At 70.0% G+C, this 48,772-nt stretch carries 53 protein-coding genes (1 of these 53 cut by a window edge); 17 read left to right on the top strand and 36 right to left on the bottom strand.

Annotated features, from left to right (window positions below):
• Window positions 1–89 precede the first annotated feature (89 nt).
• A protein-coding gene (locus LGR69_RS25870) for an IS630 family transposase (RefSeq protein ID WP_230367804.1) occupies window positions 90–1,051 on the bottom strand; the annotation gives its coding sequence in 2 pieces (ribosomal slippage) (window positions 90–703 and window positions 703–1,051; 963 coding nt in all).
• 344 nt (window positions 1,052–1,395) lie between these two features.
• Window positions 1,396–2,346: an ATP-binding protein gene (locus LGR69_RS25865; protein ID WP_230367803.1), complete on the bottom strand. Its 951-nt coding sequence runs from the start codon at window positions 2,344–2,346 to the stop codon at window positions 1,396–1,398.
• Window positions 2,347–2,408: 62 nt separating this feature from the next.
• On the opposite strand from LGR69_RS25865, the gene LGR69_RS25860 reads away from it, so the two are divergent.
• The 4 genes from LGR69_RS25860 (at window position 2,409) to LGR69_RS25845 (ending at window position 7,080) form a co-directional block, all read left to right on the top strand.
• Window positions 2,409–3,251 (top strand): type 1 glutamine amidotransferase, encoded by an 843-nt coding sequence (locus LGR69_RS25860; protein WP_230367802.1) that lies wholly within the window; start codon window positions 2,409–2,411, stop codon window positions 3,249–3,251.
• Between the two features lie 103 nt (window positions 3,252–3,354).
• Window positions 3,355–4,884: a phytoene desaturase family protein gene (locus LGR69_RS25855; RefSeq protein WP_007569016.1), complete on the top strand. Its 1,530-nt coding sequence runs from the start codon at window positions 3,355–3,357 to the stop codon at window positions 4,882–4,884.
• 307 nt (window positions 4,885–5,191) lie between these two features.
• The gene (locus LGR69_RS25850; RefSeq protein ID WP_230367809.1) at window positions 5,192–5,947 is read left to right on the top strand and encodes a lysophospholipid acyltransferase family protein; all 756 of its coding nucleotides are present in this window, start codon (window positions 5,192–5,194) and stop codon (window positions 5,945–5,947) included.
• Window positions 5,944–7,080, top strand: coding sequence for a glycosyltransferase family 2 protein (locus tag LGR69_RS25845; RefSeq protein ID WP_230367801.1), 1,137 nt, complete (start codon window positions 5,944–5,946; stop codon window positions 7,078–7,080). The genes LGR69_RS25850 and LGR69_RS25845 overlap by 4 nt, the downstream gene beginning before the upstream one ends.
• 69 nt (window positions 7,081–7,149) lie before the next feature.
• Here LGR69_RS25845 and LGR69_RS25840 read toward each other — a convergent pair whose 3' ends face one another.
• The 4 genes from LGR69_RS25840 to cutA all read right to left on the bottom strand — a co-directional run bounded on the left by LGR69_RS25840 (window position 7,150) and on the right by cutA (window position 9,566).
• Window positions 7,150–7,758, bottom strand: a complete 609-nt coding sequence (locus LGR69_RS25840) for a cupin domain-containing protein (protein WP_230367800.1) — start codon at window positions 7,756–7,758, stop codon at window positions 7,150–7,152.
• A gap of 316 nt (window positions 7,759–8,074) precedes the next feature.
• A complete protein-coding gene (locus LGR69_RS25835) occupies window positions 8,075–8,506 on the bottom strand; it encodes a YybH family protein (RefSeq protein ID WP_230367799.1) in 432 nt (143 codons plus the stop codon).
• Window positions 8,507–8,531: 25 nt separating this feature from the next.
• Window positions 8,532–9,023 carry a lipocalin-like domain-containing protein gene (locus LGR69_RS25830; protein WP_230367798.1) on the bottom strand — a complete coding sequence of 164 codons (492 nt, stop codon included), beginning with the start codon at window positions 9,021–9,023 and terminating at the stop codon, window positions 8,532–8,534.
• A gap of 189 nt (window positions 9,024–9,212) precedes the next feature.
• Window positions 9,213–9,566, bottom strand: coding sequence for a divalent-cation tolerance protein CutA (gene cutA, locus LGR69_RS25825; protein ID WP_230367797.1), 354 nt, complete (start codon window positions 9,564–9,566; stop codon window positions 9,213–9,215).
• Between the two features lie 146 nt (window positions 9,567–9,712).
• Between cutA and LGR69_RS25820 the strand changes: the two genes are divergently transcribed.
• Together LGR69_RS25820 and LGR69_RS25815 are read left to right on the top strand one after the other, a co-directional pair.
• Complete coding sequence (locus LGR69_RS25820; RefSeq protein ID WP_007568887.1) at window positions 9,713–10,480, top strand: NAD kinase; 768 nt, start codon at window positions 9,713–9,715, stop codon at window positions 10,478–10,480.
• Between the two features lie 2 nt (window positions 10,481–10,482).
• Window positions 10,483–10,965 carry a GNAT family N-acetyltransferase gene (locus tag LGR69_RS25815; protein WP_230367808.1) on the top strand — a complete coding sequence of 161 codons (483 nt, stop codon included), beginning with the start codon at window positions 10,483–10,485 and terminating at the stop codon, window positions 10,963–10,965.
• 12 nt (window positions 10,966–10,977) lie between these two features.
• Here the strand turns inward: LGR69_RS25815 and LGR69_RS25810 are convergent, their stop codons facing one another.
• The 6 genes from LGR69_RS25810 to LGR69_RS25785 all read right to left on the bottom strand — a co-directional run bounded on the left by LGR69_RS25810 (window position 10,978) and on the right by LGR69_RS25785 (window position 14,372).
• Window positions 10,978–11,178: a hypothetical protein gene (locus LGR69_RS25810; protein WP_007568882.1), complete on the bottom strand. Its 201-nt coding sequence runs from the start codon at window positions 11,176–11,178 to the stop codon at window positions 10,978–10,980.
• Between the two features lie 224 nt (window positions 11,179–11,402).
• The gene (locus tag LGR69_RS25805; protein WP_007568880.1) at window positions 11,403–11,771 is read right to left on the bottom strand and encodes a DUF6481 family protein; all 369 of its coding nucleotides are present in this window, start codon (window positions 11,769–11,771) and stop codon (window positions 11,403–11,405) included.
• A gap of 110 nt (window positions 11,772–11,881) precedes the next feature.
• Window positions 11,882–12,091, bottom strand: coding sequence for a cold-shock protein (locus tag LGR69_RS25800; RefSeq protein ID WP_007568877.1), 210 nt, complete (start codon window positions 12,089–12,091; stop codon window positions 11,882–11,884).
• Window positions 12,092–12,436: 345 nt separating this feature from the next.
• A complete protein-coding gene (locus tag LGR69_RS25795) occupies window positions 12,437–13,576 on the bottom strand; it encodes a beta-ketoacyl-ACP synthase (protein WP_230367796.1) in 1,140 nt (379 codons plus the stop codon).
• Window positions 13,573–14,040: a 3-hydroxyacyl-ACP dehydratase FabZ family protein gene (locus LGR69_RS25790; RefSeq protein ID WP_007568873.1), complete on the bottom strand. Its 468-nt coding sequence runs from the start codon at window positions 14,038–14,040 to the stop codon at window positions 13,573–13,575. Before LGR69_RS25790 ends, LGR69_RS25795 begins: the two co-directional genes overlap by 4 nt.
• Before the next feature lie 23 nt (window positions 14,041–14,063).
• Window positions 14,064–14,372 (bottom strand): acyl carrier protein, encoded by a 309-nt coding sequence (locus tag LGR69_RS25785; protein WP_007568871.1) that lies wholly within the window; start codon window positions 14,370–14,372, stop codon window positions 14,064–14,066.
• 292 nt (window positions 14,373–14,664) lie between these two features.
• Here LGR69_RS25785 and LGR69_RS25780 point away from each other — a divergent pair, with 292 nt between their 5' ends.
• Window positions 14,665–15,777: an AI-2E family transporter gene (locus LGR69_RS25780; RefSeq protein ID WP_230367795.1), complete on the top strand. Its 1,113-nt coding sequence runs from the start codon at window positions 14,665–14,667 to the stop codon at window positions 15,775–15,777.
• A 6-nt stretch (window positions 15,778–15,783) separates the two neighbouring features.
• Here LGR69_RS25780 and LGR69_RS25775 read toward each other — a convergent pair whose 3' ends face one another.
• Complete coding sequence (locus tag LGR69_RS25775; protein ID WP_122162196.1) at window positions 15,784–16,287, bottom strand: thermonuclease family protein; 504 nt, start codon at window positions 16,285–16,287, stop codon at window positions 15,784–15,786.
• A gap of 388 nt (window positions 16,288–16,675) precedes the next feature.
• The gene (locus tag LGR69_RS25770; RefSeq protein ID WP_007568865.1) at window positions 16,676–17,368 is read right to left on the bottom strand and encodes a L,D-transpeptidase; all 693 of its coding nucleotides are present in this window, start codon (window positions 17,366–17,368) and stop codon (window positions 16,676–16,678) included.
• 160 nt (window positions 17,369–17,528) lie between these two features.
• On the opposite strand from LGR69_RS25770, the gene LGR69_RS25765 reads away from it, so the two are divergent.
• Window positions 17,529–17,972 (top strand): VOC family protein, encoded by a 444-nt coding sequence (locus LGR69_RS25765; RefSeq protein ID WP_230367794.1) that lies wholly within the window; start codon window positions 17,529–17,531, stop codon window positions 17,970–17,972.
• Window positions 17,973–17,974: 2 nt separating this feature from the next.
• Here the strand turns inward: LGR69_RS25765 and LGR69_RS25760 are convergent, their stop codons facing one another.
• Entirely contained in the window at window positions 17,975–18,418 is a 444-nt protein-coding gene (locus tag LGR69_RS25760; protein ID WP_007568861.1) for a cyclic nucleotide-binding domain-containing protein, read from the bottom strand.
• A gap of 52 nt (window positions 18,419–18,470) precedes the next feature.
• Between LGR69_RS25760 and LGR69_RS25755 the strand changes: the two genes are divergently transcribed.
• Window positions 18,471–19,334 carry a thioredoxin domain-containing protein gene (locus tag LGR69_RS25755; protein WP_230367793.1) on the top strand — a complete coding sequence of 288 codons (864 nt, stop codon included), beginning with the start codon at window positions 18,471–18,473 and terminating at the stop codon, window positions 19,332–19,334.
• Window positions 19,335–19,346: 12 nt separating this feature from the next.
• Here LGR69_RS25755 and LGR69_RS25750 read toward each other — a convergent pair whose 3' ends face one another.
• On the bottom strand, window positions 19,347–19,553 hold the full coding sequence (locus LGR69_RS25750) for a hypothetical protein (protein WP_091858641.1): 207 nt from the start codon (window positions 19,551–19,553) through the stop codon (window positions 19,347–19,349).
• 248 nt (window positions 19,554–19,801) lie between these two features.
• On the opposite strand from LGR69_RS25750, the gene LGR69_RS25745 reads away from it, so the two are divergent.
• Window positions 19,802–19,990 carry a con-10 family general stress protein gene (locus LGR69_RS25745; protein WP_007568857.1) on the top strand — a complete coding sequence of 63 codons (189 nt, stop codon included), beginning with the start codon at window positions 19,802–19,804 and terminating at the stop codon, window positions 19,988–19,990.
• A gap of 150 nt (window positions 19,991–20,140) precedes the next feature.
• On the opposite strand, the gene LGR69_RS25740 is transcribed toward LGR69_RS25745, so the two are convergent.
• The 3 genes from LGR69_RS25740 to LGR69_RS25735 all read right to left on the bottom strand — a co-directional run bounded on the left by LGR69_RS25740 (window position 20,141) and on the right by LGR69_RS25735 (window position 21,747).
• Window positions 20,141–20,515 (bottom strand): hypothetical protein, encoded by a 375-nt coding sequence (locus tag LGR69_RS25740; RefSeq protein WP_122162193.1) that lies wholly within the window; start codon window positions 20,513–20,515, stop codon window positions 20,141–20,143.
• A 13-nt stretch (window positions 20,516–20,528) separates the two neighbouring features.
• Window positions 20,529–20,657, bottom strand: coding sequence for a hypothetical protein (locus LGR69_RS31905; protein WP_268868790.1), 129 nt, complete (start codon window positions 20,655–20,657; stop codon window positions 20,529–20,531).
• A 286-nt stretch (window positions 20,658–20,943) separates the two neighbouring features.
• Complete coding sequence (locus LGR69_RS25735; protein WP_007568855.1) at window positions 20,944–21,747, bottom strand: response regulator; 804 nt, start codon at window positions 21,745–21,747, stop codon at window positions 20,944–20,946.
• Between the two features lie 317 nt (window positions 21,748–22,064).
• Here LGR69_RS25735 and LGR69_RS25730 point away from each other — a divergent pair, with 317 nt between their 5' ends.
• Complete coding sequence (locus LGR69_RS25730) at window positions 22,065–22,268, top strand: NepR family anti-sigma factor (RefSeq protein WP_230367792.1); 204 nt, start codon at window positions 22,065–22,067, stop codon at window positions 22,266–22,268.
• Between the two features lie 122 nt (window positions 22,269–22,390).
• On the opposite strand, the gene LGR69_RS25725 is transcribed toward LGR69_RS25730, so the two are convergent.
• Window positions 22,391–22,567 carry a DUF1328 domain-containing protein gene (locus LGR69_RS25725; protein ID WP_007568853.1) on the bottom strand — a complete coding sequence of 59 codons (177 nt, stop codon included), beginning with the start codon at window positions 22,565–22,567 and terminating at the stop codon, window positions 22,391–22,393.
• Window positions 22,568–22,771: 204 nt separating this feature from the next.
• Between LGR69_RS25725 and LGR69_RS25720 the strand changes: the two genes are divergently transcribed.
• Both LGR69_RS25720 and LGR69_RS25715 read left to right on the top strand, forming a co-directional pair.
• Window positions 22,772–22,954 carry a hypothetical protein gene (locus LGR69_RS25720; RefSeq protein WP_091858635.1) on the top strand — a complete coding sequence of 61 codons (183 nt, stop codon included), beginning with the start codon at window positions 22,772–22,774 and terminating at the stop codon, window positions 22,952–22,954.
• Between the two features lie 185 nt (window positions 22,955–23,139).
• Window positions 23,140–24,060, top strand: a complete 921-nt coding sequence (locus tag LGR69_RS25715; protein WP_230367791.1) for an MBL fold metallo-hydrolase — start codon at window positions 23,140–23,142, stop codon at window positions 24,058–24,060.
• 10 nt (window positions 24,061–24,070) lie between these two features.
• On the opposite strand, the gene LGR69_RS25710 is transcribed toward LGR69_RS25715, so the two are convergent.
• Together LGR69_RS25710 and LGR69_RS25705 are read right to left on the bottom strand one after the other, a co-directional pair.
• Window positions 24,071–24,850, bottom strand: a complete 780-nt coding sequence (locus tag LGR69_RS25710; RefSeq protein WP_230367790.1) for a DUF1499 domain-containing protein — start codon at window positions 24,848–24,850, stop codon at window positions 24,071–24,073.
• Window positions 24,851–24,915: 65 nt separating this feature from the next.
• The gene (locus tag LGR69_RS25705) at window positions 24,916–26,718 is read right to left on the bottom strand and encodes an AsmA family protein (protein ID WP_230367789.1); all 1,803 of its coding nucleotides are present in this window, start codon (window positions 26,716–26,718) and stop codon (window positions 24,916–24,918) included.
• Window positions 26,719–27,032: 314 nt separating this feature from the next.
• Between LGR69_RS25705 and LGR69_RS25700 the strand changes: the two genes are divergently transcribed.
• A complete protein-coding gene (locus LGR69_RS25700; RefSeq protein WP_007568844.1) occupies window positions 27,033–27,773 on the top strand; it encodes a CoA transferase subunit A in 741 nt (246 codons plus the stop codon).
• A 21-nt stretch (window positions 27,774–27,794) separates the two neighbouring features.
• Entirely contained in the window at window positions 27,795–28,457 is a 663-nt protein-coding gene (locus LGR69_RS25695) for a CoA transferase subunit B (protein WP_007568842.1), read from the top strand.
• 66 nt (window positions 28,458–28,523) lie between these two features.
• On the opposite strand, the gene LGR69_RS25690 is transcribed toward LGR69_RS25695, so the two are convergent.
• The 4 genes from LGR69_RS25690 to LGR69_RS25675 form a co-directional block, all read right to left on the bottom strand.
• Entirely contained in the window at window positions 28,524–30,221 is a 1,698-nt protein-coding gene (locus LGR69_RS25690; RefSeq protein ID WP_230367788.1) for a methyl-accepting chemotaxis protein, read from the bottom strand.
• 437 nt (window positions 30,222–30,658) lie between these two features.
• Window positions 30,659–31,345, bottom strand: a complete 687-nt coding sequence (locus LGR69_RS25685) for a metal ABC transporter permease (RefSeq protein WP_230367787.1) — start codon at window positions 31,343–31,345, stop codon at window positions 30,659–30,661.
• Window positions 31,346–31,525: 180 nt separating this feature from the next.
• A complete protein-coding gene (gene acnA, locus LGR69_RS25680; RefSeq protein WP_007568836.1) occupies window positions 31,526–34,225 on the bottom strand; it encodes an aconitate hydratase AcnA in 2,700 nt (899 codons plus the stop codon).
• Window positions 34,226–34,563: 338 nt separating this feature from the next.
• Entirely contained in the window at window positions 34,564–35,388 is an 825-nt protein-coding gene (locus LGR69_RS25675) for a CDC27 family protein (RefSeq protein WP_091858971.1), read from the bottom strand.
• 129 nt (window positions 35,389–35,517) lie between these two features.
• On the opposite strand from LGR69_RS25675, the gene LGR69_RS25670 reads away from it, so the two are divergent.
• Window positions 35,518–36,918 carry a leucyl aminopeptidase family protein gene (locus LGR69_RS25670; RefSeq protein ID WP_230367786.1) on the top strand — a complete coding sequence of 467 codons (1,401 nt, stop codon included), beginning with the start codon at window positions 35,518–35,520 and terminating at the stop codon, window positions 36,916–36,918.
• Window positions 36,919–36,928: 10 nt separating this feature from the next.
• Here the strand turns inward: LGR69_RS25670 and chrA are convergent, their stop codons facing one another.
• From chrA to LGR69_RS25650, 4 genes are all read right to left on the bottom strand, one after another.
• Window positions 36,929–38,293 (bottom strand): chromate efflux transporter, encoded by a 1,365-nt coding sequence (gene chrA, locus LGR69_RS25665; RefSeq protein ID WP_230367785.1) that lies wholly within the window; start codon window positions 38,291–38,293, stop codon window positions 36,929–36,931.
• Window positions 38,290–39,462: a M20 aminoacylase family protein gene (locus LGR69_RS25660; protein WP_230367784.1), complete on the bottom strand. Its 1,173-nt coding sequence runs from the start codon at window positions 39,460–39,462 to the stop codon at window positions 38,290–38,292. Before LGR69_RS25660 ends, chrA begins: the two co-directional genes overlap by 4 nt.
• A gap of 64 nt (window positions 39,463–39,526) precedes the next feature.
• Window positions 39,527–40,018 carry a Cu(I)-responsive transcriptional regulator gene (cueR, locus tag LGR69_RS25655; RefSeq protein ID WP_230367783.1) on the bottom strand — a complete coding sequence of 164 codons (492 nt, stop codon included), beginning with the start codon at window positions 40,016–40,018 and terminating at the stop codon, window positions 39,527–39,529.
• Window positions 40,015–42,516 carry a heavy metal translocating P-type ATPase gene (locus LGR69_RS25650; protein ID WP_230367782.1) on the bottom strand — a complete coding sequence of 834 codons (2,502 nt, stop codon included), beginning with the start codon at window positions 42,514–42,516 and terminating at the stop codon, window positions 40,015–40,017. The genes cueR and LGR69_RS25650 overlap by 4 nt, the downstream gene beginning before the upstream one ends.
• Window positions 42,517–42,627: 111 nt before the next feature.
• Between LGR69_RS25650 and LGR69_RS25645 the strand changes: the two genes are divergently transcribed.
• Window positions 42,628–43,230, top strand: a complete 603-nt coding sequence (locus LGR69_RS25645; RefSeq protein ID WP_230367781.1) for a glutathione S-transferase family protein — start codon at window positions 42,628–42,630, stop codon at window positions 43,228–43,230.
• Here the strand turns inward: LGR69_RS25645 and LGR69_RS25640 are convergent.
• From LGR69_RS25640 to LGR69_RS25615, 6 genes are all read right to left on the bottom strand, one after another.
• The gene (locus LGR69_RS25640; RefSeq protein ID WP_230367780.1) at window positions 43,221–44,486 is read right to left on the bottom strand and encodes an ATP-binding protein; all 1,266 of its coding nucleotides are present in this window, start codon (window positions 44,484–44,486) and stop codon (window positions 43,221–43,223) included. The genes LGR69_RS25645 and LGR69_RS25640 overlap by 10 nt on opposite strands.
• 22 nt (window positions 44,487–44,508) lie before the next feature.
• A complete protein-coding gene (locus LGR69_RS25635; protein ID WP_230367779.1) occupies window positions 44,509–45,597 on the bottom strand; it encodes a lysylphosphatidylglycerol synthase domain-containing protein in 1,089 nt (362 codons plus the stop codon).
• Between the two features lie 150 nt (window positions 45,598–45,747).
• Complete coding sequence (locus tag LGR69_RS25630; RefSeq protein ID WP_230367778.1) at window positions 45,748–46,377, bottom strand: uracil-DNA glycosylase; 630 nt, start codon at window positions 46,375–46,377, stop codon at window positions 45,748–45,750.
• Window positions 46,367–47,125 carry a PIG-L deacetylase family protein gene (locus tag LGR69_RS25625; protein ID WP_230367777.1) on the bottom strand — a complete coding sequence of 253 codons (759 nt, stop codon included), beginning with the start codon at window positions 47,123–47,125 and terminating at the stop codon, window positions 46,367–46,369. The genes LGR69_RS25630 and LGR69_RS25625 overlap by 11 nt, the downstream gene beginning before the upstream one ends.
• A gap of 17 nt (window positions 47,126–47,142) precedes the next feature.
• Complete coding sequence (locus LGR69_RS25620) at window positions 47,143–48,381, bottom strand: glycosyltransferase family 4 protein (RefSeq protein WP_230367776.1); 1,239 nt, start codon at window positions 48,379–48,381, stop codon at window positions 47,143–47,145.
• A 148-nt stretch (window positions 48,382–48,529) separates the two neighbouring features.
• Window positions 48,530–48,772 carry the 3' end of a sugar phosphate isomerase/epimerase family protein gene (locus LGR69_RS25615; RefSeq protein ID WP_007568809.1) on the bottom strand. Its footprint extends 630 nt past the window's final position, so only the last 243 of its 873 coding nucleotides appear in the window; its start codon lies beyond the right edge, outside the window — the gene reads right to left on this strand; its stop codon occupies window positions 48,530–48,532.

Here is a 48,772-nt window from a genome sequence, read left to right as displayed (position 1 = left end):
CACTGTCACCCCAGACGAGTGCGCCAACTTCTTCGCTGCCGCAGGATACGACCCAGATTAAACCGAAAACGCTCTAGAGCTGTTCCCGATCAGGTAGCGACGGCCAAGTCGTTCTCGTAGCCGGCTGCGGCGATGTAGTTGCGGCACTCCTGCGGAGTGAAGCGCGTGAAGGCCTGACGGATCGCCGCCCAGAGATCCGGGATCGTGCGGGCTGCCGCGCTGCGTAGCAGCGCCTTCAGCTTTGCGAAGGCCTGTTCAATCGGGTTGAAATCAGGGCTGTAGGACGGAAGGTAGAGCAGCCGCGCTCCTACGGCCTCGATCGCATCCTGCACACCCGCGACCTTGTGGGCTGGCAGGTTGTCCATGACGACGATATCGCCAGGGTGCAGCACCGGGACCAAGGTCTCGGTGACATAGCTGCAAAAGCGCGTGCCGTTCGTGGGGCCGTCCAACAGCGCGGTCGCGCACAGCCCGCTCGTGCGCAAGGCGGCCGTGATGGTCGTGGTCTTGTAGTGGCCAAACGGAGCCGCAAGCCGGCAGCGCTCGCCGCGTGGGGCCCAACCGGAGCGCCGCACCATGTTGGTGGCGGCCGCCGTCTCATCCAGGAACACCAAGCGGTCCGGGTCGAGCTCGGGCTGGGCCTCGAACCACGCCTCGCGGGCCGCTCTTACGTCTTCACGCTCCTGCTCAGCTGCGTACGTCGCCCCTTTTTCCAGCTGATCCCGTGCCGCTGGAAGAAGCGCGATAGACCGCTCGTGCTGGTCTGGACGCCTTGCTCAGCCAGTCGGTCGCGCAACTCGCGCAGGAAGAGGCGCGGCTCCTGCTTGGAAGTCGCCAGGATCAGTGCGGCATGCGCCTCAATACGCTTCGAGGTGTGATCGCCGCCCATAGGTTTGGGCGCGACATGGCCCTCTTGGTGCGAGCGCTGCGACCAGCGGCTGGCGCTCGACACGCTGACCCCGAAGCGCCTCGCGGCGCGATGGCAGGAGGCACCGGCCGCCACGGCCGCCACGACACGCTCGCGCAGATCCACAGACAGAGGTGAAGGCATCGGAATGCTCCTTCACCCGTCAACGCGCCACCTGCTAACCTGTCTCAAGCGGCGCGGGACCGGCTCTAGCGTCGAATTAAGCGACGCAGCGGGCGGAAACTCCTCTTCTTTCAGCCCAAGCTGGGTCAACCTATAATCAATTTCTCTTCGCAAAAGTGAGAATTTGATGGGATCGAGTGTAAAGCATGCAAGGACCAACTCATATGTCTTATATTTTCTTGAGGCTTCACGAGGACCCCTGATTAAAACACTATAGTATGATTCAAATTGAGTGTATCTCGTCATAGCCACCTGATGTAAACTTTTTTGAACTTGATCCTTATTGATTGTCAGCTTAATTTTTCTTATTTTTCAGAATGTTCAACCCCTTCAGCAGTCAATAGCGCCAGACATGTCTGCTGAACGATAATTGGGAGCCCAGCTGCCTCAACAGCAATCAATGACCTAACTGATTTGGCAGCTTTTACCTCTAAATGGTCGAACCCCAATTCCGATATTCTCTCTAAATCTTTATGCTCCCAATGACCCACGTCGACTTGAACAATCCTGCCAAGCAAATCTTTATTACTGTTCGCAATGTCGACAGCGCGATGCGTCGTGCCTAATAAAATAACCGAAACTTCATTATCGATAAATTGTTTCCACTGTTGAAATATGAGAATTTTCTGCAATTCATCTAAATAGTGGAAATCTTCGATCACGAGCGTACAATTCGTTTCCTTCAAAAGAGGGATGAGTAGTTCAGGCCCGGGCTCGGCGAGCACTCTCCTTCGAGCCTCGTTTTCACTGCGCTCGTATCCGACCGAGCCTTTGATCTTGGCGCTTATTTCTGCAAGCCAAGCCCAACCTAACTTGGGGGTCAGCTCAAGCTCCCCTGAAGTCTTCTTTGCTGTATTGATTGTTTTTAGCTCAAGGCGGTCAAACTCAACAGACTTTAGTGCCTGCTTCCAAATACCATCACAGGTCTTACTTTTATCACACCTTACAATTAAAGGAATCTCATTCCTATGCTGCAACACCTCTCGGTACAGCGTCGTCTTACCTGTCTTAGAAGGCCCAGTGATCAAACAAAGCACGCCCCTTTCGTTCAGGGCATTATTTAGTTGAGTCTCAAGCCTCCCGTTTGCCCGCTTAACATATGTGATCGTGGGCTGTCCGACAGTCTTGAAAACGTCAGATAATTTTTCCTTCGCCATAAATTTATGATCCAAGTAGGCTATTGTCGGAAAGGATTTTTGCTTGTCAAAAATGTTTGCGGCTTCCAGATGAGTAGCATGTGGGCGTGTTCGTCGCATACCAATTTTCAAAAAGATGCCCAGATGCTCCGGTGAATAATCTCACTGGTAAAGCTAAAAAGATGCTCCGCCTGCTCATCGCCGACGGCAACGATCGGGCGGCCCGCGACCGGCATGTCGCGGCGACGGGCCGGACCTCGGCCGAATCCTACGCCGTCGTGGTCCACGACCTCGCCCCCGAGACCGCCTGCCGCTTCCTCAACCCGGCCGATGCCGACGCGGACCTGCCGCAGGACCTGTCGGATTTCGACGGGCTGATCTTCACCGGATCGACCCTGAAGGTCTCCGAGGCGACGCCGGCGGTGACCCGCCAGCTCGACCTGATGCGGAGTGCCCTGAAGGCGGGGCTCGCGGTGTTCGGGTCCTGCTGGGGCGTTCAGGTCGCCGCCACCGTGGCCGGCGGGCACGCGGCCGAGAACCCGCGGGGCCCGGAATACGGCTTCGCCCGGGCGATCACTCCGACCCAGGAAGGCCGGAGCCATCCGCTGCTGGCCGGCCGCCCGGCGGTCTGGGACGCGCCGGCGATCCATTCGGACGCGGTGCTGGAGCCGCCGCCGGGGGCGCGGGTGCTTGCGGGCAACCGGGTGCTGGGCGTCCAGGCCATCGAGATCCGGCACGGGGCCGGCTGGTTCTGGGGCACGCAGTACCACCCGGAACTCGACCTCGAAGAGGTCGGCGCGATGCTGCGCCTCTGCGATACGGCGATCGTCGAGGCCGGCCTCGCCACGGATCCGGACGCGGTGGCGGCCTATGCCGACGAGATCGCAAGCCTCCAGGGCGACGATCCCGAGGCGGCGCGCCGCCTCGCCTGGCGCCACGGCCTCGGCCCGGAAGTGCTCGAGGCGCCCCTGCGCCGCCGGGAGATCGGTAACTTCCTGGCGCAACTGTCCACAGACAGGGCCTGAACGGCCGGTGCCGCGACCGGGTGGCGCGTTGACCCGCCGGGTCTCGCGTCTAGCTTCGAGATGCGGGCAACGCTGTGACGGGCCCGGGGAGCGACCTATCAGGATGAGCCAGGATTCGACGGTCGCCGTGATCGGCAGCGGGCTCGGCGGACTCGCGGCCGCGTGCGTGGCCGCGGCGCGCGGTCACCGCGTCACGGTCTACGACAAGAACGGCTGGCTCGGCGGCAAGGCGGCGGTCCTGCACGAGGGCGGCTTCCGCTTCGACATGGGCCCGACCATCCTGACGGTGCCGCGGGTGCTGGAGCGGATCTTCTCCGAGGCCGGCCGCTCGGTCCACGACTACATGGACCTGCGCCGTCTCGACCCGCAATGGCGCTGCTTCTTCGACGACGGCTCCCACATCGACCTGATGCAGGACATCGAGCGGATGGCCGGCGACATGGATCGCTTCGCCCCCGGCAGCGGCGACGGCTACAAGAAATTCCTTTCGATCTCCGAGCACCTGCACGGCGTCTCGGAAAAGTTCTTCTTCTGGAAGCCGGTCGAGGACCTGTTCGACACGATCAACATTCGGGCGAACATGAACCCGGGCACCCTGCGCGACGTGCTGTCCCTGCGCATGCACGCCTCGGTGGCCTCGACCATCCGGGGCAAGGTCAAGGATGCGCGCCTCGCGCAGATGCTCGACCACTTCGTGCAATATGTCGGCTCCTCGCCCTACGGCGCGCCGGCCGTGCTCTGCGCCATCGCGCACATGCAGACGGCCGACGGCGTCTGGTACCCGATGGGCGGCACCCGCGCGGTGGCCGAGGGGCTGGCGAAGCTCGCCCAGGAACTCGGCGCCACCTGTAAGACCGACACCGAGGTGACCGGGATCGAGACCGCCAACGGCGCGGTCCGGGGCGTGCGCACCGCCGAGGGCGTGACGCCCTTCGACGCCGTGATCTCCAACATGGATTCGGTCCGCACCTATCGCGAGCTCGTCGGCGGCGCCGCCGGCAAAGCCTACGAGAAGAAGAACCCCGAGCCGGCCTGCTCCGGCGTGGTGCTCTATCTCGGCCTGAACAAGCGCTACGAGCACCTGAACCACCACGACTTCGTCTTCTCCCGGGATCCCGAGGAGGAGTTCGACTACATCTACAACAAGGGCGAGCCGGCCCCGGACCCGACCGCCTATCTGGCGGCCCCTTCCTCCACCGACCCGAGCGTGGCCCCCGAGGGCGGCGAGGCGCTCTACGTCCTGGTGCACACGCCCTACCTGCGCCCGCACCACGACTGGCGCCCGGACGGCCCCCTGTTCCAGAACTACCGCCGGACCATCCTGGACAAGCTCAAGCGCACCGCCGGCATGCCCGACCTGGAGGAGCGCATCGTCGTCGAGCGCCACCTGACCCCGCAGGACATCCACGAGCGCTATCGGGTGCTCAACGGCGCGATCTACGGCCTGGCCTCGCACGGCCGGGTGATGGGCGCGTTCAAGCCCGGCAACCGCTCGCGTCAGGTGCGCGGCCTCTACCTCGCCGGCGGCGCCGCCCATCCCGGCCCCGGCATGCCGATGGTCATGATGTCCGGCTGGATCGCCGCCGACGCGCACGATCAGGACGCGCGCGGAACGCTGCGCGCCTCGGCGTGACACCTGCACCGCCATCCCCTCCCCCCTCTGCGGGGGAGGCGACGGGGTTCACCTATCGCTGCCGGATCAGGGCAAGGGCCGTGCTCAGGCGCGTCTCCCTCCCCCGCAGAGGGGGGAGGGAGCGCGCGCGTCCACGGCGTGAAGAATTCTCATCCAGCCCGGGAAGATCCAGACGTCCTTCCGAGACCTCGCTCACCCGCACGGGCGGGCAGACCCGCGGCGCATCCGGCCATCCGCGGAGGCTCGGCTAGTGACCTCCTCGCCCCCCGATCCCCTGCACCCGGTCTCGCCCCTGATCCGCCGCTTCATGGAGGCGTGGTTCGAGCGCTACCTGCACCGGCACTTCGACGCTTTGCGTCTGCCGAATTGGTGCGCGCCGCCGTCCCAGGATCATGCCGGCCCGCTGGTGATCTACTGCAACCACCCCGCCTGGTGGGACGCCGCGGTGATCATCGTGCTGTCCGGCCGGCTCTATCCGAACCGCGAGAACCGGGCGCCGTTCGACGCCGCCATGCTGGCGCGCTACCGGGTGTTCGAGCGGATCGGCGCCTTCGGGGTCGATCTCGACAGCCCGAGAGGCGCCGCCCAGTTCCTGGCCGCCGCCCGGGCGATCCTGACGCGCTCCGGGACGGCCCTCTGGATCACCGCGCAGGGCCGCTTCGTGGATGTCCGGGTCCGCCCTCTCGGCCTGCGCCCGGGTGTGGCCCGGCTCGCCGAGATCGCCCCCGACGCGCTGTTCGTGCCGCTCGCCCTCGAATACGCGTTCTGGGACGAGCGCGGGGCCGAGGCCTTCGCGGCCTTCGGGCCAGGGATTCCGGGCGCCGAACTGGCCGCCCTGCCGCGGGCGGACCGGCTCGCCCGCCTGGAGGGCGACCTGACCGCGACCCTCGACCGCTTGAGCGCCGACGTGGTCAGCCGCGAGCCGGAGCGCTTCCGGGCCCTGATCGCGGGCCGCAAGGGCGTCGGCGGCGTCTACGATCTCTGGCGGCGCCTGTCCGCGCGGCTGGCCGGGCGGCGCTTCGATCCGGCCCACCGGGCCGGCGACGGGCAGCCCGAGCGATGAGCGACCCGATCCTCACGGCGCTGGCCCTCCTCTGCCTTCTCGCCGCCGCCCTGCCGGCAATCCTGACGGCGGTGAACCTGTTCGCCCTGCGCCGGCCCGCTCCGGAGGCCGATCCCGGCCTGGTCTCGATCCTGATCCCGGCACGCAACGAGGCGGGCAACATCGCCGGAACCGTGCGGGCCGCCCTCGCCAGCACCGCCGTGCCAGTGGAGGTGATCGTCGGCGACGACCATTCCACGGACGGCACCGCCGAGATCGTGCGCGGCCTCGGCGACCCGCGCCTGCGCGTCGTCCCGGTGCCGCCGCTGCCCGAGGGCTGGACCGGCAAGAACCACGCCTGCGCCCACATCGCCGGGCTCGCCGAGGGCCGCTACCTGCTGTTCATCGACGCCGATGTCCGCCTCGAGCCCGAGGCCGCGGCGGCGCTCGTGGCGCGGGCCCGGCGCGCGGATGCGGCGCTGGTCAGCGGCGTGCCCCGGCAGTGCACCGGGACGCTCGGCGAGATGCTCACCGTGCCGATGATCAACTTCCTGCTCATCGGCTTCCTGCCCGTGCCGCTGATGCGCCGCCGCCCCGACCCGGCTTTGGGCGCGGCCTGCGGGCAGCTCATCCTGTTCGAGCGCGCGGCCTACGCGGCGATCGGCGGCCACGGCGCGATCCGCGGCTTCCTGCACGACGGCGTGCGCCTGCCCCGGCTCCTGCGCGCCGCCGGCTACCGCACCGACCTCGTGGCCGGGGCGGGGCTCGCGACCTGCCGGATGTATCGGGGTTTTTCGGAGGCCTGGGCGGGGTTTTCCAAGAACGCGCACGAGGGCATGGCGACGCCCCGCGCCCTGCCGGTCTGGACAATGCTCCTCGGCTGCGGCCAGGTCCTGCCGCCGCTCCTGGTGGTGGCTGGCCTGTTCGGCCTGATCCCGCCCCTAGCCCTGGCGGTCTCCGCCGCGGCCTGCGCGCTGTCGCTGGCGAGCCGGGCGGCGATCACCCTGGCGGTGCGGGCGCCGCTGGCGACGATCCCGCTCCACCCGGCGGCCGTGCTGGTGGCTTTGGCGATCCAGTGGAACGTGCTGCTGCGGGGCGGCCGTGCCGGTGCGGCCACCTGGAAGGGCCGCACCTACCCGGTCAGCGGCGCCTGACTTTTTTTCGAAGGTCCGGCGGAGCCTGTCCGCCGGATGGCTCGCGCAAGCGTCAGGCGGGCCCGGCCCTCACCGCGCGGTCGGCTGGCACGGATCGGTCGAGCGCTTGCCCGTGCGGGGCTTCAGCGACACGATCAGCTGGACGTTCGGCACGTCGCCGACCTGGCGGGTGAGGTGCCCGACATGGCCCTCCGGCCCCTGCGGGGTTGCTCCGGTATCGGCGTTGAACTCGACCTCGCCCGGCCCCTGCTCGAGCACGGAGCCGTCCGTGGCCTCCACCGACCAGCGCCCCGACAGGGTGATCACCCATTGCGGGCCGGGGGCGGTGTGCCAGGTGCCGACATAGCCGACCGGCAGGATCGCGTACTTGATCGAGGCCACATCCCCCGGCGGAAAGCCGACATACTGGGGCGCAGCCGGCGGCGCGTAGCTCTTGAAGAGGAAGTTCTTCAGGTCGCAATACTGGACGTGGCTCTGGCCCTTGGCGTCGGCGTAGAGGACGCCGTAGCGCAGCGCCGGCGGGTTGGCCGCCGTTAGGCCAGCCGGGCCCGACGGGGCCGGCTCGATGGTCATCAACGGCTCGCTCGCCTTGCCGCCGGCCGCGAAGGCGCACGTCACGCCCGCGCCGGACGCCAGCAGCACCATCGCGATGCGGCTGGCGATCTTGAATGCCTTCATGGTCTCGACGTCCCCGAACCGATGGCGCCGAAACAGCGCCAGCGCGCTCATAGTCGTTCGGAGACGTGCCCACAACGCATTGAACTATAAATCTGGATGCTGTGCTTTTAAATACAGCCGAAAACAGCCATTTATCATCAAGTCGGCTTTATGAAACAGGATGTGTTTTCGAACACATCGGAACGACAACAGGATTTTCTTCCAGTCGATCGGTTGCTCGACACCGCGCGGATCTATCCACATCTCGTTGGCCCGCGTCGCACCCCGCCGCGGGGGGACCGTCAGGGCGCGTCCGTCGCCCGGGCTCCGAACGATCTCAATTCCACGTGTGCAGCACCGTCCGCCAGCCGTCCGGCTGGCGTTCGAGCACGTTCACCCAATTGCCCTCGAAGGTCTTCTTGGCGCCCCCGTCCCCAGGGCCGGTCATCTGCCAGCGTCCCGAGACGATGAGCAGCTTGTCCTTGGCCACGGCGGTCTTCACCGTCGTCTTGTGATCGTCCCAGCCCTTGGCCTTCAGGCCTGAGAAGAACTTCGGGATGCCGTCGCGGGTCTGCGTCCCGCCCTTGGTGACCACGAGGGCGTCGGGCGTGTAGAGCTTGCCCAGCGCATCCATGTCGTTGCGGTTGTACGCCTCGTCCCACTTGGTCGCCGCGCTCTGGGCGTCCGCCTCCAGGGCGTCCGCACGGCACAGGCCGGGCATCAGGGCGGCGGCGAAAACCAGCGCCGACAGACCATACATTCGGGGCATGTCGTCCTCCCTATTGAGCCAAAGATCAGGGGTATTTTTCCCAGACCAGCGTGATGACGCTCAGCTTTCCGTCGACGTTGAACTTGAACGGCGTGGTCGTATAGATCAGTTGCCGTCCCGTCTGCTCGACCTGCCGGACCTGAGACGTCCCCGTCCAGGCCTCGTTCCAGGACGTGTCGATGGTGTGGGTGACGTGGTCGGCGTCGACCTTGTACGTCCCCGCATAGGCGAAGAAGGTCTTGTGCAGGTGGATCCTGTCCGCGTCGGACATCGCGTCGTTGGCGGCGGGACGCGTGCGTCCTTCGAAGGCGCAGACGACCATCATCCGCCCGTCGCGCCCGTAGCTGATCCAGCCATTGGGCCTGGGCCCGCCATAGGCGTCGATGACCTCGCCGGTCTCGACGATCGTCCGCGTGGCGGTGACGAGGCGCCAGGTTCCGACCACCGCGTCGGCTTCCAGGGCTTGCGCAGCCGGGAGGCCGAACCCGATCGCAAGGATTGCAATCAATCCTCTCATCGCGCGCACCGCACGTCACGGCGCCGTATTCGATTCACGGCACCGCGGTAATGCAGCATCGAATTTTTATGAAGTCAATTGTTATCGGCGCAGATTGGCGGACATACGGTGGCGCGCCGCAATGAATGCCTTGAAGGGCTGTATTCGCACCCGCACAGGCTTCGCCGCAGGGCAGTATCGCGGCGGCGATCAGGCTGACGGCGGCGCCGCGAGGGTCGCGTCGGCTGGCTGCGTCTCGGCCAGGATCCAGGCCGCCGTGTCGGCATCGGCTCCGGCGACCGGGAGGTGCAGGATGATCGGCGTCTCGTAGGGGTGGCGGGCCTTCAGAGCGGCCGAGAGGATGTCCGCCAGGCCCTCGCGGCTCTTGAGGATCGCGGCGACCTCCTCCCCGCGCTCCACGGCTCCCTTCCAGCTGTAGACCGACTGCATCCCGGGCAGGACGTTGATGCAGGCGATCAGGCGCTCGCGCACCAGGGCCTCGCCGATATTCAGCGCGGAGGCGGCATCGGGAAAGGTGGTGTAGACGAGGAGCGGACGCTCCATGCTATGCCTCCGGGATCGCGCATGTGCCCGGCGAGTCAGACGCATGCGGGGCACCGACGTCAACCGGGCGGTTCGCTCATCAGATTGGAGCCGTGACGTGACCCCCGACGCGACCTCGACGCGCCTGCCAGGCACCGCCTGACGCCATGCCGACATTCAAGAAGATCGCATTCGTGGCGAGTCCGACCGGCTACGCCCGGGAAGCCGCCGCCGCCCTGATGCGGCGCTACGATCACGTCCCGCCGGAAGAGGCGGATGTCGTCGTCGCGCTGGGCGGCGACGGGCTGATGCTGCAGGTGCTGCACCGGTTCATGGATCACCCGAAGCCGATCTACGGGATGAACCGCGGCACGGTCGGCTTCCTGATGAACGAGTTCCGGGACGACGACCTGCTGGAGCATCTGGAGGCGGCCCAGCGCAGCGTCATCCACCCGCTGGTGATGGATGTGGTCGATACCGAGGGCCGCAGCCACCGGGCTCGGGCGATCAACGAGGTCTACCTGCTGCGCCAGACGCATCAGACCGCCAAGCTCAAGATCGCCGTGGACGGGCATGTCCGGCTGGACCTGCTGATCGCCGACGGGGTGCTGGTCGCCACGGCGGCCGGCTCCACCGCCTACAACCTCTCGGTGGGTGGACCGATCCTGCCGCTCGACGCGAAGCTGCTGGCGCTCACCCCAATCTCGGCCTTCCGCCCCCGGCGCTGGCGCGGCGCGCTGCTGCCGGATTACGCCAAGATCCGGATCGACGTGCTCGACGCCCCGCACCGTCCCGTGGCGGCGGTGGCCGACCACACCGAGTTCCGCCGGGTCTGCACGGTCGAGACCTCGCTCGACCGCGCCACCGAGCTCGTGCTGCTGCACGATCCCGGGCACAGCCTCGACGAGCGCATCCTGCGGGAGCAGTTCGGGTGAGCCTGGAGATCCGGCCGGCAAGGGCGTCCGACCACCCGGCGATCGCCCGGATCATCCTGCCGACCATCCGGGCCGGCGAGACCTACGCGCTCGATCCGGGGCTCAGCGAGGCCGAGGCCGTCGCCTACTGGACGGGCGCGGACCGCGAGACCTTCGTGGCGGAACAGGATGGGGTGGTGCTCGGCACCTACTATCTGCGCGCCAATCAGGCGGGCGGCGGAGCCCATGTCGCCAATTGCGGCTTCATGACCGGCGCGGCCGCAGCCGGGCGCGGCATCGGCCGGGCCATGGGCGAGCATGCCCTCAATCGGGCGCGTGAGCGCGGCTTCTCGGCGATGCAGTTCAATTTCGTGGTTTCGACCAACCAGCACGCCGTGAAGCTCTGGCGGAGCCTCGGCTTCGCGGAGGTCGGCCGGCTCCCGGGGGCCTTCCGGCATCCGGGTCTCGGCGTCGTCGACGCCCTGGTGATGTTCAGGACGCTCTGAGACGCGGCTCGTTCAGAGGGAGCTGACCGCGACCAGCTCGCTCTCGCGGATCGCGCGCTCGCCGGCTTCCGTCCGGATCCGGTAGGAGCGCTCGCCGGTCTGATCCTCCGGCATGAGGCGCAGGATCTCGAACACCTCGCCGCCACCCTTGTCGCCGGGAAGTCCGAGCTGCACCCGGCAGACGCGCTGGCCGATCTTGAATTTGTGGGTCATGCCAGGGCTCCTGGGGCGTGGTTTCGAAGGGGCGGCGCCTCCGGGGCAGCGTCCGACCGCGAGGCGGCCGGAGACGGCTCCGAATCGATGTTCTGGGGCGCCCGCTCGCGCCGAACCGGGCTTCGGTTCGGCCGCAAACGTCCGAGAGCACCTCACAAAACTCCCGGTTCCCGGGAGCCCTCCCTTCGCACGCGACGGTGCGGCGGGAGTTTTGTGAGAGGCCCTTAGCGCCGCTTCTGCGCCTTGGCCTTGCGAGCGAGGTAGCGCGCATCGCGCTGGAGCTTCTGCTCGGCCTGCAGGGCCTTGGCACGCTCCTGGGCGGCGAGCTGCTCGGCGAGCTTGCGCTCGGCCTCGGCCTGACGCTCGGCCTCGGCCTGGGCGGCGGCACGGGCGAGTTCCGCCTCGCGCTGGGCGGCACGCTCGGCCGCGCGGGCCTCGCGGGCATCGACCACGGCGCGGCGCGCGGATTGACGGGCGAGGACGGCCGGATCATCGGCAGTCGGGCGAGCCCGGAAGCGGGCCAGCATCTCGGACCGCGCCTTAGCAGCGGCCTCCAGTCGATCGACGACACCTTGCTTATTCGGAAAGCTCACAGACACTCCTGTGTTGGGCGCGGCGGGCCGCCGTCGTCCCGAAATCGAATGTAGATACGAAGAAGCCGCTCCCTCGAGAGCGGCTTCGACAATGGCCGTCGGAGCGGCGATCAGACCGTCTGGAGCTGGCCAGCGGATTCCTTGCCGCTGCGGCGGTCGGTTTCCAGCTCGTAGGAGACCTTCTGGCCCTCGTTCAGGCCACGCAGGCCGGCGCGCTCGACAGCCGAGACGTGAACGAACACGTCCTTGCCGCCGTCATCCGGCTGGATGAAGCCGTAGCCCTTGGTCTCGTTGAACCACTTGACGGTTCCGGTGCTCATGGAATTCCTCGATCTTCGCAGGCGTAGTGAGAGATGGCAGCCGCTCGGAAAGCGGATACCGGTATCGACCGATAGCGATAGGAAAGTCAGAACCGCCCTGCGAAGGCGTAACGGTCCAAGATATCCGGACACGTGCCGATAAAACTGGGATAGACCTTCATCGACGCATTGGCAAGTCCGAAGAAATATTTCGACGGATTCCAAGATCGACGCGGCGCCGGCTTTATCCCGGACAGTAGAAGCGCGACGGGCTGGGAAGTTGCGCGTCGTCAGACAGATAGCCGGGGCCGCGCAAACCCGGATGACCTGGCGGCGTCCTGCCGCCAGCCCGGCCCCGGGTGCCGGTCAGGCCTGAACCAGACGCAGCACCCCTTCGCCGCGGCGATGGCCGATCGTCGTCACCGCCACCTCGCGGGCCGATCCGGCGGCGACGAGGCCGGCCGCGAGTGCGGCTCCGAACGGGGCGACGACCTCGAGCCCGTGCCCGATCACGTCGCCGAGCGCCCGGATCCGCGCCGCCGGCGCGAGCCGCCTCAGCGTCGCGTGCTCCTCCGCGGTGATCGGCGCGACCCCGGTGGCCCCGGACAGGACGCGATCCGGTGCCGACAGGCCGGCCTGCGGCCAGAGGGTTTCGAGGCTGCCGGCGACGCTCCCGGGGGTGCGCCGCGTGCGATCGCTCGCCACCCGGTCCAGCCGGGCGAGCGCCCGGGCCCCGCGGGCGGCCGCGTGGTCCTCGGATTCTAGCATCAGGAAGGCCGCGCAGCTGCCGAGGATGAAGCCGGTATCCCCATCGCCCGCTCCGCCGCGCTCGAATACGGGGCGATAGGGCGATCGGGCGAGGTAGCCGCCCATCTCGTGGATCACGAGCACGTCCGGCCGCTCGGCGCTGTAGGAGCCGCCGACCAGGATCGCGTCGATCTGGCCCGACGCGACGCGCGCCTGCGCGATCCGCAGCGCATCCACCCCGCACGATTCCTCGCCCATGAAGGTGCGCGAGGCGCCCGTGACCCCGTGCACGATGGCGATGTTGCCGGCGAGCAGGTTCGAGAGCTGGGCCAGGAACAGCGTCGGCCGCAGGTCGTTCTGCAGCCGCTCGTTCAGGTAGGCGCCCGGATCGGCCGCATCGCGCAGGCCGGTCAGGATCGCGCCGTCCACCGCGTAGTCGCGCTCGCCGCCCCCCGCCGCGACCACGAGGTGGAGCGCCTGCTTGAGGGCGGCGTCGTCCTTCACGCCGGCGGAGTCGAGGGCGAGGCCCGCGGCGTAGACGCCGAGCCGCTGCCACGCCTCCATCTGGCGCTGATCGCTGCGCTTCGGGATCTGCCCGTCCCAGGCGATCGGCGGCGCGGGATGCACACAATAGGGCGCGAAGGTCTCGGTGTTGGTTTGGGGCGCCGCGTCACTGTCGAGGGCCGCGAGATGGGACGCGATCCCCTCCCCCGCGCAGGAGACCAGGCCGAGGCCGGTGACGAGGACCGGGCGGGTCATGGCTGCACCGGATCCGGGAACAGGCCGATGGTCCGGGCGCGCTCACGCATCGGCGCGTCGAGCCCGTCCGGGAACGGCATGGTGCGGAAGCGCAGCTCGGCGTCGCAGAGCGGCTTGCCGGCATGGCTGATCGCGGCCTTGGTCACCGCGTAGCCCGAGCCGTCATGCTCCAGCGTGGCGGTGACGACCAGCTCCGCGCCGGGCCCGACGAAGGACCGGAACCGGGCCTTGTCGACCCCGGTGAGGAACGGCATCCGGGTGAAGTCGAGATGGGCGAGCACGAGGTAGCCGGAGGCCTGCGCCATGGTCTCGGTCAGGAGCACGCCCGGCACCAGCGGATGGCCGGGAAAGTGCCCCTCGAAGACGGGGCTCTCCAGCGGCACCCGGGCGAGCGCCTCGATCCGGCCGGCGGCCCGGTCGAGGTGCCGCACGGCATCGATCATCTCGAAATATTCGAGGCGCATGGGGGGCGTCGGGCTCTAGCGCGTCAGACCTTTGCGGCCTTCTCGGCCACCAGGGCGTCGATGCGCGCGCACAGGTTCTTGAGGACGAAATACTGCTCGGCCGGGACCTTGCCCTCGTTGACCTCCTGGGTCCAGCGCTCGAGCGGCAGCTTGATCCCGAAGGCCTTGTCGACCGCGAAGGCGATGTCGAGGAAGGCCAGGCTGTCGATGCCGAGGTCGTCGATGGCGTGGCTCTCCGGGGTGATCTTGTCCCGCGGGATGTCGGCGGTCTCGGCAATGATGTCGGCCACGCGCTGGAAGGTGGCGCTGCCGTGGGCGGGCTCGTCGGACATGTCTTCTCGCGGGCTGTTCGGTTTCCGGATCGGTCGGGCGGGGAGCCCCCTCGATGCCGGGCGACCCGGCGCTCACGCCCCGCGCGGCCACCAATACGCGTACGGGGCTCGCGCTGCGGGCCCGTCGGACGGCCGCGACCTCTACACGAGGGGGTCGGAAGCGGCAACCGCGGCGGTTCCCGGCGCGTTGCAGCGCTGGTTCGCGGTCCTGAACGGACTTCTTCGCAGCGACGCGATCTCTTGCGCCCTTCCGCGGACGCTCCCTGCGCGCGGCCTTCAGGAGACGAAACGGATGTTACCCACGGCCCATCCCGTCCCGCCTCCGGCTCATATCGGTCCTCCGCCCCCGCCGGAGCAGGCGCGCTCGCAGGGCGCGGCCCGGGTCGTGCTCGTCCTGGCGCTCTCCGCGCTCGGCCTGTGGATCCTGCACGGCTTCCTGCCGGCCCTGGCCTGGGCGGTGGTGCTGGCGATCGCCCTGTGGCCGCTCTACGCCCGGCTGGAACGGCGCTTCCCGCCGGGCCGGCACAACCTGTTGCTGCCGACGCTGATGACCGCCGCGGTGGCCCTGGTCTTCCTCGCCCCCCTGGCGATCCTCGGCGTGCAGGCGGCCCGCGAAGCCCATGACGTCGCCGAGTTCGTGCGCAACGCCGAGGCGAACGGCGTCCCGGCCCCCGAATTCCTCCAGCACCTGCCCTACGGCGCCGCCCAGGCCACCGCCTGGTGGAACGACAATCTCGGGCACGCCCAGGCCGGCTCCGAGCTGCTGCACCGGTTCGAGAACCACTCGGTGGTCGGCGCCTCGCGTAATTTCGGCCGCGAGGTGTTGCACCGGATCGTGCTGTTCGGCTTCAGCCTCGTGGCCCTGTTCTTCCTGTTCCGCGATTGGCGGACGGTGACGGAGCAGGCCCGGGTCGCCTGCGACCGCCTGTTCGGCCCCCGGGGCGAGCGCGTGGCGCGGCAGATGGTGGCCTCGGTGCACGGCACCGTCGACGGGCTCGTCCTGGTCGGCCTCGGCGAGGGCTTCATCCTCGGGGTGATCTATTATTTCGCCGGCGTGCCGCACCCGGTGCTGCTCGGGGCCTTCACGGCGGTCGCCGCCATGATCCCGTTCGGCGCGGCGCTCGCCATCGCGATCGCGGCCCTGCTCCTGGTCGCGGCGGGGTCGGTGAAGGCGGCGATCGTCGTGGCGGTGGCCGGCTTCGTCGTCACCTTCGTGGCCGACCATTTCGTCCGGCCGGCCTTGATCGGCGGCACCACGAAGCTGCCGTTCCTGTGGGTGCTGCTCGGCATCCTCGGGGGCGTCGAGACCTTCGGCCTGCTGGGCCTGTTCGTCGGCCCGGCCGTCATGGCAGCCCTGGTCCTGCTCTGGCGGGAATTCACCGAGGGTCGCGACAAGACGGCGTGAGCGGGCCTAGTCGGCCGCGCTCGCCCCGGCCGAGGCCTCCATGCGGCGGCGGTCCTGGCGCCAATCGGCCGGCTTCTCGAAGGTCCCGGCCCAGAGGCCGCGACGCGTCGCCCAGGCCTGGCCCTCCTGGCGGGTATAGGCGGGCGTCACCTGGCGGCTCGCGAGCGCGTAGCCCTTCGCCACCATCCAGGCGGACAGATCCTCGCCATGCGCGAGGCAGAGCCCGGCCAGGCCGCCCGCGGCCGTGCTCTCACGACGCTCGCAGGTGACGACGCCGCTGCCGATATGGGCGCTCAGCGCCTGCGCGGCCTCACGGCCGCAGCGGTAATCCTGCCCGGTCACGGTCTGGCAGCTCTGCGCCGTCTCTGGCGCGTCGATACCGTAGAGGTTGATGCGGGTGCCGTGCACCTCGATCGTGTCGCCGTCGATCACCGTCGCCGGCCCGCTGATCGTCCCGGCCGCAGCGGCGGGGCTACAGAGGAGAAGCAGGGCGAGCATCGATCTTGTCATCAGAAAGCTGTCCACGAAGGGGCGGCAAAACTTGTCAGGAGCGCGCAGGATCGGCGGCCATTGTGGCGTTTTTGCCAGCTAAGCTATGCGCCTGAGGCCGCCCGGGGCGTCCCGTCGGACCCGATGCGCCCGCGATACCGGCGCGTGCAGGCTCACCCGAGGGTGGCGCCGATAGGTTGCGAAAGGGTTCCCGGCCGATACGCCGCAAATGGCGCTTGGCAGAAGCGTTCAGCGCGGCCCGGATCGCCGCAGCGTCGGGCTTTCGGCAGCGGACGCTTCGCATCGTCGCCTGCCCGATAGCTGCGATTTTCCGCCGGGATCGCGCGCGTTCGGGAAATGACGGCGGGGCCTGCGCTGTCCGAAGCGCAGGCCCCGCGATGATCGGGCGTCAGACCCGGTACTTGCCGTTGCGCTTGACCAGCACCCGGGCGCCCACCGGCACGCGCTCGTACAGGTCGGCGATGTCCTCGTTGAGCATCCGGACGCAGCCGGACGACATCTGCTCGCCGATGCTCCACGGCTCGTTGGTGCCGTGGATGCGGAACAGGATGTCGCGGTTGCCCTGGTACAGGTAGAGGGCGCGGGCGCCGAGCGGATTGTCGACCCCGCCCTTGCGGGTCCGCGGCAGGTCGGGGTTGAGCGAGACCATCGTCACAGTCGGGCTCCAATCCGGCCAGACACCCTTGCGGCCGACCCGCGCCTCGCCCTTCCAGGAGAAGCCGGCCTTGCCGACGCCGACGCCGTACTGCATCGCGGTGCCGTCCGCCTGGACCAGGAGGAGCTGGCGCTGGTCGATATCGACCAGGATCGTCCCGGGCTTCTCCGGGCCGTTGTAGCTGACCTGCTGGCGGCGGTACTTCGGGTCGAGCTTGGACGTGTCGACCAGGGGAATGTCGTAGGGCTTGTCGGGCTTCGTCCCGATGTACCAGGCCGCTTCATCGTCCTGCGCGAGCTGGGCCTGGCGCGTCTGGCAGGCCGCCAGCGGCGCGATCGCCACCACGGCGAGCAGAATTCGCGAGAGCAGGAGCCGGCGAATTCGGCTCCAGGCCGATGGGCGTGTTGCGATCATGGGTCCTGACATGCGGGATACGGTCCTGGACCCTATGCCTACCGTCTCCCCGTCGGCGGCGATGTAGCTTTTGCGCCGCAGCGGCGCGCGAGCGCCCGCTGCCGCGGCCACGGTTGCGCCCTAATTGAGAATGCGGGACCGGGGGCCATCCCGGCCTGCGCGGAGGTGAGTCATGGCCGAGACCGAGACGCTTGCGACCGACGCGGCGGTCGCGCCCGAGGTGCCGCTGCGCCCGGCGATCCACCTCGATCATTGCGTGATCCACGTCACCGATTGGGCGCAGTCCAACGCCTTCTACCGTGATGTGGTCGGGGCCGAGGTGATCGCGCGCGGGAACGGCTTCGCCTACCGGTTCGGCGGCGTTCAGCTCAATTGCCACGGCCCCGGCGTGAAGGCGGAGCCGGTGGCAGCCAAGCCGGTGCTGCCGGGAAACAGCGACCTGTGCTTTCGCTGGTCCGGCCCGATCGAGGACGCGATGGCGCATCTCGAGGCCGCCGGGGTGGCCGTCGAACTTGGCCCGGTCGAGCGGCACGGCGCCGCGGGAGCCGGCCTCAGCATCTATTTCCGCGATCCGGACGGCTCGCTTCTCGAATTCATCACCTACCCGACTGCGTGAGGTCAGCCCCGGCTCTCGGCCAGCGCCTGGTTGGTCTGCTCGAGCCGCAGCGCGAGCACCCGCATCAGCGCGATGCTGATCTGCGGGAACTGCGCCAGCAGCTCCAGGAAGACGCCGCGATCGATGCGCAGCGCCGTCACGGCCGATTCCGCCGTCACGGTGGCGGAGCGGGGCTGGTCGGCCAGGATGCCCATCTCGCCGACCAGGGCATCCTGTCCGAGCAAGGCGAGCCTGACCGGGCCGGCCGGGCCGTCGATGCTCACCTCGGCACTGCCCTTGAGGATCACGTAGGCCGCATCCGCCACGTCGCCCCGGGCGAAGAAGCGTTGCCCCGGCTCGAAATGCACGCGCTCGCTCGTGAAGGCCAGAAGCTTCAGGCGCGCCGGCTCCACCTCGCGGAACAGCGGAACCTGCCTTAAAGAGGAAACCTCGGTATCGAGGGTCATTCGCGGGCTCCGCGAGGGGTTTCACGCCCTCGCGGGCATGGATGGTCTTCAGATGGCCGCACCGGCCCACACATCCATGCGGTTCGTCAAGCGCTTGTCCAGTCCCAGCCCCGGCGCAGACCGGGCCATCCGCAGCCTGATCGCCGCCCTGCTCACGATCCTGGGCGGGCTTCTGGTCGGTCCGGTGCCGGCCCGCGCTCGGCTGGTCCAGGCCGATCTGGCCCGCGTCGCGGTCGCTCCCCCGCCGAGTGCCAGGGTCCCCTTGGAGCTCGCCGTCACGGATGCCCGGACCGGGCGGGCGACGACGCTGGGGCAGGCCCTCGGCGGGCGCGCCGCCCTGTTGCTGCCGGTGGATTATACCTGCGGCAATGTCTGCGACCCGATGGCGTCGATGGCGGCCGACGCCTTGGCGGCCACCGGCCTCGCCGCGGAGGACTACGCATTCGTGCTGGTCGGCATCGATCCGCGGGACGATGCCGCGGCGGCGCGTCGCATGCTCGCGGAGACGTTGGGCGACCGCGCGGCCGGCATCCGCCCCCTGCTCGTCTCCGATGCCGCCCTCGCGGCCTTGACCGGCGCCCTGGGCTACAAAGCGGTCTACGATGCCGGGACGGACAGCTTCGCCCATCCCGCCGCCGCGATGCTAATTGCCGGCGACGGCCGGGTCGCCCGCGTGCTGTCGCCGCTGGCGCTGACCGGGCGGGATCTTCGCCTTGCCCTGACGGAGGCCGGCGAGGGCCGGGTCGGAAGCCTGGCCGATCGCCTCACGCTGCTCTGCTACGGCTACGATGCCGCACGCGGCCTCTACACCCCCCTCGTGCAGCGGATCCTGACGGTAGCCGGGATCGCGACGATCCTGGGGATCGGTCTGCTGATCGTCGGCCTGACCCGCCGGACGCGCCTGCGCGCCGGCTGAGGCCGAGCCGGCTCAGCGCTTCGTCGACAGGCCCTGCTCCCCGGGACCGGGGGCCGGACGCTTCAGGCTGGCATTCAGGTGCGGCGAGTCGACCGGCTCCTCGCGCGTCGTCGGCGTCGGGGAATCCTCGGGGGCGGGCATCGGCGGCAGCGGAGGCGTGTTCGGCTCGACGCTCGGCGCCGCCCCGGGCCTGATCTTCACCATGTCGCGGTTCGTCATCACCCAAAACCCTTTTTCCCGACCTGCATCGCAGATCCCCGCGGGCGCCCTTCGAGAGAAGGCCGGCCCGTGGCGGCGCGCCTGAGGCGCCCGTGGCGGTGCGCGCAGATCAATCCCGGATCAACGCCGCACACAGACGGCGGTTGCTGCCAAGCTTAGCTTTGCCAAACTTGGCCAGGTCTCGTCACAGGAACCTTGGTTATTGCTGAAGGTTGTTGCGGGGTGAAGCGAAGCCTGAGGAGGAACTGATGGCATCCGGGAATTCAACCTCGAAGCGGGGCTTTGCCTCGATGGACCTGTCGCGGCAGCGCGAGATCGCCAGCAAGGGCGGACGCAGCGTGCCGGCCGAGAAGCGCTCCTTCTCCCAGGACCGTGAGCTGGCCTCTTCGGCGGGCCGCAAGGGTGGACAATCGACCGGGACTGGCCGCGCCGAGTGACGCACCAGAACCATCGTGTTGCGTAACGGCGCCGTGTCCTCAGACCGGCGCCGTCCTTGTTTTCAGAGCCGTTTCAGACAACCGCCCCAAAGCAAAAGGCCCCGCCGGAGAGACGGGGCCTTTTGCTTTGGGGCGAATAGGCTTTCGGGATCAGGAGATGCAGCGGCCCGGGGTCATGCGGCGCGCCTCGGGACCGACCAGGGAGCTGAGTGCGGTCTCGCAGCCCTCACGGACCAGACGGCGCGGCTGCACCGGCGGCTTGAGGATCGGCCGGATACCGATCTCCTGGCCCTCTTCCGCGACCGGGACCGGGCGGCTCTCGGTGCGCTGGACGCCGGCGACGCGGGTCGGGCTTAGCGCCAGGGAGGCCGGACGCATCCCCGGCAGCGATGCGGGCGCGGACGCCGTGGCGGCGATGACGGGCGGCGACCAATTGTCGGCCGTCTCGCGAACCACCGGCTGCAGGAGCACGGTGAGAAGAGCCGCGGGAGCACTCACGCCCAGAATGAAACCAGACCGCAGCATTGCCCCGACCTCATCACGAGAGCTTGACAGGATGTTCGAACAACGCGGCCTGCAATCGCAGGTTCCACAACAGTCCCGTTCCTTTGATCACTGAGTATTCGTCAACGAGCTGGCTGTTGGTGCGGCGGCGCACCCCGGCCATCCACAACCATCCCCTGTGCTGAAAATGGCACGCTCGCGCAAAAAGCGCATTTTCCGGAACATCCCGAGGCCGCGCTCGTTACATCGAGACCCGGCCACCTGGTCCTCCCCGCATTCCCCTTGTGCATCGGCCGGAACCTCTTCGACGGGCTGGAGCCATCTCCGGCCCGTTTTTTTGTGCGCGTTCGCGCCGTAGGTGGCGCAACAAAAAACCCCGGCTCGCGCCGGGGTTTTTTGAGTTCGATCAGTCGGTCCGGAGCGGCCAGCCGCTCCGGTACCCTCAGGAATCAGGCGGTCTTGGCTTCCCGGCGACGCGCGGTCTGCTGGAAGAACAAGGCCTGGCTGATCACCGCCGACACATTCGCCGGCTGGAACGGCTTGGCGATGAGGAAGGCCGGCTCGGGGCGCTCGCCCGTGAGGAACCGCTCCGGATAGGCGGTGATGAAGATCACCGGCACCTCGAAGGTCTTCAGCAGGTCGTTCACCGCGTCGAGGCCCGAGGAGCCGTCGGCCAGCTGGATGTCGGCCAGGATCAGACCCGGGCGCTTGCCCTCGCTGGCGATCTTGATCGCCTCGGTCCGGGTGCGGGCGACGCCGATGACGTTGTGGCCGAGGCCCTCGACCAGCGCCTCGAGATCCATGGCGATCAGCGGCTCGTCCTCGATGATGAGGATTTCGGTGGCCATGTCGGCGGCGAGCTCGCGGCCGGCCTCGTCAACCAGGTCACGGACCTCGGAGACATCGACGGCCAGGATGATGGCCGCGTCTTCCTCCGAGAAGCCCTCGAGGCAGGACAGCAGGAAGGCCTGCCGCGGCAGCGGGGTGATCTGGCCGAGGCGGACTTCAGCCGGCAAATCGTGCTGGACCTGCTCGCTGCGCCCGTTCACCGACAGGGAGTTCCAGATCCGGGTGAAGACCCGGAACAGATCCGCCTTGATATTGGTGCTGCGGCCGAGCGTATCCGGCTCGTTGACGAGGGTTTCCAGGGTGGCGGCGACATAGGCGTCGCCCGCCACTTGGCTCCCCGTGAGCGCCCGCGCATAGCGGCGCAGGTACGGCAGGTGCTGTACCACGAGTTGCGATGTCGACATTCGATCCCCTGTGCCTCGCCGTGTTGCCCGGCCGCGATGCCTCGGTCCTCGACCGAGGTCGTGCCGGGGCCGGCTTGTATCCTGCGCAGCCTACCGCCCAACGCGGAGGCCCGCACTCCGTTCCGCCCCCAGCGGAACCGATCCGGCGGGCGGGCGTTGCAGCCGCAGCCATGGCGTATGTCGAGCCGCAGTACAATGCGGCCCAGCGGACTTCGGCAATAAGGGGCGTGTGAATGGCGGACCAGGGCAAGGATGCGGACCTCCGCGCCGGAGATCCGTGTGCCGGAACCGCTTCAGCCCCTTCGGCCCAAGCCCCGATGACTGCATCGGGCGATCCCGCGGATGCCGCCCCCGCGTCGGGAGACCGGCCCGGCGGTCGCGGCGCCCTGAGCGATCACACCCGCAACCGCCTCGCCGCGCAGCTGCGCGCGATGTACGACACCGTGGCGCTTCAACCGGTGCCCGATCGCTTTGCCGAACTCATCGCCAAACTCGATGGCGGGGATCGCGAGAAGGCGTGAGCGGCGGCCGACGGTCTTTAGGCCTTCGAGAGGCCTCGAAGATGGAAAAGCCGCCGTGGATGACGGCGGCTCTCCCCAATTCGGTCCACAGCCTGGCGCCAGCGCCAGTGGTTACGACCGCTTTACAGAGTTGGCGAGCGGCCGCGCATCAGGCCGACGACGGCCGAGATCGCGAACAGGACGATCGCAACGAAGAAGACCAGCTTGGCTGCTTCCATGGCGGTCCCGGCAATACCACCGAAACCGAGCAGAGCGGCGACCAGAGCGACGACGAGGAAGGTTACGGCCCAACCGAGCATTGTGCGGATCCTTTAAAAGTACCGGCGCGGGTGGCCGCGTCGTTCTGGACTCGAAAACGCCAAGGTTTCGCTCTGGTTCCGCGCACTTGACAATGGAGGCGCGATTCGTCTCGCTCGCGGATCTGCCCGCGACGTTGCGTGACGGAACGGGAGCCTGACGGTAGCGTTCGATGATAGGTTATTAGGTCCGAACCGGGATCCGCGATGCTGCAAGCTGCAAAGAGAGCCGTTCGATCCAAGGTCGCCGCGCTGGCGACGCGCGTGACGGAGATCGTCGATGGGGCTGCCGATGCGGCGCGGGCGGCGGCCCTCGGCCTCGGCGTCATGCCGGCCCCCGTGCCGGTGCCTGTCCGCGTCCGCGCCGGCCGGTCCCACCGGGCTGGTTGATTCGCGGCGCGACGAGGGACGCGGGGGCTGACCGCCCACCGGCTGGGACTCAGCCCACACCCGTGGGACGATGGGCTGAGCCCCGAGACCGCGGCGCGTTCAACGGAGCCGTCTAAGGTTCGGCCCCGTTTGCACCGCGGTCGGACGCGGCTTTAGAACCACCCCCGGACAGGGACGGGGTGGTGATGGCGGGTGAGGACGAGAGCAAGCCGACCTTCGATCGGTCGCTGCCCGAGAGCGGGCGAATGGAGCAGGTCGCACCGCTGATCCGGCGGCGAATCGCTCCGAATGGCGGACCGTTCACGGCGACCGGCACCTGCACCTATGTGATCGGCCACGGGCGCGTCGCCATCATCGATCCCGGCCCGGCCGAATCCACCCATATCGACGCTTTGCTCGCAGACCTCGGCGACGAACAGGTCGAGGTCATCGTGGTGACCCACACGCATCGGGACCATTCGCCCGGGGCGCGGCTCCTGGCGGCCCGGACCGGCGCGTCGATCGTCGGTTGCGGCCCCCATCGGGCGGCCCGGGCCCTCGCGGAGGGCGAGGCCCCGATGTTGGATGCCAGTTCCGACCAGGCCCACGCCCCGGCGCGCGTGATGGCGGAGGGCGAGACCGTCTCGGGTCCGGGATGGACGCTCGTGGCGGTCGAGACCCCCGGCCATACGATGAACCACCTCGCCTTCGCGTTGCCGGAGGGCGAGGCGCTGTTCTCGGGCGACCACGTGATGGCCTGGAACACGACGATCGTCGCCCCCCCGGACGGTGAGATGCGGGCCTACATGGCCTCGCTCGAGAAGCTGCGCGGGCGCAGCGAGACGATCTACTGGCCGGGACATGGCGGCCCGGTCCGCGAGCCCGCGCGCCTCGTCCGCTGCCTCCTCGGCCATCGCCGTCAGCGGGAGGCGGCGATCCGCGCCCGGCTGGCCGCCGGGGATTCACGCATTCCGGAGGTCGTCGCGGCGATCTACCAGGGGCTCGACCCGCGGCTGCGGGGCGCCGCCGCTCTGTCGGTGTTCGCCCATCTGGAAGATCTCGTCGGGCGCGGGCTCGTGGCCTGCGATGGGCCGCCGCGCCTCGACAGCGCCTACGCCCCGGCCTGACCGCGCTCGCCTACTTCACCGCCAGCGCGAGGTTGGCGACGTCGTCGAGATAGGCGCGGATGCGGTCGGCATTGCTGCCGAAATCCCGGCCCCCGATCCGCGAGGCCGAGCGCACATCGATCCGGGCGCCGTCGGCCCGGGGACGGATCCGCACGGTCACGTCGTCGGGCAGATTGAGGATGAGGCCGCGGGCCGCGGCTTCGATCCGGCCATTGCCGGTGCGTCCCCCCGGGCGGATCGCCTCGACGATCTGCCAATGCCGGTTAAGCGCCGCCTTGCGCGCAAGCTCGAACGCCTCATCGGCGCCGATATCGAGGGTCAGGGGCGCGATCTGCGGATAGGCGCCGCGCTGGCGCTCGCGGATCGCGGGGCCCGGATCCGGCGGGTAGCGCCCGCCCCGCGCCGCGAAGGCGGCCCGCGAGCGCGAGAAGGCCGGCGGGTTGTCGATATCGGTGGTGATGTCCGACAGGGCCGGCAGGCGTAGGCCGCGCAGGCCGAGATAGGCCGGGTAGCCCAGCAGGAGGAGCGCCAGAAGCAATCCGGCTAGCGCCGCCCCCAGTCCCCGCGCGCCCTCGCGCCAGACATGCACGAAGGCGAAAACCGCCGCGACCGCGGCGGCCAGGGCGACGCAGAGCCCGGCCGCGAGCGCGACCAGCGCCGCGTCGGTATCCGCGCGCGGGTCGCGGACCACGATCAGAGCGAGCCCCGTGGCGATGATGGCGAACACCGCGAGCTGCCGCGACAGCGGCCCGGCGCGGGTGATCGGTTCCTCGAGTGGCAGGCGGCGCATGGGGGTCACGAACAGGTTTGAAGCCGGAGCTTAAAAGCGGGTACGAACGGACGCCATCACCGGCGTCACGGCGCGTAGGCGCGGGCGTTGCCGCTCAGCCCGAGCGCGGCGGGAACCTTGAACGGGTCGGGCAGCATCGCCTCGCCCTGGGGTACGACCTGCGCGGTCGGCGCATCCCATGGACCCGAGACCTCGAACAGGAGCCCGCGGGACGGGTCGGATACCGCGCGCAGCGCCAGATCGCCCCGGGCCTCGATCCGTCGCGTCGGCAGCGAGACCCGACCTTGCAGGCTGGCCCCGACGCTCGGCCCACGCAGGCCCGATTCGGCGAATTCACCGACCCCGTCGGCGAAGCGCAGGGTGATCGCGGCGCGCTCGAAGGCGGTCCGGCCGTTGCGGCGCGCGAGCGCTCCGGCGGGGACGACGCCGTTGCGGTGAACGAGCTCGGCCAAATCGAGACCCGCGATCGCACCGCCGTCGACCGACAGCGTCGCGCGACCGCCGAGATGGGCGAGCAGGCCGGCGCTGTCGCGGGCGCTCCCCTCAAAGGAGAACTGCCCCTGCAGCGGCCCGCTCATCCAACGCCCGGTCCCGATCTCGCCCAGCAGGGTGCTGAGATCGACCCGATCGAGGCTGCCCTGCATCCGCACCTCGGTCTCGGCCGGATCCGCACCGCTCACCAGGGTGACGCGCCCCTTGAGCGTGCCGTCCTGAAGGCGCGCGCGGTTCACCGCCACTTCCACGGCGGCATCCCGGACGAGGATGCTGGCGGCTAGGTCCTGGACCTGAACCAGCCCGATCCGGCCCTCGGCCGCCGACAGGCGCAGATCGAGATCGCCCCTGGTGAGCGGCGCCAGCGCCAGGGGCGTCGGCTCCGCCTCGAACAGCTTGACGAGATCGCCCATCAGCGGCGCCAGGTTGAGCGTCTCGGCCGCCAGGGTCGCCTGGACCGAGAGGCGCTGCGGGGTGCCCGGACCGAGGGCCACGGCACCCGCCCCCTCCAGAACGTCGTCGCCGAGGCCGACCCGCAGGCTCGGCCAGGACACGGATTTGTCCGACGTCTCGAAACGTCCGTCGAGCGAGAAGGCGCCCGCGAGCGATACGAGCGGTGCGTCGCGCCCGAGCCAGGCCAGGGTTTCCGGGAGCGCGCGGCTCTCGAACCGGGCTCGCCCGGCCAGGGCCGGCATTGTGCTTCCATCCGGCGGAGGTCCCGCCGTCCCGTCGAGCGCGAGGCTGCCATCCGGCCAGGTCACCCAAGCCGTGAACGGTGTGCGCAGCCCCTGTGCGATGTAGGCCGGCAGAAGATGGGTCAGCGCCACCCGCATCGGCACGCCCCGCCAGGTCAGGCTGGCATGGGCCTCGGCGGAGGCGCTCCAGAACGGCCAGGCGAGGTCGATTGCGATATCCCGCGCGTCCGCGCCCCCGTCGATGCGGGCCCCGCTCAGGGCGATCCATCGCGGACGCTGCGTCAGACCCGAGCGCATGCGTCCGGTCAGCTGCGTGAGCGGCTCGCGCCAGGCGGATGCATCCGCGGACAGGCGTGCATCCTCCAGCCGGAGCCCGCCCAGATCCGCCCGCCCGACCAGCAACCCGAGCGGATCGAGGTCGATGGTCAAGCGGCCACCCTCCGCAAGGGTCGGCCCGGTGGGTCCGGCGGCAAGGCGCACCTGTCCGAGGGTCAGGCGCGGCAGGGGCAGGAGTCGGAGTTGTGCGGTCCCCTGCGTGGTCAGCGCGAGTCCGTAATCGTCCAGCGCATGGGCCGCGAAACGCGTCGCCCGGCGGCCATCGACCGACCAGTCCTGAAGGCCGAGGCCCGCGAGGATGAGGCCCGCGAGGGCGAGAGCGAGGATTGGGCGGCGCGGCGACATCATGCTCCGGATGGGCGAGCCGCAGATGCGGCCGAAGGCCGGGTGCGGCGCCAGCCCCCTCAAGCCGTCGCGGCCCGGTAGGGTCTGCTCGTCGAATTCATCTCATAGCGCGCTCAGGCCGCCTTGTCTGCGGGGCTCCGGCGCTGCGGTCGGGCTCTCCCCAGGGCGGCGCGGGTTACGGATCGCCCCGGACACCATGTGGGCCGGGGATCGCGGTACTGGATTTCGGTCGCGGAATCGAGGACAGCAAGCCCGAGGAAACGCGCTTCCCAAGATTTCGGCCGGGCCAGACCGGGCGGGAAAAGGACGGTTCGATGAAGAAGGTCTACACGGATCCCACCGCGGCATTGGCCGGCCTGCTGCGCGACGACATGATGGTGATGTGCGGCGGCTTCGGCCTCTGCGGCATCCCCGACGAGCTGATCGAGGCGGTGCGCGCTTCGGGGGTCAAGGGCCTGACCATCGTCTCGAACAATGCCGGCATCGACGGCGTCGGCCTGGGCAAGCTCCTGGACACGCGACAGGTGCGCAAGATGATCTCGTCCTATGTCGGCGAGAACAAGGAGTTCGCCCGGCAGTATCTCGGGGGCGAGCTGGAGATCGAGTTCAACCCGCAGGGGACGCTCGCCGAGCGCATCCGCGCGGGCGGCGCCGGCATTCCGGCCTTCTTCACCAAGACCGGCGTCGGCACCAAAGTCGCCGAGGGCAAGGAGGTGCGGGAGTTCGACGGCGAACAATACGTGATGGAGCGCGGCCTGTTTGCCGACCTCGCGATCGTGCACGCCCATACCGGCGATACCGAGGGCAACCTCCGCTACCGGATGACCGCCCGCAACTTCAACCCGATGATGGCGACGGCCGCCACGATGACGGTGGCGCAGGTCGAGCATCTCGTGCAGCCGGGCGAGATCGACCCGGACACGATCCACACGCCCGGAATCTTCGTGAAGCGGATCATCGAGGTCGGCGTGCGCGAGAAGCGGATCGAGCAGCGCACCACGCGCAAGCGCTCCGAGACCACGCCCGCGGCCGCCGCCGGCGGCGGCACGCACTGATCGAGGGAAGGGAGTAGAACGATGGCCTGGACCCGCGAGCAGATGGCGGCGCGCGCCGCCAAGGAGCTGGAAGACGGCTTCTACGTGAACCTCGGTATCGGCATCCCGACGCTGGTGTCGAACTACATTCCCGAGGGCATGTCGGTGCAGCTGCAATCCGAGAACGGCATGCTCGGCATGGGCCCCTTCCCGTACGAGGGCGAGGAGGACCCGGACCTGATCAACGCCGGCAAGCAGACGATCACGGCCCTGCCGACGACCAGCTACTTCTCCTCGGCGGATTCCTTCGGGATGATCCGGGGCGGGCACATCAACCTGTCGATCCTGGGGGCGATGCAGGTGGCCGGAAACGGCGACCTCGCCAACTGGATGATCCCCGGCAAGATGGTGAAGGGGATGGGCGGCGCGATGGACCTCGTCGCCGGCGTGAAGCGCGTCATCGTCGTGATGGAGCACGTCGCCAAGAACAAGGACGGCACCGAAAGCCCCAAGCTGCTCAAGGCCTGCGACCTGCCGCTGACCGGGACCCGGGTGGTCGATCTCGTGATCACCGATCTCGGCGTCTTCGAGATCGACAAGAAGGGCGATGGCGGCATGAAGCTGATCGAGCTCGCCGACGGCGTCTCCGAGGCGGAGATCCGCAAGAAGACCGAGGCGGATTACACCGTCGCGCTCGCGGCCTGATTGCGCATCATCCCGGGAGCCGACATCCGGCTTCCGGGATGACCCGGCCGATCGGTCGGGGCCGCCTCAGGCGGCCCGGATGCCATTGAGGAAGCGGGCGACCTCGGCATTCAGCAGCCCGGACTGGTCCGAGAGCGCCGCGGCCGCCCCCAGAACCTGGGCGGCGGCGGCCCCGGTCGCCTCGGACGCCTCCGCGACCCCGACGATATTGCTCGTGACCTCGCCGGTGCCGGAGGCGGCCTGGGCGACGTTGCGCACGATCTCCTGAGTCGCCGCGCCCTGCTCCTCGACCGCCGCCGCGATACTGGCGGTCACCCCGTCGATCTCACCGATCCGGTTGGTGATCCCCCCGATGGCCGCCACAGCGTTCTCGGTCACCGCCCGGATCGCGCCGATCTGACCGGTGATCTCGTCCGTGACACGGGCGGTCTGGCCGGCGAGTTCCTTCACCTCCGAGGCGACGACGGCGAAGCCGCGCCCCGCCTCCCCGGCCCGGGCAGCCTCGATGGTGGCGTTCAGGGCCAGAAGGTTGGTCTGGCTGGCGATGTTGGCGATCAGCCCGACCATCTCACCGATCTCGGCCGATGTCTGGTTCAGCGCCTGCACGAGCTGGGTCGTCTCGCCGGCCTCCTGGGCCGCCGTCCGGGTCAGCGCGGCCGATCCGGTGACCTGGCGGCCGATCTCCTGGACCGAGGTGCCGAGTTCCTCGGCGGCTGCGGCGACCGTCTGGACATTGGCGGCGGCTTCCTCCGCCGCCGCCGCGACGGTCGCGGCCTGCATCGCCGCGATGCTGGCGGTATCGGTCATGCCCTGGGCGGCCGTCTGCAGCTCGACCGCCGAGCTCGACACGGCGCCGACGATGCCGACCATGGCCTGCTCGAAACTGTCGGCGAGTTCGGCCCGGGCGCGCCTGCGCTCGGCCGAGGCCGCGGCATCGGCCCGGCGCCGCATCTCGGCCTGCTCGGCCGCCTCCGCGGCGACCATGCGCTTGATCCCCTCGACCGCGCGCCCGACGGCGCCGATCTCGTCACCACGGGCGGCCTCGGCGATCTCGCTGTCGATCTCCCCGTGCCCCATGCGCTCGAGGGTCCGGACCAGGCGTTTGAGGGGCGCCGTCACGCCGAGGACGACGACGGCGACGCCCGCCCCGATGGCGGCGACGAGCCCGCTGGACGCCGCCGCGACCAGCGTCAGGGTCGCGCGGGCCGCGGATTGCTCGGACGCGTCGCGCTCCTGCTGCAGTTCGGCCGTCAGCACGTCGATCCGCGCCTGGGCCAGCTCCCAGAGCTTCGCACGCAGCGGATTGCCGTCGCTCAGCAGGATGTCGCGGCCGAGTTCGCTGTTGCCCTCCTCCGCGCTGGCGATGACCCGGTCGATGACCGCCCCGAGCGCCGTCAGGGTCTGACTCAGCTCCGCGTTGGCCGCGCGCCGCTCGGGCGTGTCAGCGAGCTTTCCGAGAGTGTCGATCTGGCCGAAGGCATGCGCCTTGGCCTGCTTGATGCGCGTCTCGTATCCCGCCAGCTGCGAGTCCCGCGTCTCGAGGACGAGGTTCCGGGCCTGGACGGACATCTCGCTGACATCGATCTGGAGACCGAGGATCAGCGCGAGCCGCTTGGCCTGCACGTCGATGATGTGACGCGTCTGCTCCGACTGCGCGATCAGGCTCGCGCGGGCGTAGAGGATGAATCCACCGGCGGCGAGAGCGACGATCAAAAGTGGGATTGCAAGCTTCACGAGAATTTTTGCGTCACGCAAGAACTTCATCGCGCCGGCCCCGCATCGTGCAAGCTAGATCCCTGATCCTCCAGCTTGACCACGGAAACATCGATGGCGAAAGCCCTGTGCGCTACCCTGCCGACAAACCATACAGGCGCAGACCAATTTAGTATCAAGATAAATCGGTTGTGTATATTACTAAAATAAGACATAATATACTATGAAACGTAAAATAGGCCGCAAATCTACTTTCCTCATGCGCGATATCACGCGCTTGTTCGGAGCGTTGCAGAACTCGACCCGAGTCTGCGGCCTGCGCGAAGCGCCCGATCATGCCGAGGATTTGTGCAACTGCGTGCGTCGTCCTCGCGGACAGAGCAGGATGGCGGGCCCAACCCCGGGCTCCGGACGCGAAAACACAGGCTTCGCGAAGGCGGCCACGCCCCGGGAACGGCCCTGCCGACCCCGGGGCGCACGTCCAAACCTTACATCGGCGGGGTGAGGCCGTCCTTGCCGACCGCCACGAGCTTGCCCTCGGCCTTCGCGCCGTCCTTGGCGACGACGGCGAAGACCTTGGAGCCGGGGGCCAGGATCGTCTTATCGGCCGGCTCGAAGGCGACGATCGGCGCTGAGGACGGCACCACGATCTCCTTGGACCCGTCCTTGCCGTAGCTCACCGTCAGGGTGCGGGCACCGCCGGCGGCACTCGCGTCGGCCTTCACGGTGCCGTTGGTCATCGCGCTCTTCACCTTGGGGGCGTTGGCGGTCTCGGCCTTCACGGTGCCGTTGGTCATGGCACTCTTCACCTTGGAGCCGGCGCCGCCGGTCTGGTCGGTGATCGTGTCCCAGCCGTAATGGCCTTCGCCGGTGCCGCGCATCGACTCGGGGAAGAGCACGACTTCGAGGGCGGTCATCGGGTTCTCGCCCTTGGTGGCGGTGCCGATGAAGAGGCCGTCCTTGATCTGGTCGAGGCTCGACGGAACCACCCAGGCGAACTTGGCGCCGCCGACATCGACGGTCTCGGACTTGCCGTCCTCGGTCTTGATCGTGAGCGTGCTGCCCTCGGCCTTGTCGATCGTGCCGCGGACGCGCTCGACCTGCGCGGCGAAGGCTGCGCTCGACAGCAGAGCTGTCAGTCCGGCGGCGGCGAGGGTCTTGCTGAGATGCTTCATCGGGTTCCGGTCCTGCTTCGGGAGCCGGGTTATGGGGCGCCGCGGGCGCGAAACAAGGTTGTGCGCAAGACAATTCCGTCAGGATGCGCAGCCTGACGCCGGGCATGAAAAAGGCGGCGCCGGATCGGCGCCGCCTCGATACGGTTCAGGCGACCCTGCCGGGGCCGCCTGGCCGAGGGTTCAGGCCGCGAGCGAACGCAGCACGTAGGGCAGGATGCCGCCGTTGCGGAAGTATTCCAGCTCGTCGAGCGTATCGATCCGGCAGGTGAGCGGCACCTCCTTCTTCGATCCGTCCGACGCGGTGATCTCCGCGATCAGGGTCTGGCGCGGCTTCAGCTCGCCGGACAGCCCCCTGATGGTGACGGTCTCGTCGCCCTTGAGCCCCAGGGACGCCCAGGACGTGTCGCCCTGGAAGACCAGCGGCACCACGCCCATGCCGACGAGGTTCGAGCGGTGGATACGCTCGAAGCTCTCGGCGACCACGGCCCGGATGCCCAGGAGCTTGGTGCCCTTGGCCGCCCAGTCGCGCGAGGAGCCGGTGCCGTATTCCTTGCCGGCGAAGACGACGAGCGGTGTGCCCTGCGCGGCGTATTTCTGCGCCGCGTCGTAGATGAACATCTTCTCACCCGACGGCTGGAACAGCGTCCAGCCACCCTCGACCACGTTGCCGGACGGGTCCCGGACCATCTGGTTCTTGATGCGGATATTGGCGAAGGTGCCCCGCATCATCACCTCGTGGTTGCCGCGCCGCGTGCCGTACTGGTTGAAATCCTGCACGCGGACCTGGTGCGCCTGCAGATACTCGCCGGCCGGCGAGGCCGCCCGGATGTTGCCCGCGGGCGAGATGTGGTCGGTGGTGATCGAGTCGAGGAAGAGCCCGAGGATGCGGGCGTTCTCGATGTCCTCCACGGGCTTGGGCGTCTTCTCCATGCCGACGAAGTACGGGGGGTTCTGCACGTAGGTGGAGCCGGGGTTCCACGCGAAGGTCTCGGCCTCGGTGACCTCGACGTTCTTCCAGTTCTCGTCGCCGCCGAACACGTCGGCGTAGCGGCGCTTGAACAGCTCCGAGGTGATGTTCTCCTCGATGAACTGCTGGACCTCCGCCGAGGACGGCCAGATGTCCCGGAGGTAGACCGGCTTGCCGTCGGAGCCCTGGCCCAGCGGCTCGGTGGTGATGTCGATCTGCATCGAGCCGGCCAGCGCGTAGGCCACGACCAGCGGCGGCGAGGCGAGGTAGTTCGCCCGCACGTCGGGGTTCACCCGGCCCTCGAAGTTGCGGTTGCCCGAGAGCACCGCGGCGGCCACGACGTCGTTGTCGTTGATCGCCTTGGAGATCGCCTCCGGCAGCGGGCCGGAATTGCCGATGCAGGTGGTGCAGCCGAAGCCGACGAGGTTGAAGCCCAGCGCGTCGAGGGGCTCCTGAAGGCCGGACTTCTCGAGATACTCGCCGACGACCTGCGAGCCGGGGGCCAGCGAGGTCTTCACCCAGGGCTTCGAGCGCAGGCCCTTGGCCACGGCGTTGCGGGCGAGCAGGCCCGCGCCGATCATCACCGACGGGTTCGAGGTGTTGGTGCAGCTGGTGATCGCCGCGATCACTACGTCGCCGTGGCCGATGTCGAAATTCGTGCCCTCGACCGGGTAGCGGCTGGCGAGATCGGCGGCCTTCTTGAACTCGGTCTCCATCGAGGTCGCGAAGCCGGGCTTGGCGGCATCGAGCAGAACCCGGTCCTGTGGGCGCTTCGGGCCGGCGAGCGAGGGGCGGACCTCGCCCATGTCGAGATGCAGCGTGTCGGTGAAGACCGGGTCGGGCGTCTTGGCGTCGCGCCACATGCCCTGCGCCTTGGCGTAGGCTTCGACCAGGGCGATCCGGTCGTCGGAGCGGCCGGTGACCTTCAGGAAGTCGATGGTCCGCTGGTCGATCGGGAAGAAGCCGCAGGTGGCGCCGTATTCCGGGGCCATGTTGGAGATGGTGGCCCGGTCGGCGACCGCCATGTCGTCGAGGCCGGGGCCGTAGAACTCCACGAACTTGCCGACCACGCCCTTCTTGCGCAGCATCTGCGTGACGGTGAGCACGAGATCGGTGGCGGTGGTGCCCTCGGGCAGCTTGCCGGAGAGCTTGAAGCCCACGACCTCGGGGATCAGCATCGAGAGCGGCTGGCCGAGCATGGCCGCCTCGGCCTCGATGCCGCCGACGCCCCAGCCCAGCACCGCCATGCCGTTGACCATGGTGGTGTGCGAGTCGGTGCCGACCAGCGAATCGGGATAGGCGACCTCGGTCCCGTCCTCGGACTTCGTCCAGACGGTCTGGGCCAGGTATTCCAGGTTCACCTGGTGGCAGATGCCGGTGCCCGGGGGGACCACCGAGAAGTTGTCGAAGGCCGACTGGCCCCACTTCAGGAAGGTGTAGCGCTCGCCGTTGCGCGAGTATTCCAGGGCAACGTTGTCGGCGAGCGCCTTCGGGGTGCCGAACTCGTCGACGATCACCGAGTGGTCGATGACGAGATCGACCGGCACCAGCGGGTTGATCTTCTGCGGGTCGCCGCCGAGCGCCACCATGGCGTCGCGCATGGCCGCCAGATCGACCACGGCCGGGACGCCGGTGAAGTCCTGCATCAGCACGCGGGCGGGCCGGAACGCGATCTCGACCTCGGCCTTGCCCTTCTCGGCGAGCCAGCCGACCGTCGCCTCGATGTCGGCCTTGCGGACCGAACGATCATCCTCGAAGCGCAGCAGGTTCTCCAGCAGGACCTTCATCGAGAAGGGCAGCGCGGTGGCGGAGGCGAGGCCGTTCTTCTCGGCCTCGGGGATCGAATAATAGGTGTAGGTCTTGCCGCCGGCTTCGAGCGTCTGGCGGGCCTTGAAGCTGTCGAGTGATGGCACGGCTGGTTCTATCCTCGCTGCGGGTTGTCGAACACGCGCAGGCAAGACCTGCGCTACGAAGTCTGTGTTCGGCCTGTGTAGCGCCCGACGGGCGCGCGCCGCCCCGGGAGTGCCCGGGCAGGACGATGCGCGGGGGCGATTTGGACGCCCGTGGAGCCGCGCGGCGCAGCCAGGAAGCGATATAGAACTTTTCGAATCTGGCCGCTACCGGGTTGCGATGACAGCCGCGCGGCCCTGTCGGGCTTGCGGGGGTGCCTCGATAGTGCGGTGCATCCTGAGACGCGGACGGAGCGCGTCGGCGCCTCTGCCATCAGCCCTGGATGCGGCTCGGGCGGCGATCAGCCCTGCTGCGGCGCGCCCGGCAGCGTCTTGAAGCGATTCGGCTGGGCGGCGAGCTTGCGCAGGGACGCGACGTTGGTCGCGGCCTCCTCCGGGCTCATGTCCCGGCGCAGAATCGCCTCGGCATCGGCGAATCGACCCTTGAGGCCGAGCACGAGGGCGAGGTTCGCCCGCACGCGCGCATCGGCGCCGGGCTGGTCGGCCGCGAGCCGCAGGGTCTGCTCGGCCTGATCGAGGTTGCGCGACAGGGCGTAGGACAGGCCGAGATTCGACAGAAGCGAGGGCTCGTTCGGCCGGATCTTCAGCGCGGCCTCGTAGAAGCTCTGGGCCCGGGCCTGCTCGCCGAGCTGCGCGGAGGCCGAGCCCTGGGCCGAGAGGATCCGCCAATCGGGCGAGGCCGGGGAATGGGCGTTGGCGAGGACGTCGATCGCCTCGCGGTAGCGGCCGGCCTCGACCAGCGACTTGCCGTAGGCGCCGAGGATGAACGTGTCGCGCGGGTTGCGCAGGGCCGCCTGCTGCAGCACCGCGGAGGCCTGGGCCGCCTGATCGTTCACCCGCAGGGCGCGGGCATACGCGATGGCCGCCCGCCCGTCGCCGGGATTGGCGTTGAACCGCTCGGCCAGGGCCTCGAGATCCTGGCGCGAGGGCGCGTCCTGGCGCGCGGCCGTCTGGCGCCCGCCGAGATCGCCGATCGAGCCGGTGGTCTCGGGCGAGCGGGTGTTGCAGCCGGCAAGACCCAGCGCCGTGAGGGCCGCGGCGGCGAGGCCTGCCCGGCGGACGTTGGAAGCCAGGGTTCGGGAGACCCGGATCGGGGCCGTCTTCATGATGCGCTCCGCCGGCACAGGCCGGGCGGGCTCTGGCTCGCGCTTCACGCTCCCGGCCGGCCGGTGATAGAGCGTTAACCCTAACCACCGGTTAAGCCGCTGCCGGCCCGACCGCCCCACGAGAGGCACATGACCCAGGCCGACGCTTCCGCGACGCATCCCGCCCTTCTGCCCGGCGACACGCCCGCCGTGCCGGTCACCCTCGTGACGACGGCGTCCTGGTCCGAGGCCGAGGCCGCCCTGGACCCGGCCCACAGCAGCTTCGCCCGTTCGCTCGGCTTCAAGCCGAAGGCCGGGAGCCTCGCGCTGCTGCCGGGCCCGGACGGCAATCTCGCCCGGGTGCTGTTCGGCCTCGGCGATACCGCGGCGCCGGCCTATGACCGCCTGATCGCCGGGAAGCTGCCGGGCCTGCTGCCGGACGGAAACTTCCGCCTGGAGAACGCCCCCGACCCCGCCGAGGCCGCGCTGGCCTGGCTGATGGGGAGCTACCGCTTCGGCCGCTACCGCTCCGCCGGCGGCACGAAGGCGCGCCTCGTGGCGCCCGCCGGGATCGACAGCGACGAGATCGGGCGGATCGCCGCCGCGGTCGCGATGGGCCGCGACCTGATCAACACCCCCGCCAACGATCTCGGACCGGCCGAGATCGAGGCCGCGGCCCGGGCCCTGGCCGAGCGCCATGGCGCCGCGATCGCGGTGACGCAGGGCGACGCGCTGGCCCGGGAATTCCCCCTGGTCCACGCGGTCGGCGCCGCTTCGCCGCGGGCGCCGCGCCTGATCGACCTGAGCTGGGGGCCGGAAGAAGCGCCGCGCGTGACCCTGGTCGGCAAGGGCGTCGCCTTCGACACCGGCGGGCTCGACATCAAGCCCTCCTCCGCCATGCTGCTGATGAAGAAGGATATGGGCGGCGCCGCGGTGGCGCTGGCCGCCGCCGACATGATCATGGGCGCCGGCCTCAGGATCCGCCTGCGCGTGCTGATCCCGGCGGTGGAGAACGCGGTCTCCGGCAACGCCTTCCGTCCCAGCGACGTGCTGCCCAGCCGGGCGGGGCTCAGCGTCGAGATCGGCAACACCGACGCCGAAGGCCGGCTGATCCTCGCCGACGCGCTGGCGCTCGCCGACGCGGAGGGGCCCGAGCTGATCCTCGACTTCTCGACGCTGACGGGCGCGGCCCGGGTGGCGCTCGGTCCCGATCTCCCGGCGTTCTTCACCGAGGACGAGGGCCTGGCCGCCTCCGTCGCGGAGGTCGGGCGGACGGCGATCGACCCGATCTGGCGGATGCCGCTGCACGCCCCCTACGCGAGCCTGCTCGACTCCAAGGTGGCGGACCTCAACAACGTGTCCGGGGGCCCGTTCGCCGGCGCGATCACCGCGGCGCTGTTCCTGCGCCGCTTCGCGCCCAAAACGAAGGCGCACGGCCATTTCGATCTCTACGGCTGGAATCCCTCGACCAAGCCGGGCCGGCCGGAGGGCGGCGAGGTCCAGACCGCGCGCCTGACCTACGCGCTGCTCAAGGCCCGCTACGGGACCTGAGCGGCGCCCGTCAGGCCAGGCCCGACAGCCGCAGCAGCATCCCGGCCCCGGCGCAGAGCGCCAGGGTCGGCAGCGCCCCGAGATTCAGCCGGAAGACCGCCAGGACCGCCAGCAGCGTCAGCACCAGGGCGGCGGGATCGAGGCTGGCGAACACGGGCACGTCCAGGCGCAGCGGCCCCAGCGGCACCGTCCGAACCGCGCCGAACAGCGTCCGCAGCCCGAACCAGACCGCGAGGTTGAGGATCACGCCCGCCACCGCGGCGGTGATCGCCGAAAGGGCCCCGGCGAGCAGCCGGCTCCCGCGCAGACGCCCGATCAGCGGCGCTCCGGCGAAGATCCAGAGGAAGCAGGGCGCGAAGGTGACCCAGGTGGTGAGCAGGCCGGCCAGCGTTCCGGCCAGCAGCGGCGGCAGGGTGCCGGGCGCCCGGTAGCCGGCCAGGAAGCCGACGAACTGGAGCACCATGATCAGCGGGCCGGGCGTCGTCTCGGCGAGCCCCAGCCCGTCGAGCATCTCGCCCGGCCGCAGCCAGCCGTAATGCTCCACCGCCTGCTGGGCGACATAGGCGAGCGCCGCGTAGGCGCCCCCGAAGGTCACCACCGCCATCTTGGAAAAGAACAGCGCGACCTGCCCGAAGACCGGGGCCGGGCCGGGCAGAACCAGCAGCGCCACCACCGGCAGGAGCCAGATCGCCAGCCAGAGGGCGCCGACGCGCAGCGAATCCGCCGGTCCGGCGCGCTCCCGCGGCAGCATCGCCTCGCCGATCAGGAATCCGGCCTCGCCCGCCGCCGCGGCCTCCGCGGGGGTCGGAGCCGGCGCGGGCTTCCGGCCCAGCACGAGGCCGAGCACGCCCGCCACGACAACCACCATGGGGAAGGGTACGGCGAGGGCGAAGATCGCCACGAAGGCGGCGCCCGCGATGAGGCGGTCCGTCCGCCCACGCAAGGCCCGGCCGCCGAGGCGCCAGAGCGCGTGCAGCACGATGGCGAGCACCGCTGCCTTGAGCCCGAAGAACAGGCCGGCGACCAGATCGATCGTGCCGTACAGGACGTAGAGCCAGCTGAGGCCCATCAGGGCCAGGAGCCCGGGCATCACGAACAGCCCGCCCGCGACCAAGCCACCGGCGGGCCCGTGCATCAGCCAGCCGATATAGGTCGCAAGCTGCTGCGCCTCCGGGCCGGGCAAAAGCGTGCAGAAGCCGAGCCCGTGCAGGAAGCGCCGCTCGGAGATCCAGCGTCGCTCCTCCACCAGGATCCGGTGCATCACGGCGATCTGGCCGGCCGGCCCGCCGAAGGAGAGGGCCGCCACCCGCAGCCAGACCGGGACGGCCTGCCTCAGGGTTGGATTCGGAAGGCCGGGGGCGCCCGCCGGGCTCACGCCGTCAGGGGCAGCGCCGTCTCGATCAGACGCGCCCACAGCGAAGCCCCGTACGGGGTCGCGGCGTCGTTGAAGTCGTAATGGGGGTGGTGGAGCGAGGCACTGTCGCCGTTACCGATGAACATGTAGGCGCCGGGGCGGCGGCCGAGCATGTAGGAGAAGTCCTCCGCCGTCATCATCGGCGCGACGGTCCGGTCGACATTCTCCGGCCCGACCAGCGCCTCGGCCACGCCGGCCATGAAGTCCGTCTCGGCCGGGTGATTCTCGGTCACCGGATAGCTCGAGCCGTATTCCACGACGCCCTTCGCGCCGAAGCCGCCGGCGATCTCCGCCACCAGGGTCTCGATCCGCGCCTTGATCTGGCTGCGCACCGCCTGGGACAGGGTGCGCATGGTGCCGCGCATGGTGACGCTCTGCGGCAGCACGTTGAACGCCTCGCCGGCATCGAGCGCGCAGACCGAGACGACGGCCGATTCCAGCGGATGGAGGTTGCGCGACACGATGCTCTGCAGGGCGATGATCACGTGGCTGGCCACCAGCACGCTGTCGACGGCGTTCTGCGGCAGGGCCGCGTGGCCGCCCCGCCCCTCGATCGTGATGGTGAAACGATCGGTCGAGGCCATGATCGGCCCCGGACGGATCGCGAAGGTGCCGACCGCCATCCCGGGGATGTTGTGCATCCCGTAGACCGATTCGATCCCGAACCGCTCCATCAGGCCGTCCTCGACCATCGCCTCGCCGCCGCCACCGCCCTCCTCGGCGGGCTGGAAGATCAGCACCGCGGCGCCGTCGAAATCCCGGGTCTCGGCGAGGTACTTGGCCGCCCCGAGCAGCATCGTGGTGTGCCCGTCGTGGCCGCAGGCGTGCATCTTGCCCGGCACCGTGGAGCGGTAGGGCAGGTCCCGAACCTCCTGGATCGGCAGGGCATCCATGTCGGCGCGCAGCCCGATGGCGCGGTTCGAGTTCCGGCCGTTGCCGCGGATCACCCCGACCACGCCGGTCCGGCCGATGCCGGTCTCCACCGAATCGCAGCCGAAGTCGCGGAGCCGATCGGCCACGAAACCCGCGGTCCGCTCCACGTCGTAGAGCAGCTCGGGATGGGCGTGCAGATCGTGCCGCCACGCCTTCATCGCGTCGGCGAAATCGCGGATCCGTTCGAGGACGGGCATGAGTCCGGGCTTTCGTGGCCTTCAGGTCGGTGCCGGACCAGCAAAGCCGGGGCCAGTCGCGCCGTCAACGGCCACGCTTGTCGCGCCGGTGGGCCGAGCGGGGCCCCAGAGCCGCCAGGGGTGAGGTTTGCCGGCGCGGCGCAGGCGGCCTGTCCTCCGTCGCGAGGTCGTCGAGAATCGGGCATTCGGGCCGGTCGTCGCCGCAGCAGCTCTCGGCCAGGCGCTCCAGGGTCCGGGCCATGCCCTCCAGCTCGGTGATGCGGCGACGCAGATCCGCGATCTGTTCCTCGGCGATCGCCTTCACGCCGGCGCTGGGCCGGGCGCGGTCGCGCCAGAGCGCGAGCAAATCCGCGATGGCCTCGACGCTGAAGCCGAGGTCGCGGGCCCGGCGGACGAACCGCAGGGTGTGCAGATCCGCCTCGGCATAGTGGCGGTAGCCCGATTCGGAGCGGGTCGCCGGCGGCAGCAGGCCGGTCGCCTCGTACCAGCGGATCATCTTGGCCGAGACGCCCGTGCGCCGCGCCGCTTCGCCGATCGTGATGGCTCCCTCGCTCATGCGGCCCTCGGCGCCAGCGCCGGCTGCTCGGCGGGTGCGGGCCGCCCGCCGGCCCGGCGCAGCCGCAGGGCATTGCCGAGCACGAAGACGCTCGAGAAGGCCATCGCGCCAGCGGCCAGCACCGGCGACAGGGCCGGGCCGCCGAACGGCACCAGCAGCCCCGCGGCCACCGGGATCAGCGCGGCGTTGTAGGCGAAGGCCCAGAACAGGTTCTGCCGGATGTTGGCCATCACCGCCCGGGACAGGGCCAGCGCCTCCACGAGCGCCTGCGGATCCCCCGACATCAGCACCACGTCGGCGCTCTCGACGGCGATGTCCGTGCCGGTGCCGATGGCCAGGCCGACATCCGCCTCCGCGAGGGCCGGGGCATCGTTGATGCCGTCGCCCACGAAGGCCACGGGCCCGTGCGCCGACCGGAAAGCCCTGACCGTCTCGACCTTGCCGCCGGGCAGGATCCCGGCCGCGACCTCGGCGATCCCGAGGCTCGTCGCGACCCCGGCGGCGGTGTGAGGGTCGTCCCCCGTCACCATCGCCACCACGAGGCCTTGCGCCCTCAGCGCGGCCACGGTCTCGCGGGCACCGGCCTTAACCGGGTCGGCCACGGCCAGAAGGGCGGCATGGCGACCGTCGAGGGCGAGATGGATCGGGCTCTTGCCCGCGCGCGCGAGGCGCTCGGCCCGGGCCGTGAGGTCCGGATCCCGGGCGATGCCGAGCCTGTCGAGATAGCGTGGCGCGCCGAGGGCGAGGCTCCGCCCGGCGACTTCGCCGGAGACGCCGAATCCGTCCAGGGCCTCGAAGTTGGCCGGATCGGCGATGGTGAGCCCCCGGGCCCGGGCGGCGGCCACGACGGCGCCGGCGAGCGGGTGCTCGGACCGGCTCTCGAGCCCGGCAGCCAGGGTCAGCACCGCATCCTCCGTGAGGCCCGGCCCTGCCACGACATCCGTCACCCGCGGGCGGCCCTCGGTGAGGGTCCCGGTCTTGTCGAAGGCCACGACGCGCACGTCGCGCAGGCGCTGCAGCGCCGCTCCGTCGCGGAACAGGATGCCGCGACTCGCGGCGCGGCCGGTCCCGACCATGATGGCGGTGGGCGTGGCGAGACCCATGGCGCAGGGGCAGGCGATGATCAGCACGGCCACGGCGTTGACCAGGGCCGGCCCGAGGGCGGGCGCCGGGGCGAGGACCAGCCAGCCCAGGAAGGTCGCGAGGGCGATCCCGATCACCGCCGGCACGAAGCGCCCGGTGACGCGATCGACCAGCGCCTGGATCGGCAGCTTGCCGCCCTGGGCCCGCTCGACCATGGCGGCGATCTGCGCGAGCACCGTGGCGGCGCCGACCGCATCGACCCGCAGGTCGAGGCTGCCGCGCCCGTTGAGGGTGCCGCCGACCATCCGGTCTCCCGGCCCCTTGCGCACGGGAACCGCCTCGCCCGTGACCATGCTCTCGTCGACGTGGCTCGTGCCGGACAGGACCGCGCCGTCCGCTGCGACCCGCTCCCCGGGCCGGACGCGGACCACGTCGCCGATGCGCAGCTCCGCCAGCCCCACCTCGACCTCGGTACCGTCGCGGACGACGCGGGCGGTCTTGGGCGCCAGATCCATCAGCCGCGCGATGGCCTGGCCGGTCCGGCCCCGGGCGCCGGCTTCCAGGGTCCGCCCGAGCAGGATCAGCGTGACGATCAGCACGCTGGCCTCGAAATAGAGATGCGCGGCACCTGCGGGCAGCAGGCCCGGCGCCAGGGTCGAGACCAGCGAATAGAGGTAGGCGGCCCCGGCCCCGAGGGCGACGAGGGCGTTCATGTCCGGATGGCCGCGCAGCAGCCCCGGTACGCCGCGCAGGAAGAAGCGCCGCCCGGGCCAGGCGAGGACCAGGGTGGCCAGGGCGGCCTGGACCAGGGCCGTGACCGAGCCACCATGGAGCTGCGGCAGGATGTGGCCGCCCATATCGAGGACGACCACGGGGGCGGAGAGCAACGCCGCCGCGATGGCGTCGCGCCGCAGGGCTCGGCCCTCGGCCTCCTGCCGGGCCGCAGGGTCGATCCGCGGCCCGTCATCGAGCAGGCGCGCCTCGTAGCCGGCGGCCTCCACCGCCGCGACGAGATCGGAGGTCGCCACCAGCCCCTCCGGATGGCGGATCGCGGCCTGGCCGGTGACGAGGTTGACGCTGGCGCCGCTCACGCCCGGCACGGCCGCGAGCGCGCACTCGACCCGACCGACGCAGGAGGCGCAGGACATCCCCTCGACGGCGATCACGCTCTGCGTCTCCGGGACCGGGTAGCCGGCCTCGGCCAGAACCGCGGCGGCGTCGGCCGGGCGCGCACCACCGTCGAGGACGAGGGTGGCGCGGTGGGTGGCGAGGTTGACCGCCACGTCCCGGGCGCCGGGCAGGGCTTTGAGGGCGCGCTCGACGCGGCCGACGCAGGACGCGCAGGACATCCCCTCGACGGGGAAGCTCAAGGAGACGTGTTCGGGCACGGTGGCGGTTCCGATCGGGGCATCCATGCCGGCTCAGATGGGGCTTCCCATGATGGGAAGGTCAAGGGCCAGCCGAATCGCATTGCCAAATCGCGACGCGCCCGACAGATTTCCTGCGCACCACGCGCGAGAGATCCGATGACGGAACCCCTGACCCTTTACGGCGATCCCGGCTCCGGGAATTGCCTCAAGGTCAAATGGGTGGCCGATCATCTCGGTATCCCGTCGGTCTGGCGCACCGTCGATGTGCCGGGCGGCGGGACCCGCGACCCGGCCTTCCTGGCGCTGAACCCCGCCGGCCGGGTCCCGCTCCTGGTGTTTCCCGATGGCGAGACGCTGTCGGAGTCGAACGCGATCATCCTCCATCTCGCGGAAGGCTCGGGCATCATCCCCGAGGCGGCGCGGGCCCGCGCCCGGATGCTGCAATGGATGTTCTGGGAGCAGTACAGCCACGAGCCCTACATCGCGGTCCGCCGCTACCAGCTCCATTACCTGAAGCGGGCGCCGGACACGCTCGATCCGAGGCTGGCTGAACGCGGCGCGGACGCCCTTCAGCTGATGCAGGGGACGCTCGAACGCTCCGCCTTCATGGTCGGCGACGCGCTGACGCTCGCCGACGTGGCCCTGGTCGCCTACACGCGCATGGCCCACGAGGGCGGCTTCGACCTGGCGCCCTACCCGGCCCTCCGCCCCTGGATCACCCGCGTGGAGACGGCGCTCGGGATCGGCCCCTACGTCTGATCGGCCGCGCGCGGCAGCTCGGCGGTGGCGCCGTATTCCGGCAGGCTGACGCGTACGGTGGTCCCCTGCCCGACCGTGCTGTCGATCGCGAGGCGGCCGCGGTGGCGGTTGAGGCTGTGCTTGACGATGGCGAGGCCGAGGCCCGTCCCGCCCCGGGCGCGGCTCGAGGCCACGTCGACCCGGTAGAAGCGCTCGGTCAGGCGCGGGATGTGCTCGGGCGGGATGCCGGGGCCGTCATCCGTCACGGACAGGACGATCCGGCGCCCGAGCCGGGGATCCTCTTCCCGGGACAGGCTGACGCCGACATGGCCGCCCCCGTATTTCACGGCGTTCTCGATCAGGTTCTCGATCACCCGGGCGAGCTCGTCGGCATCGCCGGGCACCGGATACGGCCCGGCCCCGTCCTCGAACTGCACCGTGGCGCCCCGCGCCTCGGCGGGCGGCCCCTGCGCGTCGACCATCTGGCGGGCGAGCGCCCCGAGATCGACCACGGTGGTGGGCGCGACGTGCTCGCGCAGCTCGATCCGCGACAGCGACAGCAGGTCGTCGATCAGCCGGGTCATGCGCAGGGCCTGGACGCGCATGATCTCCAGGAACCGCTCGCGGGCCTGCGCATCCTCGCGGGCCGGCCCCTGCAGGGTCTCGATGAAGCCGATCAGCGTGGCGAGCGGGGTGCGCAGCTCGTGGCTGGCATTGGCCACGAAATCGACCCGCATCGCCTCCAGGCGCCGGGCCGAGGTCAGGTCGCGCAGGAACAGCACGGCGCTCACCCCCGATCCGTCCGGCATCGGCAGGGCGCCGATCTGGACCTCGAAGGTCCGCTCCAGGGGCACCCGGGTCGCCAGGGGAACGCGGCGGGGCATGCCCGAGCTGAGGACCGCTTCGACCCCGTCGAGGACTTCCGGGCTGCGCAGAGCGAAGGACAGGGGCCGCGCCTGATGCAGGGCCGGCAGGAGCGCCCGGGCCGCCGGGTTGGCCTCCACCACGAGGGTGCGGCGGTCCACCAGGATGACCGGGTCGGGAACGTGGGCGAGGAGCGCCTCGGCGATCGCGTGTCGCTGGGCGGTCGCCGCCGGTCGCGGACGCGGCGCCTCCTGGCCGCGGCCGCCGAGCCAGCCGCCGATGCAGACGGCACCGAGGCCGACGAGGATCAGCGGGAGTTCGAGACGGCCGGAGAGTGCCACGGCGATGCCGAACAGGCCGACCGCGATCGCGGCGCCCATCCAGGATTGGGAACTGCGCGGACGGTCGGACATGGTCGAGGGCGTGCCGGACCGGTTACCGGGATCCGGTGTCGTCGGGCCGCGGCCGCCCGGACGGGCCGGCAATCCCCTCCGGCGGCCCGGGATCGCGCGCGCCCCCGGCCCGCTTCACGATCTCGTAGAGGCCGAGCATCGCCAGGGCGGTCATGAACGGCACGATGTAGTAGCAGCCCCGGAACAACAGCAGGGAGGTCAGCACCTCGTTGCGCGGCAGGCTCGACAAAGCGAGCAGGATCGTGGCCTCGAACACCCCGATCCCCCCGGGCGCGTTGGATGCGATGCCCAGCATGGCGGCCAGCACGTAGATCGCCAGGAAGGTGGTGAAGCCCAGCGTCGTCTCCTGCGGCAGCAGGACGTAGAGCACGGCCGCCGCCGCGCAGACATCGCCGATCCCGACGAGCATCTGCCCGATCGAGACCGAGGCGCCGGGCAGTTCCAGCCGCCACTGCTTGACGGTGATGCTGCGCTTCTTGGCCGAGACCCAGGCGAGGTAGCCGAGCACCAGGGCCAGCGCCGCAAGCCCGACGCCCTGGTTGATCCGGATCGACGTGAAGGCGAGCCCGGCGAGCTGGCCCGCCTCGATGATCAGGCTGAGGCCGAGCACGACGCCCATGCCGAGCCAGAAGGTGAAGCCGGCGATGACCGTGAGCGCCGCGATCTTGGCCGTGGACAGGCCCTGCCGGGCATAGATCCAGTAGCGGATCGTGCCGGCGGTCAGCAGCGGGAAGCCGAGGGTGAAGCTCACCGCGTAGCTCGTGAACGAGGCGAGCGCGGTGATCCGGTAGGGCACCTTGATCCGGAGCTGACGCAGGGCCAGCGCGTCGTAGCCCGTGAGGAACAGGTAGCTGATGCCGACGAACAGGAAGGCGAGGCCGAGCTGCTCGGCGGTCGCCGCCGCCACGGCCGCGCGGACCTCCGCCCAGCTCACGCTCTGGACGAGCTTCCACAGCACGCCGAGCGAGACCGCGAACAGCACGATGCTGGCGGCCGTGCCGATCCAGGCATACCGGCCGCGCCAGCTCTTCCGCGAGGTGCCCGCGGCAGCGTCGTGCTCGACCGGCTCGACCGGCTTTGCCGGTCCCCGGTGCTGTCCCTGAAAGTTCATGCCGTTCGGCGTCCGCCCTTCCGGCTGCGCGGCCCGGCCGAAGGCCTGCGCCCGTGCCGGATGTTCCCGGACCGCGGCCCGTTGCCCCGCATGTAGGCCGAACCGGCGCTCAAGGCCAGGGAAGGCCGGGCGGGGGCGGGCACGCTCTGCTCACGGATCGGTGCGGCGCAGGAGCGCCGCGGCCTCCGACAGGCCCTGCCGGATCCGAGCGGGCACCTCCGGCGAGGTGCAGACATAGGTCGGACTCGGATGGGGGATGGCGATCAGCGGCAGGCCGGGGCGCAGGGCCGCGATCGCCGGAGCCGCCCCGCCGGCGAAGCGCCCGGCCAGGACCGCCACGCTCAGCCGCGGCAGCAGGTCCAGCAGCGGCGCCAGATAGGGCGCGGCCGCGGCGACCTCCGCCCGGCGCGGCGCCCGGTTGAGTGCGCCCGCGGCGTGGATCAGCCAGGGCACCGCGTTCCAGATCAGGGTTTCGGCTCGCGGGATTCCGGCCTCCCGAAGGAACCGGAACAGGTTGGCGGCGGTGCCGTTCGCGCTGTCGCGGGTGACGAAGCCGGTGCGCAGCACCGCCGGACCCGGCGTCTCCAGGAGCAAAAGCACCCGCGCCGCGACGCCGCCGTCGAGGGGGTCGGGCACCGGAACCGGCGCGCCCCGCTCCGCGGAAATCCGCTCGGCCAGGGCCCGGATCGGGGCGATATGCGGCGCGGTGATCAGGGCGCGGCGGGCGGCCAGCGCCTCCGGGTCGGCCAGGGATTTCGGCGCCTGCGGCTCAGCCGGCATCGAGGCCGGGGATCGGCGTTCCGAGCCGGCCCGCGAGGCGGAAGCCCTCGATCCCCTCCTCGCGGGCGAGCCGCGCGTCGAGACCCGCCACGCCGCCGAACTGGAAGCCGATCTGGCTCGTATAGGCCGCGCAGGCCGCGCGTTTGCGCGCCCGAGCCCCGGGATCGAGGGCGATCCGCCGCACCGGCAGGGTAGCGAACAGGTCGGCCAGGGGCTCCCTGGGCGTGGCCTCGCGGACCGTGTAGGGGAAGTCGCGCCACCACAGGATCGGGATCGGCACGGCGAGGCTCGTCAGGGCGCGGACCGCCTGGACATGGTCGACATGGCCGCCGACCGCCTGCGGGGCGAGGATGAGGTCCGGCCTCTCCGCGGCGACGAGCTCGGCGAGGGCCGGCGCCAGATCAGCGGCGATGCCGTCATCGGCGCGGGGGGCGGAAAACAGCTCCGGCGCGGAGCCGTAGCCGCGGTGCGGCGCCTCGCGGAACGGCAGGTGCAGCGGCGGCGCGATCCCGAGTTCTTCGACGGCCCGGACATCCTCGGCCCGGCGCAGAGCCATGTAGTCGATCTCGGCCGGCAGGCCCTTGTCGAGCTGGCAGGCGAGCGCGAACCCCTTCGGATCGACGACGCTGCCGGTGAACAGCGTCGCCATCACCACCCGCCAGCCCTCCCCGGCCAGGCTCGCCAGCAGCCCGCCGCAGGAGAAGGCCGCGTCGTCGAGATGGGGCGAGAGGGCGAGGGCTGTCGGCACGCGGCGCGGCTTCTCGGTCAGAGGAGATGCGGTTCGGCGCGGAACCGGCAGGTCGGGTCCTCGGGCAGGTCGACGGAGAAATCCGTGGCCGGGCGCTCGTGGCGCACGCGCTCGTAGACGCCCATGATCTGCCGGCCGACGGCGCTCCAGGAATAGACCCGCCGGCATTCCTCGAGCCCCGACTCCGCCAGGCCGCGGCGCAGCGCCGTGTCCGTGACGATGCGGGTGAGCGCGCCAGCCAGCGCCGGGATGTCGCCCGGATTCACCAGCAGGCCGTTCTCGCCGTCGCGCAGGCAATCCGAGACGCCGACCGCGTGGCAGGAGACCACCGCGAGACCGGCCGCCATGGCTTCCAGGATCGTGTTGGAGAAGCCTTCCGCGTAGGTCGGCGAGACGAACACGTCGGCCCGGCGATAGAGGTCCGGCACCTGGCCGTACTCGGCATAGCCGGTGAAGGCGATCTCCCGCGGGGAGAAGGCGAGGTCGGCGGCCATCGCCTGGGCGGGCTCCACGTCCGGCCCGATCCCCGAGATCGTGGCCGCAAAGGGCGTGCCCTGCTCGCGCAGGATCGCCAGGGCGGCGATGAAGTCGAGCACGCCTTTCCGGCGGTCGACCCGGCCGTGATAGAACAGCCGCACCGGTCCGATATGCGGCGTCGGCAGCCCGTCGGGCGTGCCTTGCGCGAACCGTTCGGTGTCGACCGCGCCGGGCACGATGGTGAAGCGGGCGGGATCCGAGCCCAGCCGCTCGCAGACCTCATCCACGAACGAGGCGCCGCCGATCAGCAGCGCGTTGGCGTGGGCCAGCACCTCGCACATGGCGACCCGGTGGGTCTCGCAGCAGGATCCGACCCAGTGGCCGTCGCCGCCCTGGATCGAGACCACGCTCGGCACCCCGAGTTTCCTCGCGGCGAGCAGGACCGCCCAGCCCGTCGGATAGCCGTATTGCGCGTGCAGGACGTCGAACGGCTTGTCGGCGTGCTCCCGGCAGATCGCATCGACCATGGTGGCGATGTCGCGCTCGAAATCGCCCGAACTCTGCTCGCCGAGCTGCTCCAGGCCGATCACCCGGACGCCCGGCACCGGCGGCGGCGGCCCACCGCCATAGACGCGGGTACCGAAGGCATCGCCCCGGTACTGCGAGATCATCGTCACGTCATGGCCGGCCCCGACCAGCTCGCGCAGCAGGTTCTGCGCATAGACGCTCATGCCCGAAATCGCCGGGAAGTAGCGGCGGCTGAGGAACAGGATTCTCATCGGGCAGCACCGGACGGCCAGGATCCCCTCCCCCTTGCGGGGCGGGGTAGGGGTGGGGGTGGCGCAGACGGCACCGGGGCGCTCGATTGTGCACCACCCCCACCTCCGGCTTCTCCCCGCAAGGGGGAGGAGAGGTGCGCGCGTCCCATCACTGCCATTGCCGCCGCGTCTCCTGCTCGCCGGCGAGTTCCGGGCCGGGGCGGCGGCAGCCGCGCAGATATTCGAGGGCTTGCGGGATCATCACGTCGGCCCGGTGGCTCTCGCGGGACAGCTCGACGCAGACCAGCTTGCCGAAGCCGACCTCTTCCAACGCCGCGAGAACGCCCGGCACATCCATGTCGCCCTCGCCGAAGGGCAGGTGGATATGGCTGCCGCGCTTCATATCCTCGAT

The sequence above is a fragment of the Methylobacterium brachiatum genome (assembly GCF_020523825.1).
Taxonomy (GTDB): domain Bacteria; phylum Pseudomonadota; class Alphaproteobacteria; order Rhizobiales; family Beijerinckiaceae; genus Methylobacterium; species Methylobacterium brachiatum.
This window is presented reverse-complemented; position numbering and strand designations above follow the sequence as displayed.

Coding starts and splice junctions, on each gene's coding strand:
- LGR69_RS25865 (WP_230367803.1), bottom strand. CDS start 2,346: ATGCGACGAACACGCCCACATGCTACTCATCTGGAAGCCGCAAACATT.
- LGR69_RS25860 (WP_230367802.1), top strand. CDS start 2,409: ATGCTCCGCCTGCTCATCGCCGACGGCAACGATCGGGCGGCCCGCGAC.
- LGR69_RS25855 (WP_007569016.1), top strand. CDS start 3,355: ATGAGCCAGGATTCGACGGTCGCCGTGATCGGCAGCGGGCTCGGCGGA.
- LGR69_RS25850 (WP_230367809.1), top strand. CDS start 5,192: ATGGAGGCGTGGTTCGAGCGCTACCTGCACCGGCACTTCGACGCTTTG.
- LGR69_RS25845 (WP_230367801.1), top strand. CDS start 5,944: ATGAGCGACCCGATCCTCACGGCGCTGGCCCTCCTCTGCCTTCTCGCC.
- LGR69_RS25840 (WP_230367800.1), bottom strand. CDS start 7,758: ATGAAGGCATTCAAGATCGCCAGCCGCATCGCGATGGTGCTGCTGGCG.
- LGR69_RS25835 (WP_230367799.1), bottom strand. CDS start 8,506: ATGCCCCGAATGTATGGTCTGTCGGCGCTGGTTTTCGCCGCCGCCCTG.
- LGR69_RS25830 (WP_230367798.1), bottom strand. CDS start 9,023: ATGAGAGGATTGATTGCAATCCTTGCGATCGGGTTCGGCCTCCCGGCT.
- cutA (WP_230367797.1), bottom strand. CDS start 9,566: ATGGAGCGTCCGCTCCTCGTCTACACCACCTTTCCCGATGCCGCCTCC.
- LGR69_RS25820 (WP_007568887.1), top strand. CDS start 9,713: ATGCCGACATTCAAGAAGATCGCATTCGTGGCGAGTCCGACCGGCTAC.
- LGR69_RS25810 (WP_007568882.1), bottom strand. CDS start 11,178: ATGACCCACAAATTCAAGATCGGCCAGCGCGTCTGCCGGGTGCAGCTC.
- LGR69_RS25800 (WP_007568877.1), bottom strand. CDS start 12,091: ATGAGCACCGGAACCGTCAAGTGGTTCAACGAGACCAAGGGCTACGGC.
- LGR69_RS25795 (WP_230367796.1), bottom strand. CDS start 13,576: ATGACCCGCCCGGTCCTCGTCACCGGCCTCGGCCTGGTCTCCTGCGCG.
- LGR69_RS25790 (WP_007568873.1), bottom strand. CDS start 14,040: ATGCGCCTCGAATATTTCGAGATGATCGATGCCGTGCGGCACCTCGAC.
- LGR69_RS25785 (WP_007568871.1), bottom strand. CDS start 14,372: ATGTCCGACGAGCCCGCCCACGGCAGCGCCACCTTCCAGCGCGTGGCC.
- LGR69_RS25780 (WP_230367795.1), top strand. CDS start 14,665: ATGTTACCCACGGCCCATCCCGTCCCGCCTCCGGCTCATATCGGTCCT.
- LGR69_RS25775 (WP_122162196.1), bottom strand. CDS start 16,287: ATGACAAGATCGATGCTCGCCCTGCTTCTCCTCTGTAGCCCCGCCGCT.
- LGR69_RS25770 (WP_007568865.1), bottom strand. CDS start 17,368: ATGTCAGGACCCATGATCGCAACACGCCCATCGGCCTGGAGCCGAATT.
- LGR69_RS25765 (WP_230367794.1), top strand. CDS start 17,529: ATGGCCGAGACCGAGACGCTTGCGACCGACGCGGCGGTCGCGCCCGAG.
- LGR69_RS25760 (WP_007568861.1), bottom strand. CDS start 18,418: ATGACCCTCGATACCGAGGTTTCCTCTTTAAGGCAGGTTCCGCTGTTC.
- LGR69_RS25755 (WP_230367793.1), top strand. CDS start 18,471: ATGGCCGCACCGGCCCACACATCCATGCGGTTCGTCAAGCGCTTGTCC.
- LGR69_RS25750 (WP_091858641.1), bottom strand. CDS start 19,553: ATGACGAACCGCGACATGGTGAAGATCAGGCCCGGGGCGGCGCCGAGC.
- LGR69_RS25745 (WP_007568857.1), top strand. CDS start 19,802: ATGGCATCCGGGAATTCAACCTCGAAGCGGGGCTTTGCCTCGATGGAC.
- LGR69_RS25740 (WP_122162193.1), bottom strand. CDS start 20,515: ATGCTGCGGTCTGGTTTCATTCTGGGCGTGAGTGCTCCCGCGGCTCTT.
- LGR69_RS31905 (WP_268868790.1), bottom strand. CDS start 20,657: ATGGCCGGGGTGCGCCGCCGCACCAACAGCCAGCTCGTTGACGAATAC.
- LGR69_RS25735 (WP_007568855.1), bottom strand. CDS start 21,747: ATGTCGACATCGCAACTCGTGGTACAGCACCTGCCGTACCTGCGCCGC.
- LGR69_RS25730 (WP_230367792.1), top strand. CDS start 22,065: ATGACTGCATCGGGCGATCCCGCGGATGCCGCCCCCGCGTCGGGAGAC.
- LGR69_RS25725 (WP_007568853.1), bottom strand. CDS start 22,567: ATGCTCGGTTGGGCCGTAACCTTCCTCGTCGTCGCTCTGGTCGCCGCT.
- LGR69_RS25720 (WP_091858635.1), top strand. CDS start 22,772: ATGCTGCAAGCTGCAAAGAGAGCCGTTCGATCCAAGGTCGCCGCGCTG.
- LGR69_RS25715 (WP_230367791.1), top strand. CDS start 23,140: ATGGCGGGTGAGGACGAGAGCAAGCCGACCTTCGATCGGTCGCTGCCC.
- LGR69_RS25710 (WP_230367790.1), bottom strand. CDS start 24,850: ATGCGCCGCCTGCCACTCGAGGAACCGATCACCCGCGCCGGGCCGCTG.
- LGR69_RS25705 (WP_230367789.1), bottom strand. CDS start 26,718: ATGTCGCCGCGCCGCCCAATCCTCGCTCTCGCCCTCGCGGGCCTCATC.
- LGR69_RS25700 (WP_007568844.1), top strand. CDS start 27,033: ATGAAGAAGGTCTACACGGATCCCACCGCGGCATTGGCCGGCCTGCTG.
- LGR69_RS25695 (WP_007568842.1), top strand. CDS start 27,795: ATGGCCTGGACCCGCGAGCAGATGGCGGCGCGCGCCGCCAAGGAGCTG.
- LGR69_RS25690 (WP_230367788.1), bottom strand. CDS start 30,221: ATGAAGTTCTTGCGTGACGCAAAAATTCTCGTGAAGCTTGCAATCCCA.
- LGR69_RS25685 (WP_230367787.1), bottom strand. CDS start 31,345: ATGAAGCATCTCAGCAAGACCCTCGCCGCCGCCGGACTGACAGCTCTG.
- LGR69_RS25675 (WP_091858971.1), bottom strand. CDS start 35,388: ATGAAGACGGCCCCGATCCGGGTCTCCCGAACCCTGGCTTCCAACGTC.
- LGR69_RS25670 (WP_230367786.1), top strand. CDS start 35,518: ATGACCCAGGCCGACGCTTCCGCGACGCATCCCGCCCTTCTGCCCGGC.
- LGR69_RS25660 (WP_230367784.1), bottom strand. CDS start 39,462: ATGCCCGTCCTCGAACGGATCCGCGATTTCGCCGACGCGATGAAGGCG.
- cueR (WP_230367783.1), bottom strand. CDS start 40,018: ATGAGCGAGGGAGCCATCACGATCGGCGAAGCGGCGCGGCGCACGGGC.
- LGR69_RS25650 (WP_230367782.1), bottom strand. CDS start 42,516: ATGGATGCCCCGATCGGAACCGCCACCGTGCCCGAACACGTCTCCTTG.
- LGR69_RS25645 (WP_230367781.1), top strand. CDS start 42,628: ATGACGGAACCCCTGACCCTTTACGGCGATCCCGGCTCCGGGAATTGC.
- LGR69_RS25640 (WP_230367780.1), bottom strand. CDS start 44,486: ATGTCCGACCGTCCGCGCAGTTCCCAATCCTGGATGGGCGCCGCGATC.
- LGR69_RS25635 (WP_230367779.1), bottom strand. CDS start 45,597: ATGAACTTTCAGGGACAGCACCGGGGACCGGCAAAGCCGGTCGAGCCG.
- LGR69_RS25630 (WP_230367778.1), bottom strand. CDS start 46,377: ATGCCGGCTGAGCCGCAGGCGCCGAAATCCCTGGCCGACCCGGAGGCG.
- LGR69_RS25620 (WP_230367776.1), bottom strand. CDS start 48,381: ATGAGAATCCTGTTCCTCAGCCGCCGCTACTTCCCGGCGATTTCGGGC.